General features: G+C 44.7%; 46 protein-coding genes (1 of these 46 running past the window's edge). 27 read left to right on the top strand and 19 right to left on the bottom strand.

Translation table 11 applies throughout. The features are described 5' to 3' along the window. The 3 genes in view from H9626_RS07840 to glf are tightly spaced (at most 25 nt apart) and all read right to left on the bottom strand, a layout consistent with a single transcriptional unit that may run on beyond the window. A protein-coding gene (locus tag H9626_RS07840) for a lipopolysaccharide kinase InaA family protein (protein ID WP_178255767.1) crosses the window boundary here: on the bottom strand, positions 1-735 show its 5' portion. Its footprint begins 6 nt before the window's first position; only the first 735 of its 741 coding nucleotides appear in the window; it begins with the start codon at positions 733-735; its stop codon lies off the left edge, out of view. 12 nt (positions 736-747) lie between these two features. Next, positions 748-1464, bottom strand: coding sequence for a glycosyltransferase family 2 protein (locus tag H9626_RS07835; protein WP_191710132.1), 717 nt, complete (start codon positions 1462-1464; stop codon positions 748-750). A 25-nt stretch (positions 1465-1489) separates the two neighbouring features. Continuing rightward, positions 1490-2599, bottom strand: a complete 1110-nt coding sequence (glf, locus tag H9626_RS07830; RefSeq protein ID WP_178255765.1) for a UDP-galactopyranose mutase — start codon at positions 2597-2599, stop codon at positions 1490-1492. A gap of 111 nt (positions 2600-2710) precedes the next feature. On the opposite strand from glf, the gene pdxB reads away from it, so the two are divergent. The 3 genes from pdxB to H9626_RS15035 all read left to right on the top strand — a co-directional run bounded on the left by pdxB (position 2711) and on the right by H9626_RS15035 (position 6258). After that, on the top strand, positions 2711-3721 hold the full coding sequence (gene pdxB / locus H9626_RS07825) for a 4-phosphoerythronate dehydrogenase PdxB (RefSeq protein WP_191710131.1): 1011 nt from the start codon (positions 2711-2713) through the stop codon (positions 3719-3721). 422 nt (positions 3722-4143) lie between these two features. Further along, entirely contained in the window at positions 4144-6090 is a 1947-nt protein-coding gene (locus tag H9626_RS07820) for a glycoside hydrolase family 97 protein (RefSeq protein ID WP_191710130.1), read from the top strand. A 42-nt stretch (positions 6091-6132) separates the two neighbouring features. After that, the gene (locus tag H9626_RS15035) at positions 6133-6258 is read left to right on the top strand and encodes a hypothetical protein (protein WP_262891994.1); all 126 of its coding nucleotides are present in this window, start codon (positions 6133-6135) and stop codon (positions 6256-6258) included. A gap of 56 nt (positions 6259-6314) precedes the next feature. On the opposite strand, the gene H9626_RS07815 is transcribed toward H9626_RS15035, so the two are convergent. From H9626_RS07815 to xerD, 4 genes are all read right to left on the bottom strand, one after another. Then, complete coding sequence (locus tag H9626_RS07815; RefSeq protein WP_191710129.1) at positions 6315-7853, bottom strand: YifB family Mg chelatase-like AAA ATPase; 1539 nt, start codon at positions 7851-7853, stop codon at positions 6315-6317. Positions 7854-7872: 19 nt separating this feature from the next. Further along, on the bottom strand, positions 7873-8880 hold the full coding sequence (locus H9626_RS07810; RefSeq protein ID WP_191710128.1) for a thioredoxin-like domain-containing protein: 1008 nt from the start codon (positions 8878-8880) through the stop codon (positions 7873-7875). 274 nt (positions 8881-9154) lie between these two features. Further along, positions 9155-10831, bottom strand: coding sequence for a tetratricopeptide repeat protein (locus H9626_RS07805; protein WP_191710127.1), 1677 nt, complete (start codon positions 10829-10831; stop codon positions 9155-9157). A gap of 518 nt (positions 10832-11349) precedes the next feature. Beyond that, positions 11350-12285 (bottom strand): site-specific tyrosine recombinase XerD, encoded by a 936-nt coding sequence (gene xerD, locus H9626_RS07800; protein WP_191710126.1) that lies wholly within the window; start codon positions 12283-12285, stop codon positions 11350-11352. 67 nt (positions 12286-12352) lie between these two features. Between xerD and aroQ the strand changes: the two genes are divergently transcribed. From aroQ to H9626_RS07765, 7 genes are read left to right on the top strand one after another with little or no spacing between them, the layout of a single operon-like run. Continuing rightward, positions 12353-12772 (top strand): type II 3-dehydroquinate dehydratase, encoded by a 420-nt coding sequence (aroQ, locus tag H9626_RS07795; protein WP_178256572.1) that lies wholly within the window; start codon positions 12353-12355, stop codon positions 12770-12772. Positions 12773-12797: 25 nt separating this feature from the next. After that, entirely contained in the window at positions 12798-14258 is a 1461-nt protein-coding gene (pyk, locus tag H9626_RS07790) for a pyruvate kinase (protein WP_178256563.1), read from the top strand. A 9-nt stretch (positions 14259-14267) separates the two neighbouring features. Beyond that, the gene (locus tag H9626_RS07785; protein WP_178256564.1) at positions 14268-14906 is read left to right on the top strand and encodes an O-methyltransferase; all 639 of its coding nucleotides are present in this window, start codon (positions 14268-14270) and stop codon (positions 14904-14906) included. Between the two features lie 11 nt (positions 14907-14917). Then, a complete protein-coding gene (rbfA, locus tag H9626_RS07780) occupies positions 14918-15253 on the top strand; it encodes a 30S ribosome-binding factor RbfA (protein WP_178256565.1) in 336 nt (111 codons plus the stop codon). After that, on the top strand, positions 15250-16473 hold the full coding sequence (locus H9626_RS07775) for an FtsX-like permease family protein (protein ID WP_191710125.1): 1224 nt from the start codon (positions 15250-15252) through the stop codon (positions 16471-16473). The genes rbfA and H9626_RS07775 overlap by 4 nt, the downstream gene beginning before the upstream one ends. Before the next feature lie 12 nt (positions 16474-16485). Beyond that, a complete protein-coding gene (locus H9626_RS07770; RefSeq protein WP_191710124.1) occupies positions 16486-17022 on the top strand; it encodes a methylated-DNA--[protein]-cysteine S-methyltransferase in 537 nt (178 codons plus the stop codon). Continuing rightward, positions 17019-17546: a nitroreductase gene (locus H9626_RS07765; RefSeq protein ID WP_178256568.1), complete on the top strand. Its 528-nt coding sequence runs from the start codon at positions 17019-17021 to the stop codon at positions 17544-17546. The genes H9626_RS07770 and H9626_RS07765 overlap by 4 nt, the downstream gene beginning before the upstream one ends. Before the next feature lie 176 nt (positions 17547-17722). On the opposite strand, the gene H9626_RS07760 is transcribed toward H9626_RS07765, so the two are convergent. The 5 genes from H9626_RS07760 to H9626_RS07740 all read right to left on the bottom strand — a co-directional run bounded on the left by H9626_RS07760 (position 17723) and on the right by H9626_RS07740 (position 27858). Further along, positions 17723-18781 carry a SusE domain-containing protein gene (locus tag H9626_RS07760; protein ID WP_178256569.1) on the bottom strand — a complete coding sequence of 353 codons (1059 nt, stop codon included), beginning with the start codon at positions 18779-18781 and terminating at the stop codon, positions 17723-17725. A gap of 24 nt (positions 18782-18805) precedes the next feature. After that, positions 18806-20389, bottom strand: coding sequence for a RagB/SusD family nutrient uptake outer membrane protein (locus tag H9626_RS07755; protein ID WP_178256570.1), 1584 nt, complete (start codon positions 20387-20389; stop codon positions 18806-18808). Positions 20390-20419: 30 nt separating this feature from the next. Next, a complete protein-coding gene (locus H9626_RS07750) occupies positions 20420-23458 on the bottom strand; it encodes a SusC/RagA family TonB-linked outer membrane protein (RefSeq protein WP_191710123.1) in 3039 nt (1012 codons plus the stop codon). Positions 23459-23652: 194 nt separating this feature from the next. Then, positions 23653-25833 carry a glycoside hydrolase family 97 protein gene (locus H9626_RS07745; protein WP_191710122.1) on the bottom strand — a complete coding sequence of 727 codons (2181 nt, stop codon included), beginning with the start codon at positions 25831-25833 and terminating at the stop codon, positions 23653-23655. Positions 25834-26004: 171 nt separating this feature from the next. Then, complete coding sequence (locus tag H9626_RS07740) at positions 26005-27858, bottom strand: glycoside hydrolase family 13 protein (protein ID WP_178255586.1); 1854 nt, start codon at positions 27856-27858, stop codon at positions 26005-26007. A gap of 128 nt (positions 27859-27986) precedes the next feature. Here H9626_RS07740 and susR point away from each other — a divergent pair, with 128 nt between their 5' ends. The 3 genes from susR (at position 27987) to H9626_RS07725 (ending at position 31544) form a co-directional block, all read left to right on the top strand. Then, entirely contained in the window at positions 27987-29609 is a 1623-nt protein-coding gene (gene susR / locus H9626_RS07735; RefSeq protein WP_225230925.1) for a SusR family glycan utilization regulator, read from the top strand. A gap of 482 nt (positions 29610-30091) precedes the next feature. Then, positions 30092-31102: a M20 family metallopeptidase gene (locus H9626_RS07730; protein ID WP_191710121.1), complete on the top strand. Its 1011-nt coding sequence runs from the start codon at positions 30092-30094 to the stop codon at positions 31100-31102. Positions 31103-31118: 16 nt separating this feature from the next. Continuing rightward, positions 31119-31544, top strand: a complete 426-nt coding sequence (locus H9626_RS07725) for a SufE family protein (protein ID WP_178255584.1) — start codon at positions 31119-31121, stop codon at positions 31542-31544. A 77-nt stretch (positions 31545-31621) separates the two neighbouring features. On the opposite strand, the gene H9626_RS07720 is transcribed toward H9626_RS07725, so the two are convergent. The 3 genes from H9626_RS07720 to H9626_RS07710 all read right to left on the bottom strand — a co-directional run bounded on the left by H9626_RS07720 (position 31622) and on the right by H9626_RS07710 (position 36759). Then, the gene (locus H9626_RS07720) at positions 31622-32191 is read right to left on the bottom strand and encodes a hypothetical protein (RefSeq protein ID WP_191710120.1); all 570 of its coding nucleotides are present in this window, start codon (positions 32189-32191) and stop codon (positions 31622-31624) included. 10 nt (positions 32192-32201) lie between these two features. Beyond that, positions 32202-34472, bottom strand: coding sequence for a GH92 family glycosyl hydrolase (locus H9626_RS07715; protein ID WP_191710119.1), 2271 nt, complete (start codon positions 34470-34472; stop codon positions 32202-32204). A 241-nt stretch (positions 34473-34713) separates the two neighbouring features. Further along, positions 34714-36759, bottom strand: coding sequence for a helix-hairpin-helix domain-containing protein (locus H9626_RS07710; RefSeq protein ID WP_191710118.1), 2046 nt, complete (start codon positions 36757-36759; stop codon positions 34714-34716). An 89-nt stretch (positions 36760-36848) separates the two neighbouring features. Between H9626_RS07710 and H9626_RS07705 the strand changes: the two genes are divergently transcribed. Then, entirely contained in the window at positions 36849-37457 is a 609-nt protein-coding gene (locus H9626_RS07705; protein WP_178255580.1) for a DUF4294 domain-containing protein, read from the top strand. A 42-nt stretch (positions 37458-37499) separates the two neighbouring features. Here the strand turns inward: H9626_RS07705 and H9626_RS07700 are convergent, their stop codons facing one another. Continuing rightward, on the bottom strand, positions 37500-38048 hold the full coding sequence (locus H9626_RS07700; protein WP_178255579.1) for an RNA methyltransferase: 549 nt from the start codon (positions 38046-38048) through the stop codon (positions 37500-37502). Positions 38049-38501: 453 nt separating this feature from the next. Here H9626_RS07700 and nadA point away from each other — a divergent pair, with 453 nt between their 5' ends. The 4 genes from nadA (at position 38502) to H9626_RS07680 (ending at position 43066) form a co-directional block, all read left to right on the top strand. Then, a complete protein-coding gene (gene nadA / locus H9626_RS07695; protein ID WP_178255578.1) occupies positions 38502-39494 on the top strand; it encodes a quinolinate synthase NadA in 993 nt (330 codons plus the stop codon). 403 nt (positions 39495-39897) lie between these two features. Next, positions 39898-41184, top strand: coding sequence for an alpha-l-rhamnosidase (locus tag H9626_RS07690; RefSeq protein ID WP_191710117.1), 1287 nt, complete (start codon positions 39898-39900; stop codon positions 41182-41184). A gap of 4 nt (positions 41185-41188) precedes the next feature. Then, positions 41189-41893, top strand: coding sequence for a M48 family metallopeptidase (locus H9626_RS07685; protein WP_191710116.1), 705 nt, complete (start codon positions 41189-41191; stop codon positions 41891-41893). 96 nt (positions 41894-41989) lie between these two features. Then, positions 41990-43066, top strand: a complete 1077-nt coding sequence (locus H9626_RS07680; RefSeq protein ID WP_438616943.1) for a linear amide C-N hydrolase — start codon at positions 41990-41992, stop codon at positions 43064-43066. 85 nt (positions 43067-43151) lie between these two features. Here the strand turns inward: H9626_RS07680 and buk are convergent, their stop codons facing one another. Together buk and H9626_RS07670 are read right to left on the bottom strand one after the other, a co-directional pair. Continuing rightward, a complete protein-coding gene (buk, locus tag H9626_RS07675; protein ID WP_191710114.1) occupies positions 43152-44210 on the bottom strand; it encodes a butyrate kinase in 1059 nt (352 codons plus the stop codon). A gap of 9 nt (positions 44211-44219) precedes the next feature. Then, a complete protein-coding gene (locus tag H9626_RS07670) occupies positions 44220-45140 on the bottom strand; it encodes a phosphate acyltransferase (protein ID WP_191710113.1) in 921 nt (306 codons plus the stop codon). An 84-nt stretch (positions 45141-45224) separates the two neighbouring features. On the opposite strand from H9626_RS07670, the gene H9626_RS07665 reads away from it, so the two are divergent. The 9 genes from H9626_RS07665 (at position 45225) to H9626_RS07625 (ending at position 57253) form a co-directional block, all read left to right on the top strand. After that, positions 45225-46982: a membrane dipeptidase gene (locus H9626_RS07665; RefSeq protein WP_178255572.1), complete on the top strand. Its 1758-nt coding sequence runs from the start codon at positions 45225-45227 to the stop codon at positions 46980-46982. A 446-nt stretch (positions 46983-47428) separates the two neighbouring features. Beyond that, the gene (locus H9626_RS07660; protein ID WP_178255571.1) at positions 47429-48079 is read left to right on the top strand and encodes a PASTA domain-containing protein; all 651 of its coding nucleotides are present in this window, start codon (positions 47429-47431) and stop codon (positions 48077-48079) included. Between the two features lie 20 nt (positions 48080-48099). Continuing rightward, positions 48100-49170, top strand: coding sequence for an RluA family pseudouridine synthase (locus H9626_RS07655; protein ID WP_178255570.1), 1071 nt, complete (start codon positions 48100-48102; stop codon positions 49168-49170). Next, on the top strand, positions 49167-50141 hold the full coding sequence (locus H9626_RS07650; protein ID WP_191710112.1) for a D-alanine--D-alanine ligase: 975 nt from the start codon (positions 49167-49169) through the stop codon (positions 50139-50141). The genes H9626_RS07655 and H9626_RS07650 overlap by 4 nt, the downstream gene beginning before the upstream one ends. Before the next feature lie 39 nt (positions 50142-50180). Beyond that, positions 50181-51335, top strand: coding sequence for an acyltransferase (locus H9626_RS07645; protein WP_178255568.1), 1155 nt, complete (start codon positions 50181-50183; stop codon positions 51333-51335). After that, on the top strand, positions 51332-51979 hold the full coding sequence (locus tag H9626_RS07640; RefSeq protein ID WP_178255567.1) for a NigD1/NigD2 family lipoprotein: 648 nt from the start codon (positions 51332-51334) through the stop codon (positions 51977-51979). The genes H9626_RS07645 and H9626_RS07640 overlap by 4 nt, the downstream gene beginning before the upstream one ends. Positions 51980-51982: 3 nt before the next feature. After that, on the top strand, positions 51983-52381 hold the full coding sequence (locus tag H9626_RS07635; RefSeq protein ID WP_191710111.1) for a rhodanese-like domain-containing protein: 399 nt from the start codon (positions 51983-51985) through the stop codon (positions 52379-52381). Positions 52382-53411: 1030 nt separating this feature from the next. Beyond that, positions 53412-56246, top strand: coding sequence for a leucine--tRNA ligase (gene leuS, locus H9626_RS07630; protein ID WP_191710110.1), 2835 nt, complete (start codon positions 53412-53414; stop codon positions 56244-56246). Between the two features lie 110 nt (positions 56247-56356). Continuing rightward, positions 56357-57253 (top strand): YitT family protein, encoded by an 897-nt coding sequence (locus H9626_RS07625; RefSeq protein WP_178257638.1) that lies wholly within the window; start codon positions 56357-56359, stop codon positions 57251-57253. Positions 57254-57436: 183 nt separating this feature from the next. Here H9626_RS07625 and H9626_RS14880 read toward each other — a convergent pair. Next, on the bottom strand, positions 57437-57671 hold a 235-nt coding region (locus tag H9626_RS14880; RefSeq protein WP_225230924.1), incomplete at its 5' end, for a hypothetical protein.

Raw genomic sequence — 57671 nt, 5'->3', positions numbered from 1 at the left:
AAGTCCGTCAATTTTTCCGGGCTGCGTGCTGCGGAATGCAACCAACAGCTTATAACACTCTTCGGCATCGAAGCCGCGCAAACGGGCATATTCGTCGGCAAAAACCCGGTGCATGTGGGGCGTGGCGGGCAGGCGTTCCAAATTCTTGCATCCGGCACGCAGGTCGAGTTTACCTACCGAAAGGCGGTTGAGGTCTACGATTTCGATCTTGATTCCTTCGCTTGTTTTACCGAACAGAATGTTTCCGCGTCCGTAGTCCTTATGGGCATAGCCATGCTCATGAAGGATGGCTGTGGTGCGGGCAACGGCGCGTATTACATCGTCTTCGTAATCAAACTTCTGCTTAAACAGGGCTTCGTAGGTATACGGACACTCGGAGGCGTAAGTGACGTAATAGCTGCGGTCGAACAGCAAGCCTTTGCGGATATTCAGATAACCTACCGGACGGGGAGTTCCTACGCCTGCCTCCAAGAACAGTTGGGCGTGTTCATACGAACGTTTTGCTTTGGAGGGGCGAAACACTCCGTATACAAAACGATTGATGAGATTGGGTCGGTGGAATGACTTTACCACAAACGAGCGTCCGCCGTAGGTTATTTTGCGCAATTCGTTACGTCCCTTGTGAATCACGGTTCCCTCTCCCCGCTCGAAACGTTCGGGGACGGACAACACGAATGATTCCAAGTCTTTACATGCGGCATGTACGACAAGTGTACGGTGATTGAACAGACTCATAACTTCCTACTATCAGATTTTATCCAGCCCTTTCGTGAACTTCAGCCAATAATACTTCAGCGGATTCTTGTATTTCAATTGTTTCCACGGACGACTTCCGTGCGGACGATGCCATACGGGGAGGTTGGCGAAAAGATAGTTTCGGAATCCTTTCTTCAACGCTTCGTGAGAGATGGTTACATCGTACCAGTTCTTTGCCGGGTCTAACTGATGGAAATCGTATGTTTGCAGAAATTTCGGCGTAAGCAGCGAACAGCAGAAGCTGCAATGCTTCTTTTCCGGATATATTTTCCCTTCGTTGCCTTTCGCATGAAGGTAAGGATAATTAATCGCTCCCGTTTCGTCTACGGTCACGGCTGCGGCTATCGCACAGTCGCCTCGCTCTGCCGCACCGTTAAAGAGTGACTGAAGCGTATCTTTCTTCACGACTACGTCCGATTCGACAATCAACATTCCTGCATCGGCTGCAAGGGCTTCTTGTTGCGCCATCTGCAACACCAACAAATAGTTAGGAGAAGGGTGGCTTGTTACATCCGACAAATTTATCAAACGGAAACCATAACGGCGAGAAGCCTCTTCCAGCCGCCGGGTATTTTCTTCGGTACTGAAGTCGTTATAGACGGTATAAGTAAAAGGTACGGTTACCTCCGACTGCATGATGGCTTCAATGGTTTCGAGAGTGAAATCAATCGAATCTTTTACGGGAGTTAGTACATGAAGGCATTTCATATTTTTATCAGACTAAATAAGATGATTATAAAACTTGGGCACAGAGCTGCAATGCGGCAGCCACGGTATCGTCCATGTCGGCATAAGTATATTGTCCCAACCGTCCTCCGAACAACACATTCTCTTTCTTCGCTGCCAGTCTCTGATATTCGGCAAACATGGCAGAGTTACGTTCGTCGTTTACCGGATAATAAGGCTCTTTACCAGCCTCGAATGAATCAGGATATTCGTAGGTAATGACGGTTGTAGGCTGCGTACCGTACTCAAAATGTTTGTGCTCAATTATTCGCGTATAAGGAACACTACCTTCCGTATAATTCACCACGGCATTTCCCTGAAAGTCTTCTATCTCCAGACGTTTATGGTCAAAACGCAAACTGCGGTATTCCAAGCGTCCGCACTGATAGTCGAAGAATTCGTCAATACATCCGGTAAATAAAATTTTGTCTGCCAAAGCATCCAACTCGTCGCGATGTTCGAAGTAGTTTGTGTCAAGCCTAACTTCTGTACCTTCCAGCAGCCGGTCAATCAACACATTATATCCTCCTTTCGGGATTCCTTGATAACCGTCGTTAAAGTAGTTATTATCGAAAATAAAACGGAACGGAACACGCTTGATGATAAAAGCCGGCAATTCCGTTGCAGAACGTCCCCACTGCTTTTCGGTATACCCCTTTATCAGTGTATGGTAAATATCTTCTCCGCAGAGTTTCAAAGCCTGCTCTTCCAGATTGGCGGGCTCGGAGATAGCATCGTATTTCCGGCGTTGTTCGGCTATCTTGGCTTTCGCTTCAGCCGGCGTCTTTACTCCCCAAAGCTGATAAAACGTATTCATGTTGAAAGGAAGGTTATATAACTTTCCCTCGAAACAGGCTAACGGCGAATTGGTATAACGATTAAATTCTACAAACCGATTTACGTAGTCCCATACTTCCTTATTGTCTGTATGGAAAATATGCGCGCCATACTTATGCACATGAATGCCGTCTACGTCTTCGCAGTAGATGTTTCCTCCCCGATGATTACGTTTATCAATCACCAAACAATGCTTTCCGGCACGCTTGGCTTCATGAGCGAATACTGCTCCGAAAAGCCCCGCTCCCACAATCAAATAATCATATTGCTTCTTGCTCATACCGTTTTAATATCTTGAAAAGCAAAAATAGGTAAAGATTTCTATTCCCGCAATTATATTCGGCATAAAGTAGTTACCTTTGTGCCCCTTGTAAAGGAGATTGAAAAAGAAATGAAAGTTATAGTTGATAACAAAATACCTTATATCCGAGAGGTTATGCCGCACTTGGCAGACGAGGTGGTTTACTTACCGGGTGAAGCGTTTACGCCAGAAGCGGTGAAAGATGCCGAGGCACTGATTATCCGCACCCGCACACACTGTAACCGGCAACTGCTGGAAGGAAGCCGGGTCCGCTTCATCGGGACGGCAACGATCGGGTTTGACCACATAGATACGGATTATTGCCGTAGCGCAGGCATTGCGTGGAGTAATTGTCCGGGATGTAATGCGGGAGCAGTGGAACAGTATGTACACGCTTCGCTCTTGCTGCTGGAGCAAGAAAAACAAATTCACTTATCGGATACGTGTTTAGGCATAATCGGCGTAGGACACGTAGGCAGCCGGATAGCGGCTATGGCACAACGATTGGGTATGCGTGTTTTACTAAACGACCCGCCCCGTGCCGACCGAGGTGAGAAAGGATTTGTTTCTTTGCAGACATTGGAACAAGAATGCGACATTCTTACTTTTCATACACCGCTGGATAAAGAGGGTAAATATGCTACCTACCATCTTGCCGACCATTCTTTCTTTACCGGATTGTGCCGAAAACCTTACATTATCAATACCTCTCGTGGCGAAGTTATCGATACCCGCACGTTATTAGAGGCGCTGGATAGCGGGCAAGTAAACGGTGCGATTATCGATGTGTGGGAAAACGAACCTGACATTAACCGGGAACTGCTTGATAAAGTGTTTATCGGAACGCCGCACATAGCCGGTTACTCTGCCGATGGAAAAGCCAATGCCACCCGCATGGTGCTGGAAGCCTTTTGCCGCTTTTTCAACAAGCCTGCCGATTTCCACATTCAGCCTGCCGGCACTCCGATGCTTGCTCTTTCGGATGATGAGAATACCCGCATCCTTCAGCTATATGACCCCCGCCGCGATTGCGCTGCACTACGCGCACATCCCGAACAGTTCGAACAGTTGCGGGGAAATTATCCGCTGCGCAGGGAATAGAGATACTACTTTTAAGGGCATCGGTTCAAGTAAGCCGATGCCCTTAAACTTTCACATATCAACCATCGCATTTGCGGCATCCGGCGAATGTAAATTTTATTCCGAAACCCGTTAAGGAATAAACATCAAAACTCCCTGATTTTCCTCACAATGTGAAATATTGTGTACGAAAACGGTGCGAAATGCAAAAGAATTATAAGTAAAGAATAATAATATCTATTTTATTTGGATGTAATAAGTGTGTTTACTACATTTGTCACGTGATTTTTTTCATAGTATTAGATTTAAGGTTAACAAGGTTGGGAGAAAGCGTTCTCCCATTTTTTTTGTCCGTTCGTAAACGGTTTTATCCATCAAGTAAAAAGGTGTCTTCGGGATAAGTTTATATTTTATTGGAAATAAAACAACAGATGAAAGATATCATGAAAAAACAAGTATTATTTTGCACATTGGCATGGCTCGCTTCGCAGGCGTTCGCCCAACTGGCTACGGTTACAGGACCAGACTCTCGGCTAAAAGTTAATTTCAATCTTCAAAAAGGAACTCCCGTATATGCGGTTACCTACGACGAAAAGACGATATTGGAAGACTCTCCGCTGGGTTTCGTATCGAATATCGGCGACTTCAGTAAAAACATGTCTTTTGTTGGACAAAAAACACAAAAAATAAGCAAGACTTATACGCAAGACCGGATAAAACGCTCGGTAGTTAATTATACGGCAAACGAACTGGTACTGACTTTCCAGAATGCCGACAAAACACCGCTTGACATTGTTTTCCGGGTGAGTAACAACGATGTGGCTTTCCGTTATGAAATTCCCAAATCGGGCGAACCGGGCAGCATCGTCATCCGCGAAGAAAAAACCGGATTCGATTTCCCCTCCTCTACCACTACTTTCCTTTGTCCGCAAAGCGACGCCATGATAGGCTGGAAACGTACCAAACCGAGTTATGAAGAAGAATATACCGCCGATGCGCCGATGAATGTCCGTTCGCAATACGGCCACGGATATACATTCCCCTGCTTGTTCCGTATCGGAGATGACGGATGGGCGCTGGTCAGCGAAACGGGCGTGGACGGAAAATACTGTGCCTCTCACCTGAGCGACGCTACCCCCGACGGACGGTATACCATCGCATTCCCCCTGCCGGAAGAGAATAACGGAAACGGAACTTCGGCTCCGGGCTTGGCTTTGCCGGGAAAAACACCGTGGCGCACACTGACCGTAGGCAACAGCTTAAAACCGATTGTGGAAACCACCGTACCGTGGGACGTGGTAGAACCTCGGTTTGAAACGGAACACACTTACCGTTTCGGACGCGGGACATGGAGCTGGATTTTATGGCAAGACGGCAGTATCAATTACGATGACCAAATCCGTTACATCGACCTTGCCCATGCAATGGGATATGAATATGTATTGATAGACAACTGGTGGAATACGAATATCGGCCGCGAACGCATGGAAGAGCTTATCAAATATGCGCGCAGCAAAAACGTTTCGTTATTCCTTTGGTATAGTTCAAGCGGCTACTGGAATGACATCGAACAAGGTCCTACCAACCTGATGGACGACCCGATAGCACGCAAGCGCGAAATGAAATGGTTGCAGAAAGTTGGAGTAAAAGGTATTAAAGTGGACTTTTTCGGAGGCGACAAGCAGGAAACCATGCGGCTGTACGAGGCTATCCTAAGCGATGCCGACGACCACGGACTGATGGTTATCTTCCACGGCTGTACGCTACCGCGCGGATGGGAACGCATGTACCCCAACTACGTGGGAAGCGAGGCGGTATTGGCGTCGGAGAACCTGATTTTCAACCAACATTTCGACGATAACGAAGCGTTTAATGCCTGCCTGCATCCGTTTATCCGTAACACGGTCGGCTCAATGGAGTTTGGCGGTACGTTCTTGAACAAACGGTATAACCGGACGAACGACGGAGGTACTATCCGCCGCACTACCGATGTGTTCCAACTGGCTACGGCGGTTCTTTTCCAAAATCCGATTCAGAACTTTGCACTTGCACCGAATAACCTGACGGACGCACCGAAGGTAGCACTCGACTTTATGAAACAAGTTCCTACCACGTGGGATGAAACCGTGTTTATCGACGGCTATCCCGGCAAATACGTTGTCCTCGCTCGCCGTCATGGAAACCGCTGGTACATTGCCGGAATCAATGCCCGGAAAGAACCACTGAAACTGACGCTTAATCTGCCCATGCTCAACAGCGGAGAAACTGTATCATTCTATTCTGACGGCAAACAGAATGTTCCGCAGCTATTGGAACAGACCATCAAATCGCCCGAATCGGTACAAGTTACCATTCAGCCGGAAGGTGGAGCGATATGGGTTACGAAATAATGGCTGACATTTATCAGAATATATAACAACAAAACGGCTTGCATGAACCAACATAATCATGCAAGCCGTTTTGTTTATCGGACTTATTTCAATGCTAAAGACCTTGAAAAATTCTACCCGTTAGACTGCTCAACGCTATGGGAAGAACAGGTAAACACTACCGCATAAGATAGGTAACGCTAACGGTAGCGTTTTCGGGAGCATCAACAGGCAAAAACAGCCACTTATCCGGCCCAACTATCCCGGTCTAAATTCCGGTAGCTGATGGCTTCCGCCAAATGATGGGGCTGAATCTGTTCGGAAGCCTCCAAATCGGCTATCGTACGCGAAACCTTTAAGATGCGGTCGTAAGCACGGGCAGAAAGATTCAGCCGCGTCATGGCGTTACGCAACAATTCCAAGCCTTTTGCATCGGGAGTAGCATACATATTAAGCAGGCGCGAGGTCATCTGAGCATTGCTATATATGCCTGCTTCGTTTTCAAACCGTTTCGCCTGAATCTGGCGCGCACGCATCACCCGCTCGCGGATGGCGGCACTGGATTCGCCGGGCGTACGCTCAGCCATCTTCTCGAACGGAACAGGAACAATTTCTACCTGAATGTCAATGCGATCGAGCAGCGGACCTGAAATACGGTTCAGATAGCGCTGCACTTGGCTGGGGCTGCATACGCACCTGCGCGTGGGGTGATTGTAATACCCGCAGGGACAAGGGTTCATCGATGCCACTAATTGGAAACTTGCGGGATAATCGAGCGTATACTTGGCACGTGAGATGGTGATGTGACGGTCTTCGAGCGGCTGACGAAGCACTTCGAGCACCGCACGGTTGAACTCCGGAAACTCATCAAGAAACAATACGCCGTTATGTGCCAAACTGATTTCGCCCGGCTGGGGAGTTGTCCCTCCTCCTACCATCGCTACTTGGGATATGGTGTGGTGCGGACTGCGAAACGGACGGATGGCTATCAGTGACACATCCCGCCCCAACTTACCGGCAACGGAATGAATCTTGGTCGTCTCTAAACTTTCGCCTAAAGATAAAGGAGGAAGAATACCGGGAAGCCGTTTTGCCATCATCGACTTTCCGCTGCCCGGCGCACCAATCAGCAGAATATTATGACTTCCTGCCGCCGCTACTTCTAACGCACGCTTTACGTTTTCCTGTCCTTTCACTTCAGCAAAATCAAAAGGAAAATTTATCTGGTTCCGATAAAACTCTTCGCGGGTATTAACCACAGTGGGTTCCAAGCTGCGTACTCCGTTAAAAAAATCGATTACTTCTGTTATGTTTTCTACCCCATACACCTGAAGCCTGTCTACAACAGCCGCTTCACGAGCATTTTGTTTTGGAAGAATAAACCCTTCGAACCCTTGCTGACGGGCTGCAATGGCAATAGGCAAAGCCCCTCGTATGGGTTGCAGGTTACCGTCTAATCCAAGTTCCCCGATAATCAGATATTTGCTTAACTTATCGGCAGCCACCGTACCGGCAGCCGCCAGTATGCCGATAGCCAAAGGCAAATCGTAAGAAGACCCTTCTTTACGAATATCGGCAGGAGCCATATTGATTACTAACTGGCACGACGGAAATTTGTATCCGTTTACTTGCAAAGCGGAGATAATACGTTCGTGACTTTCTTTTACCGCAGAGTCGGGTAATCCCACCAAGAAGAATTTAATGCCGCGCGAACTGTTTACTTCGATTGTTACAATGGTTGCATCTATCCCCTGTACGGCAGCACCAAATAGTTTTATCAGCATGTTATTCAGGATATTAGTTTTAATCTTTGTTTTGGGTCAGTTGCATCACTTTGTCGTAAAGTGCTTCTCCGTAAAGATTGGTACCTAAAATCTTACGGCTACGGTCTACCAGAATATTGGCAGGCAGACGCTTTATATTTTGTTGTTTGATGATTTGGTTCTCCCATCCTTTATTGTCGCATATTTCTATCCACTGTTCGCTATCGTCTTTACAGGCTGACAACCATGATTTTTCGTTGAAATCGAGCGACAAATTCAATACCCTGAATTCATCTTTGGGCAATCGTTTCACCTGTTCTGCCAGCGAATCGCGTCTTATTTTGCTAAGTTCGTTCCAGCTTGCCCAAAAATTAATCAGCGTATATCCTTCTTTCGAACTCCATGAAACATATTTACCGCTGCGGTCTTTACAAGAGAAATAGCTGACATTGGTTAATTGGGGTTCATTTTTCTGAGGAATGGTTTGCAAAACCGTGCTTAACACACGACAATCTTTTATATTTCCGCTCAACGGGTCAATCAGTCCCTTGATGCGTTCTACATCAGGGTCGGGAACTTGCACAAAGTAGCGGTCAATCAGATAAGCCGAGGCAAACGACTGGGGATGAGAACGGATAAAGTCTTCCGCCGCTTTACTCACTGCAGCCGAATCATGCTGTATGGATGCAATACGCTCACGAAACTCCTGATAATCGCGATTCGCTCCGTCGCCGCTGACTTCCGGTTGTTCAAAACTGCCTGTCAGTGTAACCCTATCGCCCTTATCGGCAAAGATAGGAATGGCTCTCCCCGCTTCGTCAACCAAACGGAACAAGTGTATTGTATCAGGAATGAGTTTATATAAGAATTTACCATCTTTCGGGTAAATGGTATCGAGTTTTACCTCCGGGTCATCGTACACGACAAGAATACGTTCCGACTTAAAGTTCTCAAGTTCACCCCGAAGTTCAAAATCCGTCTTTTTTTCACACGAGGAAAAGCAAGACAAAAGTATAATCAGCGTAAGTAACGGATAAAGTTTCTTCATGAATCTCTTATTTTCTGCGAATGTACACAATTTTATCAGAACCTTTATCAGAGCCTGTCTAAATTTTCCGATGAAGTCTTTTTATCCGCCCCTTTTTGAGTTTGTTTCCGGTCTGTTTCCCTGTTTTCATCCTCGAAAACAATTCTCAAACCGCAGGCAGAGCAGAATTAAAACAAACTCTATACTTTTCTGATTTTTGTCTCATATAAAAAAGAAAGCCGGGATACCTTTACAGCATCCCGGCTTCAATATCAAAGTTTATACAAGAATCAAATTACTTGATTTCGTTTGCGTATTTAGCAAACTCGCGGTCGTTCTGAGCGCTTGCAGCCAATGCAGCGTCTTTCTGAGCCACTTTATCCATGCTTGATTTAACCAAGTCGGCGTTGTTAGTTCTTGCACCAACGATAGCCATCAGGTAGTCAGTGTAAGCATCCGGATTCTTAACTGCGCTCAGTGTGCTCTTAGCCTTGTTATAGTCTTTAGCAAGGATTTGAGCCAAAGCAGCTGAGTTAGTCTTCGTATCACCGAAAGCCTGAACAGCGCGGTCGTACTGACCTTGTTTGATGTACAGGTTACCCAATGCTTCGTTTGCAGTGTCGGCACCAGTAGATTTGCTCAAGTAAGTTTCAGCTTCAGCTACGTTACCTTTAACCAATGCGCACAAACCGAGGTTTGTATTTACTTCAGGAGCGTTAGCGTTTTTGCTTGCAGCTTGTTTGAAGTAGTTTTCAGCAGCATTCAAGTCACCGGCAGCATAAGCCATCTGACCCAAATCGTTGTAAGCACGGTAATCGTTCGGATATTTCTGGATAGTTCTCTTATAGATAGCTTCCTTACGTGCGTTGTCCTGAGTCAGGGTAGCAGCGTACAGCAATTCGTCTACGCTCAAAGAATCTTCGTTAGCATCGAATGCAGCGTTGATTTCTTCATCGCTACGGCCGATAGCATCGTAGTTAGCTGTCAAGCGTGCACGACGCAACTGCGGCAGGATTTCGTCAGCCAAAGTCTTGTAAACAGAAGAAATGTTCTTGATTTCTGTTTCACGTTGTTCGGGATCAGAATACATAGAAAGAACACGCAAAATCAAATCTTTGTCTTGGATGTTTGATTTAGAAACCAATTCTTGGAAACCGTCCCAGTCTTGAGCTGTGTAAACAGCATCAACTTCTGTTTCGATTTTACCTTTCTTCAGTTGCTGGTTCATGTATTTTTCAGTGTTGTTCTGACGGTTTTTAGCCAACTTATCGTTCAGGTCCAAACCACCATCAGGTGAAGCGTAAGCAGAAATTTCGATGTTATTCAGCTTGTAGTTCTTCGTATCGCCGGCAACAGTTACCACTTGTTTGTGGAAATCTTTCAAGCTTTCAGACTTCAATTCGCTTGCGCGGAGGTTAGCCTGCTGGATCAAGAACATAATCTGAGCTTCTTTAGCCTGCTTGATGATACGCTGGTATTTATCGGCAGCATAAGCAGCGTTAGCTGATTTTACAGTAGGAAGTTCAGAAGTAGCGATTACACCGTCTGCGATTTTTACAGAAGGAATAGTGTATTCTTTCTTTCCTTTCTTAATTTTGAAATCCAAGTAAAGTTCTGATTTAGCCATTTCAGGAATGTAATCGAAAACGGCTTTCATCGTATAAGTACCACCTGCTTTGTAAGAGATAGTCTGGTCGTTTCCTTGTACTTTTTCGCCTTGGAACATAGCGGGCTGAGCTTTAGCTTCGCCTCCGTCCCATCTCAAAACCGGCGTAACTTCAACGGTTGCGTTTTTCTTGAAATATTTTTCAGGGAATTTTCCTGTAATTGTTACAGGTACTTTACCGCCAATCGCTTCCAGAACTTCGGGGTCTGTTGTGAAGTAGTCGGCAGACAATTCGCCCATCTTGCTACAAGAAGAAAGAGCAAGGACCAACAGTGCCACTAAGGGCAAATACAACTTCTTAATCATGATTGTTAATGTTTAGGTTTATATTATAAAATTTTTTCTCAAGTTTTGGTATGCGTCTAAGTTTTGTTATTTGGGGCAAAGATAAGAAAAACTATTATAGTTGTTAAACTTTATCTCTTTTTTTTTTAAACACTCATTAAAAAAAGATTAAAACGTTTTTTTCCAGAGCTTTTCCAGCCTGACAAGCATGATAAAACGACGATTTTAACTTACGTTTCAGGGCATCGGATCCGGAATCGGAAATCACTATATATAATAAATGTATAAGTAAACCAATCTCATGCTAATCAATTACTTCTCATGCCCTGCCTGACGGAACAAAAAACACGGCACGACAAAGTGTGAAACCTGAGTTTTTGTTGAGTTTCGGCATTGCCTGAACCCTGAAAAAACGCAAGCGGTAGAACCGGTCGGTTCTATGGGTAGCGTCAGTCAACGCTACCGCATGGAACGAGCAACACTAACGGTAGTGTTTTTCGGTATGTTCCGACAGAGAATTTCTTCCGTTGAAGCCGGTTTTACGGCTTGTTCTCATACAGTTCCCTGCTTCTTTTGTTCCTCGGATGATGTTCTATGATTTCTTCACGCAGGCGGTTGCGGTCGATGTGGGTATAAATCTCCGTAGTTCCGATGCTCTCATGTCCCAACATACACTGAATGGCACGCAAATTCGCACCGCCTTCCAACAAATGAGTGGCAAACGAATGGCGAAAGGTATGGGGGCTTATGCTTTTCTTCAGCCCGATCTGATTCGCCAGTTCCTTTATAATATGAAACACCATAATACGCGAAATGTTCTTGCCGAAGTTACTTATAAATACATAATCTTCGAATCCGGGCTTTATCACCTTTTCTCCCCGGACAAGAAAATAGTCGTTCAACTCGCTGACGGCTCGCGGAGAGATGGGCACAAGGCGTTGCTTGTTTCCCTTTCCTTCTACTTTTATGAAGCCTTCGTTCAAATATAAATCGGAAATCTTCAGATTACAGAGTTCAGACACACGCAATCCGCAGCTATACAACGTTTCCAGTATGGCACAGTTGCGCTGCCCCTCACGGCTTCCCCGGTCTATCGCCCCTATCAGGCTGTCTATCTCTTCCACGGTAAGCACATCGGGCAAGTGTTTCCCTATCTGCGGAGAGTCCAACAGTTCGGTGGGGTCTTGCCGGATGTAATCTTCCAGCACCAAGAACCGGTAAAACGAGCGTATGCCCGAAAGGATGCGGGCTTGGGAACGCGGATGAATGCCGATGTCATGCAAGCCTGCCGAAAACGTCTCCAGATTATCGGTCGTTACCTCGGTAAAGTCGATCCCCTCCAACGTAAGAAAAGCAAACAGTTTGTCTAAATCCGTCAGGTAAGCCTCTACCGTATTGTCGGATAACGCTTTCTCTAATTTGAGATATTGCTTATACTTTATTATAATCTTCTGATTTTTATCCTGACTTTTCATTCTTTTTTCGTACCTTTGTCCCAAATTTTTCGACAAAAGTATTAAAAGTTCAGAAAAATATACGATGATGAGGATACAAATTATCAACGGCCCTAATATCAATTTATTGGGGAAACGTGAACCTTCTATTTACGGCTCAGAATCATTCGAAGATTATTTGGTACGCCTCCGGGCACGCTACCCGGAAGTAGAAATAAGCTACTACCAATCGAATATAGAGGGGGAAATGATAAACAAAATACATGAAGTTGGGTTTAATTATGATGGAATCATTCTGAACGCGGGAGCTTACACACATACTTCCATTGCGCTGCAAGACGCAATACGTGCCGTAACGGCTCCGGTCATCGAAGTGCATATATCAAACGTACATCAACGGGAAGAGTTCCGTCATAAGTCGATGATATCATGCGCATGTAAGGGGGTGATTTGTGGTTTCGGACTTGATTCTTATCGCTTGGGAGTAGAAGCTCTTATAGTAAGGTAAAAAGTAATAATTAGTTTTTTATAATATGATGCTTAAACAAACAAAAATCGTTGCGTCCATCTCGGATTTACGATGTGACGTAGATTTTATCAGAGACCTTTTCAATGCGGGTATGAACGTAGTACGTATGAATACAGCTCACGCCAACCGCGAAGGCTTTGAAAGACTGATAACTAACGTGCGCGAAGTATCCAATCGCATTGCCATCCTGATGGATACCAAAGGACCTGAAGTCCGCACAACAGCCAGTGCCGAAGGTGCTATCGACTTTAAAACGGGAGACAAGGTCTGCATTGTGGGTAATCCTGAACAGGAAACAACGCGGGAGTGCATCGCCGTTACATATAAAAATTTTGTACAAGACTTGTCGGTCGATACCGATGTTCTGATAGACGATGGCGAATTACAGCTGAAAGTAACCGATAAAAACGAAAACACCCTGTTTTGCGAGGTTTGCAACGATGCCACTTTGGGAAACCGCAAAAGCGTAAACGTACCGGGAGTCCGGATTAACCTTCCTTCACTGACTGAGAAAGACCGCAATAACATTCTTTACGCTATCGAAAAAGATATCGACTTTATCGCTCACTCTTTTGTCCGTAACCGCCAAGACGTATTGGATATCCGTGAAATACTGGACGCTCATAACAGCGACATCAAAATCATTGCCAAAATAGAGAACCAAGAAGGCGTTGACAACATCGACGAGATTCTGGAAGTGGCAGACGGAATCATGGTAGCCCGTGGAGACTTGGGCATCGAAGTTCCTCAAGAACGTATTCCGGGCATTCAGCGCCATCTGATAAAAAAATGTATCTTGGCAAAAAAACCGGTAATCGTAGCCACTCAAATGTTGCATACGATGATAAACAACCCGCGTCCTACCCGCGCCGAGGTGACCGACATTGCCAATGCCATTTATTATCGTACGGATGCTTTGATGCTGAGCGGGGAAACGGCTTACGGCAAATATCCGGTAGAAGCGGTGAAAACTATGACCAAAATTGCAGCGCAGGCAGAGAAAGACAAAATGGAAGAAAACGATATTCCTATTCCGTTGACTCCCGAAAACACCGACGTTACCAGTTTCTTGGCTAAACAGGCTGTGCTTTCTACCACGTTGATGCCTATTCGCGCGATCATTACCGACAGTTTCAGCGGACTGACAGCACGCAATCTGGCTGCTTTCCGTGGCAAATATCCGGTTATGGCTATTTGCTACAAAGAAAAAACCATGCGCCATCTGGCTCTGTCGTACGGAGTAGAAGCCATTTACATGCCGGAAAAAGCCAACGGACAGGAGTATTACTTCACGGCACTCCGCAAACTGATTAACGATGGCGTACTGAATGAAAACGACATGGTGGCATATCTGAGCGGCGGAAAGAAGGGTACACATACTTCATTCCTTGAAATCAATCAGGTAGGCGATGTATTACAGGCAGGAGACGACTATGTATTGCCTAACCGCCACCGCTACTTATAAATACAGACAATGAAAGAAACGGACGCATTGGATGAATATATCCTTCGCCATATCGACGAAGAAAACGATTACCTGAAAGCATTATACCGGGCGACGCATGTAAAACTCTTGCGTCCCCGTATGGCTTCGGGGCATCTTCAGGGAAGGATGCTGAAGATGTTCGTACAGATGATACGTCCGAAACAAGTGCTTGAGATAGGCACATACAGCGGATATTCTGCACTGTGTCTGGCAGAAGGACTCGAAGATGGAGCCGTGCTCCATACATTCGAAATCAATGACGAACAGGAAGATTTTACACGTCCGTGGCTGGAGAACTCGCCGTATGCCGACAAAATAAAGTTCTACATCGGTGATGCCCTGACCATGGTTCCGCAGATGGATGTAGTATTCGACTTGGCTTTCATGGATGGAAACAAGCGTTTCTATGTAGAGTATTATGAGATGATTCTCAGTAAAATGCACTCCGGAGGATATATCATTGCCGATAATACGTTATGGGACGGACATGTACTCGAAGAAACTCGTCCTGCCGATACACAGACGCTCGGCATTAAAAAGTTTAACGACACGGTGGCTGCCGATACACGTGTGGAGAAAGTAATCCTACCGTTGCGCGACGGATTGACTATTATACGTAAGAAATAAATAAAAGAATTATGGAAACAACCAGACAAAATAAAATTGCCCGCCTGATTCAGAAAGAACTCAGCGAAATATTTTTGTTACAAACCAAGATGATGCCGGGCGTATTGGTGTCAGTAAGCGTAGTACGTATCAGTCCTGATTTAAGCTATGCCCGCGCTTATCTAAGCGTTTTCCCTTCAGAGCGTAGCGAAGAAATCGTTAAAAACATCAATGACAACATGAAGTCTATCCGGTACGAACTGGGAAAACGTGTACGCTTTCAGTTGCGCATCATCCCTGAATTGAAGTTTTTCGTAGACGATTCGCTGGATTATGCGGCACACATCGACGAACTTCTGAAAAAATGAACTTTTCTTTTTACATAGCCCGCAGGTATCTTTTCTCGAAGAAATCTCACAATGCCGTCAATATTATCTCTTGCATTTCGGTGTGCGGGGTAGCATTAGCGACAATGGCTATGGTATGCACGCTTTCGGTCTTTAATGGCTTTCAGGATTTGGTCTCCACGTTTTTTACGGCGTTCGACCCCGAACTGAAGGTCATGCCTGCTGTGGGGAAGGTGTTCGACGGGCAAGACCCGCGGGTGCTTTCCATCCGTCAGATGCCGGAAATAGAAGTCTGCTCCGAGTCGTTGGAAGACAACGCGATGGTGCAGTATCAAGGCAGGCAGGTGATGGCAGTAATCAGGGGAGTGGAAGATAATTTTGACAGCCTGACACCCATAGACAGCATCCTCTTCGGAAGGGGGGAACTGATACTGCATGACGAGGTGGCTAATTATGCCATTCCGGGTATTCAACTTCTTTCGGCACTGGGTACAGGCATACGCTTTCTCGACCCGTTGGAGGTGTATGCACCCAAGCGAGGGGCGAAGGTCAACATTGCCAATCCTTCGACTGCATTTACCACAGGAAACTTATTCTCGTCCGGATTGACTTTTGTCGTAGGGCAAGAGAAATACGACAATGCTTATATACTTACCTCGCTTGATTTTGCCCGACAGTTATTCCGATACACTACCGAAATAAGCGCACTGAACCTGAAACTGAAGGCAGGGGAGGACGTTGAAACAGTAAAACGGATGTTGGAAAAGCGGTTGGGAAAAGAGTTCGTCGTGCAAGACCGTTACGAACAGCAAGAAGACACTTTCCGCATCATGAAAATAGAAAAGTTGGTTTCGTACCTGTTTCTGATTTTCATCCTGCTCATTGCCTGCTTCAATATCGTAGGACCGCTTTCGATGCTGATTATCGACAAGCAAAACGATGTGATGTCTTTACGGAACATGGGGGCAAACGACCGCCAGATTACCCGTATTTTCCTTCTCGAAGGTTATATGATTTCTTGCTTCGGAGCTGTTTCGGGCGTGGTGCTGGGCATTCTGCTCTGTTTCCTCCAGCAGCAGTTCGGACTGATATCATTAGGCTCGTCGGGCAGTTTTGTGGTCGAGGCGTATCCGGTAAGCGTACATGCCGGCGATGTGATACTGATACTTCTCACCGTGCTTGCCATCGGTTTTGCCTCAATATGGTATCCTACACGTTTCCTTAGCAAACGTTTATTATAATCTATCTCCACTATGAAAACCATTTTTTTACAAACTTATCACTCGCCTTGCGGAGAAATCCTGCTCGGCTCGTGCGACGGACGGCTTTGCTTATGCGACTGGATGACAGACGCCGGGCGGAGAGAGGCGGTAGACAAACGCTTGCGTCACCTGTTGGATGCGGCGTTCGAGCCGGGTTCATCCGATGTCACAAGGCAGGCTTCCGAAGAGCTGGATGCGTATTTCGCTCATCGGCGGACGGCTTTCAACGTACCGCTTTTGTTTGCAGGGACAGACTTCCAGAAGCGTGTATGGAGTGAATTGCTCACGATTCCCTACGGAGAAACCGTCTCGTATGCAGAGCTTGCCCAGCGGGTGGGAAACCCGAAGGCAGTCCGTGCCGTAGCGTCTGCCAACCGTATGAATGCGCTTTCCATCTTCGTGCCTTGCCACCGCGTCATAGGCAGCAACCACCAACTTACGGGATACGCCGGAGGACTTCAGGCTAAGGCGTATTTGCTGAACTTGGAACAAGAAAACATGAATCTGTTTAATCCTTATAAAGTATGAATGCAATAATCGAAAACATGAAAACGCGCCGCAGCATACGCGGTTATAAACCCGACCGGATGCCGGCACGTGAGTTGATAGAACAGGTGATAGAGGCTGGTACATACGCACCTACGGGCAGGGGTATGCAATCGCCTGTTATTGTTGCCGTTACAAACAAGGCTGTACGCGACCGTTTGTCGAAACTGAACGCCGAGGTGTTAGGAACAACTTCCGACCCTTTCTACGGCGCACCCGTGGTACTTGTGGTATTGGCAGACCGCAACCGGCCTACGTATCTTTACGATGGTTCATTGGTGATGGGAAACCTGATGAATGCGGCACACGCCGTAGGCTTGGGAAGTTGCTGGATTCACCGTGCCAAAGAAGTATTCAATTCGCCCGAAGGCAAAGAGCTATTGAAAAAGTGGGGGATTGAAGGCGATTACGAAGGCATCGGACATTGCGTTCTTGGCTATCCTGCCGATGAAAACGCACCGGCGGCCAAGCCCCGCAAACCGGATTACACGGTATGGGTAGAGTAGGGTAACTCGTTTATACACAATCTGATAGAATAACAAAAAACGTGGATGAATTCAGAAAAGAATACATCCACGTTTTTTTGTTTATTTTCTACCCATAGGAACGGTCAACGCTACCCATAGAAACAACTAACGCTCCGAATAGAAATACTCATCTCTATGGGTAGAAATTTTACCTGTTATTCCACCGGAATCAGTTCGGCACGGTAGGTAGGTCCGTTCAGATACAGACGGACGGTATAACGGCCCGGAGATGCAGTTATATTACCACCATCGTATACCAATTCATCCAAACTGCCACCCAACGAATAATCCCAAGCACCATCCTGACGGAATTTGAATTGTCCGGCAGAGAATTCTACGTCAGCTTCCAAAGCTCCGGTAGACGAATTATAAGTCAACTGTACTTCTGTTTTCCATTCTGAATCGAAAACAGAACCCACGATTCCCCATGTACAAGTACGGAGCGAATAAGTCATCGTATTCAGATTCGCATCTATCTGATAGAATCCGGGAGTTGCAGTGATGTTTCCTCCACCTAACGCCAACGTGCCGCTTCCGCCACCGTAATTTGGGTCAGCCCATGAGTCGGTAGTCATAAACTTAAATTGCGTGTTCAACTGTGCATAGCCGTGGAATATCATGCCTGCTTCATCGGTAGCGATAAGGCGGGGCGCATCGTCGTTGGCAGCCCATCCATTATGGTCGCCCACTACATACATTGTTTTCGGCTCAAGCGAAACCTCCATGTAGTAAGGCAAGTAGCGGATTTCTACCGGTTCGGAATAGGCTTCGTAACCCGATACCGTTGAGATAGACGACATGATGCGCACGAAAACAGTCTGTTCGGTAGTGGGGAAGGTCTCCGCATCGAACCATTCATTTAAGATAATGAGCGAGCGGTCCATCTCAGCCGCACTTATTTTCAGCTGGTTGGTAGAATAAGTAGCTTCCAGCGTAACATACGAAGCTGCGTTTTCTCCTTCGGCATCTACCCAGTTATTATCTTTGTTGATTTGCACCGAATAAGTAACGGCTGCGCTGTAACCGTAATCAGGAACATCGCACGTCCAGTCGATCGTCTCAATGTTCTGCAAGTCGTATACAGTTTCCGTAGAGGCATTCAGTGTGAAAGTCTCCGGATGAAGAATGGTAGGATTATCGTCTCTATCGTCTTGGCAGGAACTGAAAGCCAGCATTCCGGCAAGACAGTAAGCAAATATATTCAGTTTTTTCATAATGTTTATCAGTAAGGTAAGTTATTAATATCCGGGGTTTTGGTCCAAATTACCGTTCACGTTCATGTCTGATGACGGGATGGGGAAGAGGTTGTAATTCGAGCTGACAGCCGTACCGTTTGCCGTACCGCCTTTCCAGTCCCATACATAGCCGCTTCCGGTAAAGTATCCGTAACGTACCAAGTCGGTTCTTCTTTGTCCTTCAAAGTAAAATTCGCGGGCTTTCTCGTCCAAAATCTGGTCGAGCGTAACAGACTGAAGTTCGGTAGCGTGAGCACGGCGGCGCAAAGTATTCACAGCCTCTAATGCGTCTTTCTGCGAACCTCCGTTGCGCAACGTAGCCTCTGCCAGTGTCAGGTAAGCTTCAGCCGTACGGAACAGCGGAGCATCGGTATCTACCCACGTAGCATCGTGTGAGGGTTGCCCGTCGGAACGTACATTCGTCCATTTGGCGATAGAGAAACCTTCTTTAAAGGTAGTCGGCTTGGTGATTTCCAGCGTGCGTTCGTCACTGGACGTACCTGAGAAGAACAAGGCGCGGTCATCGTTTGCGGCAGCAACCATTTGAGTTTCATCCACTCCCAGCGGAGCGTCGCTATCGTTCGGGAAGAACTTATTAACCAAAGCCTTGCGCGCTCTTACGCCTCCCCAGCCTTCTGAAGTGCCCCACGGGGTCATGCCCGATGTATGGGTAGCAGCGATGGCAAACTGTGCGCCACCGTATGAGCGTGCGTTTGCTCCGTCCAAGCGGATGGGCAGGATGATTTCTTTCAGGGTTTCTTCGTTCTCGTCGTTATCTGCCATAAACAGTTCCTTGTACGTATCTGCCAGTCCGTAGTCTGAGCTGATAACCTTTTGCGCATACGTAATGGCATCTGCCCAACGAGCCGTTCCGGTGTACACTTCGGCATTCAGATACATACGCGAAAGCAACAGCCATGTGCAGGCTTTGTCTACCTGACCGAACTGTCCGGTACGCGGGTCAACCAAGTCGCTCTCTATTTCTTTCAGTTCATTTTCAAGATAATCAAACAAATCGGCACGCTTGATTTGCTGAGGAGCTTCGTTTAAAGATACGGTTTCGGTAAACGGCGGATTACCGTATGCATCCATCAGGTAATAATAGTTCAAGGCGCGGAGAAAGCGTACTTCAGCCCGCTGACGCACGGTTTTTTCGTCGGTCAGTTCGGCAGTTCTTTCCATGAAGTGATTACACAGCGTAACATCGTACATCAAACGGCTGTAAAAACCGGTCAGCGGAAGGTTGGAAGAACCCCAGTTCATCTGATAAAAGTCGGGGATACCTGCGTCTGTCCAGCTACAGATTACTTCGTCGGTAGGATACTCGTAAGCGGTAAGAATCATGCGGTAGAAAGGTGACGCACTACCTTCATCAACACCGGCTACATCGCCCGAACCGGCAGCTCCCTGCTGTCCGGTAAGGCTCAACGTGGCATATATCTTATTGTAAACCTCATCTTGCGAAAATTCTTCGGTTACTTGCGGATTTATCGGACTGATGTCCAAATCATTTAAACAAGATCCCAAGCTGCACGCAACTGCTATTGCAGTCAACGGAATCAATGATTTTAATCTATTGAATGTCATAATAATAGTTTGCTTTTAAGTTTAACATGATTAGAATTGAAGGCTCAAACCGATAAGGAAGGTTACCGGACGCGGGTAGATGTTATTGTCGATACCCGGAGTGTCGGCAGACCCTTGTACTTCGGGGTCAAGACCATCGTAACCGGTGATTACGAACGGATTTTGTACAGTGGCATAGATACGTCCGCCCACTCCGTTATAACCGTTTGTTTTAAACAGGTTCTGGAATGAATATCCCAACGTAATGTTATCGCAGCGCAAGAATGATGCGTTCTGTACAAAATAGTCGGACATGTAGTAGTTACCTACTCCGCTGAATCCCAAATCGAGCGCAGCCGTCGGACGGTTTGAATAGAATCCGGAAGTAGACCAAATACCGGTAGTGCTTACGTCAGAACGGTTTGCCAATACGTCGTTATAAACATAGTTACCGATGCTTGCACGGAGTGCGAAACTGAAGTCCCAGTTCTTGTAAGTCATCTTCGAGGTCAATCCCATCAATACATCGGCACTGGGTTTCTTGTAGATATAGCGGTCGCTGTCGTTAATCATTCCATCGTGATTACGGTCAACAAACGTGTTTTCAACCGGTTTTCCGTTTTCATCATACACCTGTTGATAAACGTAGAAAGAAGAAGCGGCATAACCCACCTTATGAGCCTGAATGGTAGAACCCGTAGCAGTAGAGATACCTCCTGTTGCCACGTAATAATCAGAATCATCGGAAGCGGTCAGTTTGGTAATCTTGTTGTTGTTCCACGTAATGTTATATCCCAAATCCCAAACAAAGTCATCGGTTACAATGGGTTTGGCGTTGATTGAAAATTCCACACCCTGATTACGGAGCGAACCTACGTTGCTGGTAAGCATGTTACTGAAGTTCATTCCCGTAGGGATATAAACCGTATTAATCAAGTCGTTTGTTTCGCGGTAGTAGTAATCCAACGTACCGGTGATACGTCCGTTCAAGAAACCGAAGTCGATTCCGGCGTTCCAAGTAGTGGTTTCCTCCCATTTCAAATCGGGGTTATACGCACCCGGACGTAAAGTAGTAAGATACTGGTCGCCCATAGGCAGGTAAGCAAACTCACGGTTGGCAGTATAAAGCGCCATGTAAGGGAAGTCCATCGTATTGCTCAAGTTCTGCTGTCCGGTAATACCCCATCCCAAACGGAGCTTCAAATCAGATAAGAAATCAACATCCTGCAAGAAACTTTCTTCTTTCATCTTCCATCCGAATGCGAACGACGGGAAAGTACCCCAACGGTTGTTGCTGTCGAAACGTGATGTACCATCCTGACGCAGCGTAGCGGTAAGCAAATAGCGGTTCAAGAAAGTATAATTGATACGGCCGAAGTAAGAAAGCAACGTGCTATGATAACCATAAGCCGTATTATCTCTTTTTCTTTCATCGTAAGCATCGCCGGTAACGGGGTCGGTACCCTGACCAATCTCATATCCGGTACGGTGGAAGTGTTGCTCTTCCATACCCACCATTACATCCAAAGCATGTTTGCCTTCGTTGAAATCTTTGATATATTGCAAATAAGCACTTCCTGAAAGGTTATACTTATACTCGTAAGAAGTTCCATTCCATCCGTAGTAGTTGTTTGAGTAAGAATACGGAGAAATGATGGTAGTCTGACGTCCTTCCGAATAATCGGCACCTAAATTGGCGTGGATACGCAAATCGGGCAAGAAATGGAACTTATAGTCAACTTCGATATTCCCTATAAAACTCTTTGATTTGGCTTGATCGTCTTTCAAGTCGAGCAAAGCCACCGGGTTCTGCGGAGCCAGTGAATTCTTAGTAAGCAACCAATCAGGATTATTAAATTCGGCTTTTGTACTCCATTGGTAGTAACCGCCGAATACATTCGTACTGTTATCGTATACCGGACGTGTGGGGTCCATCGTAATGGCTGAACCTACTACTCCTCCGTCGGCATATTGGTTCCAAGCCACCATGCTCTTGGCATTGATGTTAAACTTCAAATAATTATCGAAGAACGCCGGAGCCAAGTTCACTGATGCCGTGAAACGTTCGAAATTAGAAGTCTTGATAATACCGTTTTGGTTGGTATAGCTCAACGATACACGGTAAGGCATGTTCTTCAATCCGCCCGAAATAGTAATGTTATGGTCGTGGCTTATGGCAGTGCGGTAAATTTCATCCTGCCAGTCGGTATTTGCTGTTCCCAACTCATGAGGCAACTTTTCTTCGCCATACAAATTGGTTACATACTCACGGTATTCGTCGCCTGTCATTACATCCAATTTAGAACGCAGTTTACCGAAAGAAACGTTTCCGTCGTAGCTAACCTTCGGTGCTGAACCGGCACTTCCTTTCTTGGTGGTGATGATGATGACACCGTTTGATGCACGCGAACCGTAGATGGCAGTAGCCGAAGCATCTTTCAATACGGTAAAGGTCTCGATATCATTCGGGTTGACCAATGAAAGCGGATTCGACATACCTTTCACACCGTCGTTATCCATCGCCAAACCATCGATGACAATCAGCGGGTCGTTGCTGGCGTTCAGTGAAGAACCTCCACGGACACGTATCGTAGCTCCTGCACCCGGAGTACCACCCGTAGACACTACATTCACACCGGCTATCTTTCCGGTAATCATGTCTTGCGGAGATGTTGTGATACCTTTACTAATCTTATCGGGTTTGATAGCCGTAACCGAACCGGTGGCATCGTCTTTCTTGACCGTACCGTAACCGATAACCACCACATCGTCCAGCAGCTGGCTGTCGTCTTTCAAAATCACATTCATATTAGCAGCAGCAGGAAGTTCCTGAGGCTGATAGCCGATAAACGAAATAACAATGATATCTCCCTTATTGGCAGTTAGTGTAAAGTTTCCGTCGAAATCGGTAATCGTACCGTTCGTTGTTCCTTTTACTACTACGTTTGCTCCGATAACAGCTTCTCCCATGTTATCTTTTACCACTCCTGTCACTGTAAGGCTTTGTGCAAAGGCTTGCACGGATAATAACATGCCTAACATCATTGCTATCAGGAGCTTATTCCGTTGTTTGATAGTTTCTATTTTCATATTATTAAATTAAGTTTTATTATTAATCTGTTCTAATTCGTATATGATAAGACCTATTGAAAAAGCAAGTGTGTGTTATTCTGAAAGGAAGGAAGCAGCCTCCGCGTCCCTCCGTACCTGTGAGGGACGCCGGCTACTCATCTTTTTAACTGAAAACAATAATCTGTGTGTATCCGTATTGCTGATACCTTAATTTATTTTACTTCTTTAATAGAGATGGCATAACCTCCGCCTACGGCAGCTTTCAGGTTCAGCTTGGTTTTGTTAGTTACTTTCTTCTTTGTAATGGTGTATGCTTGCGGATTCTTATCCCAGCTTGCATCTTTAGCATCCGCATAAATGATTGCTTCATACTTCTTGTCAGGATCAAGGAAGTCAAGAGTCAGTTTCGACACATGTCCGTTATAACCTGCCGTACAACCAATAAACCAATCGCCTGTATTCTTAGCACGGCGGGCAATGGTAACATATTCTCCCGGTTCGGCTTCCAAGTATTTGGTTTCATCCCAGTCGATGGCTACATCTTTGATAAACTGGAAGGCATCCATGAAGCGTTCGTAGTTTTCAGGCACGTCGGCAGCCATTTGAAGCGGACTGTACATGGTTACGTAAAGTGCCAACTGGCGAGCCAATGTAGAACGCACATGTGATTTATTATTCGGGTTCATCTTACTGCAATCCATTTCAAAGATACCCGGCGTATAGTCCATCGGACCACCGATAAGACGGGTAAAGGGCAGGATGGTAGTATGGTTCACATTGTTTCCGCCGAATGATTCGTATTCGGTTCCGCGGGCAGATTCATTACCAATCAGGTTCGGATAAGTACGGCACAATCCGGTAGGACGTACTGCTTCGTGCGCATTGACCATAATCTTATAGTCGGCAGCTTTGGTTACGGCATAGAGATAGTGATTTACCATCCACTGGCCATAGTGATGTTCTCCGCGAGGGATGATGTCGCCTACGTAACCACTCTTTACAGAGCTGTATCCGTTGTCTACCATAAATTGATAAGCCTTGTCTAAATGGCGTTCATAGTTACGGACAGATGCCGATGTTTCGTGGTGCATTATCATTTCTATACCTTTGCTGGCAGCGTAACGATGGATTTCCTGTACGTCGAAGTCGGGATAAGGAGTTACGAAATCGAACACATAATCTTTGCTCTTTCCAAACCAGTCTTCCCATCCCTGATTCCATCCTTCCACCAATACGGCATCAAATCCGTGTTTGGCTGCGAAGTCGATATAGCGTTTCACGTTGGCTGTATTGGCAGAGTGTGTACCGTTCGGTTTGGTTTGCGAATAATCGGTTTCGCCCAGTTTCACACTGTATACATCGTTCGTATAAGCCCATGTACCTTTATTGGTTATCATGTCCCACCAAATTCCGATGTATTTTACCGGATGAATCCATGAAGTATCTTCAATCTTGCAAGGTTCGTTCAAGTTCAGTGTGATGCGTGAAGCAAGAATATTGCGGGCATCGTCACTTACGATGATGGTACGCCACGGCGAGTTACAGGGAGTCTGCATATATCCTTTGTCACCTCGTGCATCGGGAGTCAGCCATGATTCAAATACCAGATTCTTATCATCAAGGTTCAAGCTCATGCAGGCATAGTCTTTCAGGGCCGCTTCGTGAAGGTTGATGTATAACCCGTCATCGGTTTTCATCATCAACGCTGTCTGCACGCCGGTAGGCGAGAAAACATATTGAGAAGAATTTTCAGTTACGGCAGAGTCCATCTTTCCACGAATTTCCGAAAGGCGTGAAGTGGTATAGTCGTATTCCTGAGTGTCGTAATCTCCCGGAATCCAGAAAGCAGTATGGTCGCCCGTCATGGCAAACTGAGAGTGTTCTTCCTTGATAACGAAGTAGTTCAGATTTGCTTGCTGAGGAAATTCATAACGGAATCCCAACCCGTCATTAAACAAACGGAAACGGATTACGATGTAGCGGTCATTTGCCGGTTGTTCAAGCGTTACTGCCAATTCATTATAATGATTGCGGATTTCGCTTTCTTCTCCCCATACCGGACGCCATGTTTCATCGAAAGTCGACGTTTGCGTATCTTTTATCTTAAAACCTGTCATCAGATTCGTACGCCGGTCCACTCCCTCTTTTTGTTTCATTTCAGTCCATTCAAAACCAATTTTCTTTTCAGGGTCCTCGCGTTTCAGTTCCAATCCTAATGTACTGGGCTTGATTACGGGTTTATTTTTAAAAGTAAGCTCGTAAGTAGGGGCACCTTGAGCATTCAGACTGAAGTCCATTACCAGATTCCCATCCGGTGAAGTCAGCTTTTGTGCATCTGCGGCAAAAGCACAATAGCATAAAGCTACTAAGGTAAAGGTTTGTTTCAGGTTCATAATAGATTGTTTTAGGTATTACGATTAATGAATTATTAGCTTGTGATGCAAAATTAGATTTCTTGATAGCCTCTTTTTCGGACAAGGCTGAAAATATAAACCATTATAGATATTAAACAATTACTAATCAATTAATTAAAGCAGACACATGCCCATAGAAATATAAATGGTTTAGAAACAAATCAACAATGTTTCACGTTCTTTCAATGTCAGTTTTCCTGTAAGATTAACAGTTTTCCCACCCAAAACATCCACGGCTTGCGTCTTGGGCAGTATTTCTTTATACGGAGTGAGGTCAAGCTCTTTCTGTTGGTCGGTTCCATTCATGATAACTACCGCCGACTTACCGTTATATTCACGCTGGTAAACATAGATTCCGTTATTGATAGAATAATGTTTCAGCGTCCCTTTTCCAATCACTTCGTTCCCTTTGCGCCAGTTTAAAAGTTGACGGGTAAAGTCGAAAGCCTCGTTCTGTAAATCCGTACGCCCCTCGCGCACAAAGCTGTTTGTCGCATCACCTGTCCATCCGCCGGGAAAATCTTTACGCAACTCTCCGTCGCCATTCGCCTTGTCGCCTGTCATCAGTATCTCGGTGCCATAATAAATCTGGGGAATGCCGCGAGTGGTAAGCAGGAAGGTCATGGCTTGTTTATAACGGTTCAGGTTACGTGCCTTGTCATCGTTCGTAGTAAAACGAGAAGTATCGTGATTGTCGAAGAATATCAGCAAATTCATCGGATTGGCGTACACCAAGTCTTGTGTCTGATAATCGTACAACTTATATAAGCCGCCTCCCCAGTCACCGGTTTCTTCATCGAACGCCTGATTCATCAATGCCTGTAAAGGGAAATCCATCACCGTAGGCAGGTTAGAGTTTTTCGGGGCAGCCAGTTTGCTGTCTTTCTGCCAATAAGAAACCAATACGTTGCTGTTAAGCCACGTTTCACCTACAATATTAAAATAAGGATATTCATCGAGCACCTCTTTACACCATTGGCTCATGAAATCAAAGTCGGCATACGGGTGGGTATCCTGACGGATTCCGTTGATACCCGCATATTCTATCCACCAAATGCTGTTCTGAATCAAGTAACGAGCCACATGACGATTGCGTTGGTTCCAGTCGGGCATCACCGAAGCAAACCATCCGTCCGTAGCGATTTTCTTTTCATAGTTGCTGGCATGGATATCCATTACCGAAGCCGTTTTAAAAGAAGTAGGTACGTATTCGCCCTTGAAATTAAACCAATCTTTCGAGGGCATGTCTTTAAACAGATAGTTTTCGCTGCCGCAATGATTGAAAATCATATCCATAACAACTTTCAATCCTGCCTCATGAGCGCGTTCGGTCAACTGTTTAAATTCTTCATTCGTACCCAAACGCCTGTCTATCTGATAATAATCAGTGATGGCATATCCGTGGTAAGAACCTTCTTTCATATCATTTTCCTGTGTAGGATTCAGCCAAATGGCAGTAACTCCCAAGTCGGCGATGTAATCCAAATGGTCGGCAATGCCCTTCAGGTCTCCCCCGTGACGGGCATAAGCGTTCGTACGGTCCACTTTGTTTTCCAGCATACCTTCTATTACGTCATTGTCCGGATTTCCGTTGGCAAAGCGGTCGGGCATAATCAGGTAAAGTACATCTTCCGAGGTAAATCCCTTGATGTCCTCGCCCTTACGTACACGGCTTTTCAGTTCGTAAGGAATGGTTTCGGTCTTTTTCCCTTGTTTCAGCAGAATATCAAACTTCTGTGCTTTCGCCTCCGAGAGGTCAAGATAGAGCAGCAGGTAGTTCGGATTATCTTGCTTCACTACTTCTTTCAGCGTAACGTCTTGTCCCGATACGCTAACATCAGCCGAAGCAATGCGGTCTCCATACAATAAAATCTGTAATTCGGGATTTTTCATACCTGCCCACCAGTAAGTAGGAGCAATCTTCTTCATATTGACAGCATGAACTGTCTGGCACAACCCCAAATAGGCAAGTGCCGCCATTACGATAAGCCATTTATGTTTCATGATATAAGCGGTTAATGTTTTTCAAAGCAAAAGTAGATTGTTGAAAAAACTTTTTTTATCTTTGGAAATAAAATATAAATGCGTATAAACAATATTATTCAGATAATAAGGTATTTAGCTTGAGTTTAATGATGGGAAAATATAAATCAAACACTATCAGGAAGGCTTTGTGGAGAATATGGATTATTGCTCTGTTCACCCCAATATGGGCTTATGCCGAGTCACATTCGTACGACGGAATACTGAATGAACTGGACGAGGTTATAGCACGGAAGCATGAATACCGGGCAAAGCATGAACAAACCATAGCACAGCTCAAACAACAGTTGGTTGCCGAAACAGACAATGCTGAAAAGTACAAGCTGTGCGGCGAACTCTTTAACCTGTATCTGCACTATCAGGCTGATTCAGCCCTTCACTACGTAGAAGAAAAACAAAAATATGCTTCGGCTGTCTCTGACGAGGGAGTAGAAACCACACTGATCATCAACAGGGCAGACGCTATGGGGGTCATGGGAGCATATAACGAAGCACTGACGGAACTCCAAAAAATCAACCGCCAATCTATCACGCCTGAACTTCTGCTGTCTTACTATTATGCGTTACGCACATACTACGGATGGATGGCAGATTACACCATTGTAAACGAAGAAAAACAAAAATACATAGAAAAAACAGCATGTTACCGCGACTCGGTTTTGCTGCTTGTGCCTGAAGGGGCAAGCAAAAGCATCTCACTGGCAGAAAAGATGATTCTCGACTCGCAAGCAGAGCAAGCCATCCCCATCTTAAACAAAGCTTTATCGGAACCGCTCGACATGCGAGAAAAGGCGTACGTAAACTACACGCTGGCATTGGTGTATGAAACCAAAAACGATGTAGACATGCAGATTTATTACCTTGCACAAACAGCCATTCTCGACCTGACAGCTTCGGTACGCGAGTATGCCTCTCTGCAAAAATTGGCTCGCGTACTCTACCAACAAGGCAACATCGAACGAGCTTACGAATATCTGAGCTGCTCGATGGAAGATGCCGTGGCATGTAATGCCCGCTTACGTTTTTTAGAAGTAACGGAATATTATCCCATCATCGACCAAGCCTATTCGGAAAAAGAAGTCCAAGAAAAACGGATGGGATGGATTTTGTTCCTAACCGTCAGCATACTGGCAGTGGCACTGGTTATTTTAGCCTTATACCTATACCACGGAATGAAAAACCTGTCGCTGGTACGTCAACATTTATCGCTGACCAACGGACAACTGAAAGCAGTAAACGAGAAATTAGAGCAAACCGGAAAAATAAAGGAAGTCTACATTGCCCGCTACTTAGACCGCTGTGTAAGTTACCTGAACAAGCTGGAACAATACCGCCGTTCGCTTGAGAAACTGGCTATGGCATCGCGTATCGAAGAACTGTTTAAAGCCATCCGTTCGGAACAGTTCCTGCGCGACGAACGTAAAAATTTCTACACCGAATTTGATAAGTCGTTCTTGGAACTGTTTCCCAATTTCATCGAAGACTTCAACAACTTATTAACCGATGACGCCCAAATATACCCCAAGCCCAACGAACTGCTAAATACAGAGCTTCGTATTTTCGCCCTTATCCGTTTGGGAGTGACAGACGCCAACAGCATCGCCCATTTCCTCGGCTATTCACTCGCCACGGTATATAATTACCGCAGCAAGATTCGTAACAAAGCCAAAGGAGATAAAGAAAATTTTGAGCAAGAGGTGATGAAGCTGTAATATACTATTAAAATGCAGGCAGTGTAGTTTTACCTGTTTTCATGACCGGAAAACACAAGAAAACGCTACCGTTAGTGTTACTCATCCCATGCGGTAGCGTCGACCAATTCTATTCGGAAGACCGAGCGGTTCTACCGTTTGTGTTTTCTACGTTTTAAGCAAAGACTTAAATCATTAAAAATAAATACATTACAAATTCATCGTATCCAGAAAAATTTTTCATTCTTAGAGCCAATGGAATAAAAAGCTCATACCTGTTTGTTTCTTCACAATAGTTAAAAACATATCCCGTTCCTCCCAAAATCCATGCGGTAAAATTCAGTCTACCAATAAATAAAATACTGAAAAAGAGACAGAAACAAGAGGTTAAAACACCAATATTTCTTACAGCGGCATCAAAGATTTAACCGACTGCAAACATTCATATAAAAATTTGACTACCTTTGCAGGCAAAGCTAACTTATTTATATAGACAGAACGCCATGAATTTTTTAAGAAACACGTTGGTTACTACCGTATTGCTCGCCGGTACAGCACTGATTTCTTGCGGAAACAGTTCGAAGAAAGACAGTGGCTCAAGTGAAGAAACGACCGAAAACGAAACGATTATTACAGCTCCTGCTTTTTCTTCCGACAGTGCTTATCAGTATATAGCCGATCAGGTAGCTTTCGGACCGCGCGTGCCAAATACTCCGGCGCATAAAGCGTGTGGGGATTATCTGGCAAAACAGCTTGAAAGATTCGGGGCAAAGGTGTATAACCAGTCTGCCGACTTGATAGCTTACGATGGTACGATTTTAAAAGCACGGAATATCGTGGGAGTATATAATCCTGAAAACAAGAAGCGTGTATTGCTTTGCGCACATTGGGACAGCCGCCCGTATGCCGACCAAGACAAGGAAGAGAATCACCACCGTGCGATAGATGGGGCTAATGATGGGGCAAGCGGTGTGGGCGTATTGCTGGAAATTGCCCGTCAGATTCAGATGCAAGCTCCCGCAATAGGGATAGACATTGCTTTCTTCGATGCGGAAGATTACGGTATTCCGGAGTTTTACGAGGGCAGCTATAAACAGGATACGTGGTGTTTGGGTTCGCAATATTGGGGACGCATTCCGCACGTTACCAACTACAAGGCGCGTTTCGGGATTCTGCTTGACATGGTAGGCGGAAAAAATGCAACTTTCTATTACGAAGGTTATTCGAGCCGTACCGCAAACCGTGCCATGAAGAAAATCTGGAAGATGGCGGAACGTTTAGGATTCAGCAATTACTTCATAAAGAAAGATGGAGGAGAGGTTACCGACGACCACGTGTATGTAAACCAGTTACGACAATTTCCATGCGTAGACATTATCCATTACGACAGTGAAGGAAATACCGGCTTCAATCCTACATGGCATACGTTAAACGATAATCTTGAGCACATTGATAAATCAACGCTCCAAGCTGTAGGACAAACAGTGATGGGAGTCATTTATAACGAAAAATAATTTATTCTATCTGACAATGAAAACGATAAACGAATTACAAGATGAAGTTATCGAGGAGTTCAGCGACTTCGATGACTGGATGGATAAATATCAGTTGCTGATTGACTTGGGTAACGAACAAGAACCGCTCGACCCGAAATATAAAACAGAACAAAACCTGATAGACGGTTGCCAAAGCCGCGTATGGCTTCAGGCGGATTACATAGACGGAAACGTGGTATTTCAAGCCGAGAGCGACGCGCTGATAGTAAAAGGCATCATTGCCTTGCTTATCAAGGTGGTGTCGGGGCATACGCCGGACGAGATACTGAATTCCGACCTTTATTTCATTGAAAAAATAGGTTTAAAAGAACATTTGTCGCCCACGCGCAGCAACGGATTGCTGGCTATGGTAAAGCAAATCCGAATGTATGCTTTGGCGTTCAAGGCAAAACAAGGATAAAACGATAATCGCTGTTGTTTCCGGCTCTCTGAAAAACAACAGCGATTTTTGTTTGCTTTATACGATAAAAAGGCGTATTACTTGAGTTCTGTATATACAGCCGAAGGATGCTCTACCTGCCAGTTAATATTCAACGGATTATTCTGCATCCGCCATACGATGGGCAAACCTTCGTTATCCAATATCCACATCTCTCCGCCTTCGTTTTGGTCTACACAATGAAGCAACGGGAAACCTAACGCTTTGCTCTCTTTGTCTTTTAAAACGTAGGTTGTTTTATTGAATTGAAACATTCCTTGCTGTTTCAATTCCTTATAAGCCTTGCGAGACAAGACATACGCGGTTTCTTCGGGTACCAACAAACGGTTTACCCCGTCTTCGGGCTGAAGGAAACAGAGGCTGCTGCCTTGTTCTCTGCCTGCGGGCGTGGTGATGTAACTGCCCGACTGCCAGCGCAGGTTACGCAAAATCTTCCAGTTCAGATACAGCGTATCTTGCTTTTCATGAAATGCCATCTGATATTTCCGGGTCTGTCCGTGTAGCTTAAAAACAAACAGCAATGTGTCTGGCATCACATTCTGCGCTGCCCAACAACCCACACTTGCTCCCATTGCCAACCATAATAACAGAATATATTTTCTCATCATTCTTTTTTGTTTAATTGTTCAACCCTAATTCGTTTCCCCATGCTCCGGGACGGTCTCCCATAACCAACACCAATTCACCGCCAGCCATTAAGTCTTTATGGCGCAAAGCCGAATACGGATAATCTTTACCGTTGAGAGTAACAGACTGAATATAACAGTTCGTATCCGATAAGTTCCGGGCTATGATTTTAAATTGTTTTCTGTTGCTCAAATAGAAAGTGGTCTCCTCCAATAACGGAGCATGGATAAGGTAATAATCTTGTCCGGCGTTGGGGTACAAGCCTATCATGTGGAAAGCCAACCATGAAGACATGGCACCTGAATCGTCATTACCGGGCAACCCCATCGGAGTGTCATTATAATTATCGGCGATGATTTGACGGATACGTTCACCGCTTCGCCACGGTTTCCCTATCCAATGGTAGAGACAAGGAGTAAGGAATGAAGGCTCATTGTTGACATTGAAGAAGCCATCGTCGAAAAAGATATCCAGACGTTTTTCAAACGCTTCGCTGCCTCCGCATTGCGCTATCAGCCCCGGAACATCGTGCGGAATACTGAGCGAATACTCCCATGAACTGGCTTCGTAGAAAAACATATCCCACCACGGCGTGTACCACGGACCTTCAAACGTAACAGGTGTATAAGTAAACGTAGGTTTCTGCAACTTTGAATTTCCGAACGGTAATTGGTCGAGCCAGTTTCCGTCGGCATCGCGGGGCATGATAAATCCTTTTACTCCGGCATGTTCGTAATCGCTGCGCCATAAGTTTTTCCAGTTGCCGGATTGTTTCAGATACTCCTGATACAAGTCTTCTTTACCCAATCCGCGGGCTACCTGAGCGATGGCGTAATCGCAATATGAGTATTCTATTGTACGGTTTCCGGCACGTGGAATCCCGTAAGGTATGTATCCCAATTCTCTGTAAGGCACTAAACCGCCTCTTCCTTCGGCTTCCTCATTGCCTCCGGGCGGAACAGTGGCATCTTTCAACATGGCTTGCAGTGCCTGTTCATAATCTATCCCTCTCAGCCCTTTAACGAAAGCATCGGCAATTACGATTTCTGCGTTCGAACCGCCCTGCGTCCGCCCGTTGCAGTTTCCACTACGGGCATCGGGCATATATCCGTCTCGTTTATAAATATTTACCAACGAGCGTATGATATCTACTTCCCGCTGCGGATCGATAAGCGTAATCAAAGGAGAGGAAGTACGATACGTATCCCAAATAGCATAGAAATCATCGTAATAAGGTTCAGGGTCGTTCCACAGCGGATTTTCACCCGTTCGGTCGACAGGCATCAACATGGTGTGATACAAGGCTGTGTAAAACATCCTTTTCTGTGCTTCGGGAGTACGGGGAGATATTTGGATGGTACGGAACAGTTGTTCCCACTGACGTACCAAATCACGGCGTACGGTTTCAAACGACCAATGCGGTATGTTGGCATGTGCGTTTACCTGAGCACGGCGTGAACTGATAAAAGAAATACCTACTTTTACTTGTACCACCGTATCCGAGTCGGCAAAACGCAGCAACGCACCTGTTTTTTCGTACGAATCATACTGATATACATCATTCGTAATGCGGTCTCCTTTCCATGTGGCCGACTTGACGAACGGTTTATCTGTTTCAGCATAAAAATACACAGTATAAGCACGTCCGTTATTCCACCCGCCTCGTATGCGTGTATAACCTGCCACTTCCCGGTCGGAAAGGATTTCAATCTCCGACCCTACGAATTGCTGTGCTTCGCGGGCATCGGGTACAGGACTTTCGCCCAAAAAGAATCCGGCATCGATGGCGAGCGATTTCAAAGAATCTGCAGGATAAGTAAAACGATAAAAAGAGGCTCGCATGGCAGTAGTTATCTCGGTACGAATACCGCTCTGCTTAAAGCGTGTATCGTAATATCCCAACCGGATGTTCTCGTATTCCCGATAATCAATGTGTTCTGTTCTGTCCATCCCTGACCCGAAAGGAATTATCAACACATTGCCATACTTGGGTCCGCCTCCTGTTCCGCTGACATGTACCTGCGCGAATCCGTTGACCTGTTCAGGCATGGGCAACCATCCGCTATTGGGATGAACCGTGCAGTCGGGCGAGGGCTTCACCATCCCGAACGGACAGGAAGGACCGACAAACACACGCCCTAACCCTTCAGAGCCGATACGTGGATCGACATACTCCGATAACAATTCACCTTGAAATGTTTGTGCCGACATCGAAGTCAGCAACATCCCAAACAACGCAACCAAAACATAAAATTTCCTCATGACATCTTATTCTGTGTATAAAAACAAAAGCTGTGTCAAGAGGAACATAGCGTACCGCCTAACACAGCTCTAAAATATACTTTTTCCCGGAAATAAACAACCCATACGGATGATTAATCACAACCATCGGTGGGTTACCATCCGAATAGTACATTTCTGTTTCAAAAAACTACCGCATAAACCATATAAAACTACCGCATGAGTTCAGGTAAACATGCGGTAGTTTTAAAGGATTCATCCGCTACCATTTTAACCGCGCTTGAAATTGTAAATCATACTTCTTATTTCCCATGATTTCTTCCGCACCCGAACCGATTCTATCGCGATCGGAATAGTTTGTCATGCCCCACTTTGCCTGAATTATCAACCGCTTGTTAACAGCATAACGCAGATTGACTGCCATCCGCAAACCTTCCCCGTAAAATGAAGTCATCGAAAAAGCATACAGCAAACCGGGTTCGTACATATATACACGCGAACTGTAATCGGACGTTTTAAACCAAACGCCACTGAGTACAGCTTGAACAGGAAATCGTTTCCATCCCGTTTTAACCGTACCTCCCAAAGCCAGTCCGTGGGAAACCGACTGCTTCCAGCGAGAAGAATGAACATATTCAACCACTGTTTTCAACAAGGTTTGTTCATTCGGCGAATACGTCAGTTGACAGTGTAAACGCTGGCGTATATCAGGTATCACATACTTGGAATCAGAAGGCGATGTATAGTTTTTCGCTTTATTCTTATAACCGTATTTTATTAACATTGACAGTGAATTTACCGGTGAATAACTCAGTTGAAATACTCCTTCCATTCCTACGGTTTTATCTTTATCTACTTGATATTTCCGATAAGGGAAATAAAAAAAATCGGCATAACATAATAGTTTAACCCGACTAAATAAATTGGTTTCCAATCCGATATAAATACCCGCTTCATTTTGAATTCTTGAATTCTCGGAAAAAGCATTTGCATAAATCGACTGATAACGCTTATCGTAATAACGGTTGATAAGTGTAAAAACAGTATTAACCGATGGTGAATAACTTAAAGCCGACAGTGTAGCTAAACTTCCTTGCTTATCAACAGCCGTTTCGCCGGAAAAAATAAATTTGTGGAAAAAGAATTTGTAGAATATCCCCATATTATAAAAATCCCTACCGCGAGGATAGTAACGATTATACGGACGAAAGTCGGGATTTAATGGCATGTTAAAAATATTATAAACAGCAGTTAATCCGTATTCAACATATTTGCCATTATAAGTTAAATTACTGCCTACCAAATGATTACTAATAGTATTCTTTTTATCTATATCTGATTTCAACCGATGATATCCATCCGTTTTCAACGAGTTTATAAACAGATTATCCACACGAGCATCTTGGTTTCGGAAAGAATACCAAGCCGATAAATTCCATTTCGCAGATAAGCGGTAAGTTGCTCCAATGCCTTGCAGGTAGTTAGCTTCATTCACGGAAGTATATTTACCGATACCGCTTCCGTATCTGTGGATATTGTTTCTATTTCCTGACTTTCCAAAACTGAATCCGGTGTTCATAACCAATCCATAACCAAAGCTTACTTTATAATTTCCTGCCACCAATGTTTTCAACTGCTTTATATCCTGCAAAAACACGTATGCCGAATAAAAGTCATATCCTTTCCGATTATACAACTTAAAGAATGGTTCGCCTGCATCTTTTTCAGCCGTAAATCCTATAAACACTTGATTACGATACTGAAACCTATACCGAAGGTTATGATAAAACGCATCGCCATAATATTTCTTGTTTGGGCTTTCTGCAAGTTCTTCCGGAGGATAAGGCGCATATCCTGCTTTCTTGTTTAATGGGATATCAATACGTGTTAATAACTCTTGTTTGTTATATTTCAACAGATTCTTCAAGGTCAACTTCTGTTTATTTTCGGTAGTTTCTCCTACATAAATAAACTGCCGCAATAAATTCTGTGTCTGATAATCCATTCCTTCTATTCCCCATAACTCGTTTTCACTTTTTATCGGATTATACTTATATACGTAATACAAGATGTTTTCAATAAGTCTGTCGGATAAAAACGGAAGCTGTTCAAGCTGTTCTTTAGTAACCGTATTGATGTTAAAAGGATGTTCAGCCAGTTCACTCAGTTCTTCATAATGTTCTTGCCAGTAAGCCAAATCCTTTTCATTATCTACATACGTTTCCCAAGCCGTTACTTCAGATTGAGCCAACAAGGTTGTCAACACACAATTACTTAATATCCAAAAGATAATTATACTTTTCAACATACTGTTTATATTATTGTCAACATCCGTTTATACGTTAAATATTCATAGCAAATCACCATCCAACCATTATTATTTCTATTTTTGCGAAGATGAAAAAAGGTATCTGCATAATCCTCTTGTTTCTCGTTGCTTTCTTAGTAAAGGCAAACGCGCAACAGCAATCTCCAACGCATGAAGGAAAGACTTATTACAGAGTTCCTGCCTACGTATATAATGGAGATACTATACCTCATATAACGTTAAGAACGGTTTATATATACCCTGAGCTGAAATTTAAAAACAAAAGGGAAAGAAGATATTACAATAAACTGGTGCGCGATGTGAAAAAGACACTTCCTTTGGCAAAAGAGGTAAGGCGTGCCGTTATCGAAACATACGAGTATTTAGAAACATTACCTGATGATAAAGCACGCGAACAACACATCAAGGCGGTAGAGAAGGGCTTAAAGAAGCAATATATGCCTAAAATGAAGAAATTGACATTCGCACAGGGCAAGTTGTTGATAAAGTTGGTTAACCGAGAATGCAACCAGTCTTCTTTTCAGTTAGTGAAAGCCTTCATGGGACCTTTTAAAGCGGGATTTTATCAAACATTTGCGGCTCTCTTCGGAGCGAGCCTGAAAAAAGAATATCATCCGGAAGATGAAGACCGGATGATAGAACGGGTAGCCACATTGGTAGAAAACGGACAGTTATAACTTCCTTATCATAAACCAATTAACAAGTTATCAACACACTTATCAGCTACGGAATCCGATTAGTTTATTTGCAAACTCCCACAATACAATGCCTGCCGTAACCGATACGTTCAGCGAATGTTTGGTTCCGTATTGAGGGATTTCGATACATCCGTCGCATTGGTTTACCACCTCCTGCTGCACTCCTTTTACTTCGTTGCCCAATACTACGGCATATTTTTTCCCGGGTTCTAAATTCAGTTTATCCAGCATCGTGCTGCCTTCGCATTGCTCAATGGCTAACACCGTATATCCGTCTTCATGCAACTGGCGCACAGCTTCTTGAGTATGTTTGAAATAATGCCAGTCTACGGTATATTCAGCTCCCAGTGCGGTTTTGTGCATTTCCGGATGCGGGGGAGTGGCTGTTATTCCACACAGGTAGATGCTTTGTATCAGGAAAGCGTCTGAAGTACGGAACACGGCTCCTATATTATGCAGGCTGCGCACTTCGTCTAATACCACTATCAAAGGAAGTTTTTCGGCTTCCTTAAACTCTTCCGCCGTCAAGCGGTTCATTTCCGTTACCTTGAGTTTTCTTAATTCCGACATACAATCATTAAAATCCGTTTCTGCCGACAAAGATAGCGAAGTATATTAATAACCCTGTGGAAAACGGTTGAAAAGGTGTAAAAAACAAGCGCAAAGAAAATGAAAACTATTTCTTGCATTATCCGATAAAAGCATTATACCTGCTTCATAATCAACTTACCAAAAAAGTTAGCAAAAAAGTTTCATCACGGGTTTAAACAGATTTTTGAAGCAAAAAAGAAAGAGTGTAAACAGAAAGTTTTTAACTTTGTGCGGTTATCAACTAATTGTTAATAATGATAGTAAAAACAATATTATCAGATAGTAAGAGTGTTTATTAAAGATTAATATCTCAAGGCTTATTATTCATAACAGAAAAAGCAAAGAATACGGATGTTTTTTACTAACATCATTAACAGGCAATCATTAGTATCATAGATTTCTTTTAAAAAGAAGAAAAAATATAATCTAATAATGAAAAAAGAAGAATGGTTGAAAAAGGGATATGTCGATGAACCGGTAGAAGAGGGTATCGATTTGAAAGCGGAAATATCCCGACTGAAGAAAGAAAAGAATGCGGTGGTATTGGGGCACTACTACCAAGCCGACGAAATTCAGGAGATAGCCGATTTCATCGGCGACAGTCTGGCTTTGGCGCAGTGGGCTGCCAAGACGGATGCAAGTATTATTGTGATGTGCGGGGTTCACTTTATGGGTGAAACGGCAAAGATTTTGTGTCCCGACAAGAAAGTGTTGATTCCCGACTTGAATGCCGGTTGTTCGTTGGCGGATAGTTGTCCCGACGATAAGTTTGCACGTTTTATCGAAGAGCATCCCGGCCATACGGTTATTTCATACGTAAATACCAGTGCGGCGGTAAAAGCATTGACCGACGTGGTGGTAACGTCTACCAATGCAAAACAAATCGTAGAGAGTTTTCCGGAAGATCAGAAGATTATTTTCGGTCCGGATAAGAATCTGGGAAATTATATCAATTCGATTACGGGACGGAGCATGTTGCTGTGGGATGGTGCCTGCCATGTGCATGAAAAATTTTCGGTCGAGAAGATTCTGCAACTGAAAGAGCAGTACCCCGATGCCGATGTATTGGTTCATCCCGAATGCAAAGGAGCGGTGGCCAAACTTGCCGACAAGGTAGCATCGACGGCAGGTCTGCTGAAACACGCTATGGCAAGCAGCAAGAAAGATTTTATTGTGGCTACGGAAAGCGGTATTTTGTTTGAAATGCGCAAAAAGTGTCCGCAGAAGAATTTTATACCGGTTCCGCCCGAAGACAGTACCTGTGCTTGCAACGAATGTAATTTCATGCGTCTGAACACGTTGAAAAAACTTTATAATACGCTGAAATACGAATGGCCGGAAGTAGTGGTCGATAAAGACATTGCCCAAAAAGCTGTCCGTCCGATTCGGAGGATGCTGGAAATATCTGAAAAATTAGGTTTGTAATCTTTAAAACATGTTATAAAACACGGTTTTGAAGCGGATTTATTTGCACTGTAATCAAAAGTCCGTATCTTTGTACTGTGTTTTTCATAGTATTAGATTTAAGGTTAACAAAAGGTTGGAGTACAGCGGTACTCCTTTTTTTATGTCCGTACTTTAAGTAGGTAAATTCATCCGATGTATCAATTTTACAAAGAGCTTATTTTAAGACTATTACGTTTCGGTCGGAAGTCTGAAAAATTCTAACGGTAGAACCGGGCGGTCTTTCGAATAGAAATGGTCAACTCTACCGCATGGAATAAGCAACGCTACCCGTAGCGTTTCGGGCTTTATTTTCAGCGTGACAGCAAGGTTATTCTGTGAATTTTACCTACTTTTGTAAAAGAACCGTATAGATTAGAATCGTATGAAACATGTTTTCCTTTTATATATCGTAGGGCTGATTTTTCCTTTTTCTCTCTCAGCTCAGCGTTTGATTGAAGTAGGCGATGGATATAGCAAAACTTCGGTTAATACGGCTGTGTTTCGGAACAATGCACTTGTTACCGACGGCGATACGCAATACATATCTTATTACGATGGCGAAGGATATGTAGTGTTGGGAAAACGGCAGTTGGGAACTTCGGAATGGACGCTGCAACGCACTCCGTATCAGGGAAACGTAGCCGATGCGCATAACGTAATCAGCATGATGGTAGACGGTGAGGGGTATCTGCACGTGGCTTTCGACCATCACGGCAATGCACTGAATTATTGTCGAAGCATCTCGCCGGGCAGTTTGACGTTGGGAAGTAAAGAACCGATGATAGGGCGTGATGAAGCCGATGTTACGTATCCGGAATTTTATCGTTTTGCAGACGGTAATCTGCTGTTTGTCTATCGTTCGGGAGCTTCCGGACGCGGTAATCTGGTGATGAACCGGTATGATGTGAAGACACGCGAGTGGAGCCGCGTGCAAGACGTGTTGATAGACGGCGAGAATCAGCGGAACGCTTACTGGCAACTGTATGTTGATGAAAAGGGGACAATTCATCTTTCGTGGGTGTGGCGTGAAACGTGGTTGGTTGAAACCAATCATGATTTGTGTTATGCGCGTTCTTCCGATGAAGGAAAAACATGGTATACCTCTTCGGGCAGGAAATATACACTTCCCATCCGTCTTGACAATGCCGAATATGCCTGCCGCATACCTCAGAACAGCGAGTTAATCAATCAAACCAGCATGAGTACGGATGCAGAAGGAAATCCGTATATCGTTACGTACTGGAGGGATAAGGGAAGCAGGGTTCCGCAATATCGTTTGGTGTGGAACGACGGAAAAGCATGGCATCACAGTCGGATTACAGATCGGAAACTTCCGTTTTCTCTGGCAGGAGGCGGTACGAAAATGATTCCCATTTCTCGTCCGCGCATTGTGGTAAACGAGGGAAAAGCATATTTCATATTCCGTGATGCGGAGCGAGGCGGTAAGGTCTCGATAGCCAGTACGGATGATTTGAGCCGAGGTGAGTGGGAGGTACGGGATTTGACCGACTTTTCAGTGGATGCGTGGGAACCGAATTTAGACACGGAGTTGTGGAAAAAACAGAAGAAACTGCATCTTTTTGTACAGGAAAATCATCAGGGCGACGGTGAGAAAACCGTGGATGGAGAGACTACGCCGGTATATGTATTAGAATTTCTTTCATTTTGATGTCATGGCTACGAAGCGAATCATAGCAGACGACGATTTCGGGCAAATCGTATTGCGTTCCCGGCGCGGAGCCCGTAACATTACAATGCGTGTCAAGCCGGACGGATTGTATCTGACTGTTCCTCCGCGAAGCCGTACGGAAGCTGTACTCGAAGCGTTGCGTCCGTTCAGAGCGCGCTTGTTGGAACAATATCTTCAGGTGAAACCCAAACGGATTGATTTTGATTACCGTATCCAAGCCGAATGTTTCCGGCTTTCTTTGGCTCCCGGCTCATGGAAATGTTTTACTATCCGTCATACAGAAGAAGGGATGGTGATATACTGTCCGCCGGGTACGGATTTCGCTCTTCCTGAAATACAACTACTGCTGCACAATGCGATTATCCGTGCCTTGAAACGTGCGGCAGAAAGCTATCTGCCTCCCTTGCTTGCTACATGGGCTGAACGTTTCAGACTTACTTATAATAAAGTACGGATAACAGGAGCACGCTCACGCTGGGGAAGCTGTTCGGGTACACGTACCATCAGCCTTTCGTGTTATTTGATGTTGGTTCCCGCCCATTTGATGGATTATGTCATTCTTCACGAACTTGCCCATACCAAAGAGATGAATCACGGTCCTCGGTTTTGGGAGCTGCTTGATAGTTTCACTGAAGGACAATCGCTTCGTCTGCGTGCGGAGTTACGCAAATTCCGTACAGCCTTTTAAGAAACTTAAACAGGCTCTAAACGTACAAATGTACGACAGTTTCTAAACATTGTAACTTCTGTGTTTGTTAAATCTTTAAACGGAAAATATATGAATATAAAAAACAGATTATTGCTTACGGCATGTTTGTCGTTGAGTTTATTGTTTGCAGGAAACGTAGAAGCATGTACAGGCATAACGCTGGTAGCAAAAGATAGTTCTCGGGTAGTGGCGCGCACCATCGAGTGGGGTGGAAGCGATTTAAACAGTCGCTATGTCATTGTTCCGAGAGGTTTTGAACAGCAATCGTACACACCTCAGGGCGTAAACGGAATGAAATTTAAAGCTCGTTACGGGTATGTAGGATTAGCCGTAGAACAAAAAGAATTTGTTGCCGAAGGACTGAACGAAGCGGGACTGTCTGCCGGACTGTTTTATTTTCCCGGTTACGGAGCTTACGAATCGTTTAATCCGTCACTGAAAGCCACGAGTGTGGCAGACTTGCAGGTAGTGTCGTTTGTGCTTGCTACTTGTAAAACAGTGGATGAGGTAAAGCAGGCGTTGAAGGAAGTGCAGGTAATAGCCGTCGACCCGCGGGCATCTACCGTACACTGGCGGTTTGCAGACCCTTCGGGACGGCAAATCGTATTAGAGATAGTAGACGGCAAACTCTGTTTTTACGAAAACGAACTGGGCGTACTTACCAATTCTCCGGGCTTTGATTGGCAGTTGACCAATCTGAACAATTACGTAAACTTGTATCCCGGTAGTGCAGACGGACAACAGCTGGGAACGATGAAATTGAAATCCTTCGGAGCAGGCAGCGGGTTTTTAGGTATTCCCGGCGATGTGACTCCCCCTTCGCGCTTTGTACGTGCTGCTTTCTACCAGTCGACGGCTCCGACACAAGATACCGGTGCAGACGCTGTACTTCAAGGCTTCCAGATATTAAACAACTTTGATATTCCGGTAGGTATAGAGTTTGCCGATGGTAAAATCCCGGCAAATATCCCAAGTGCTACCCAATGGACTTCGGCTACCGACATAACAAACCGTGTAATTTATTACCGCACAATGTATAATAGTGCTATTCGAGGTATCGATTTAAAGAAAATAGACTTCTCACAAGTACACTATAAAGTAGTGCCGTTGGATGCGGAAAAACGTCAGCCGGTTACTTTCCTGAATGAATGATTGAATAGAATCTGTTACAAAATCTGCCCGCATCTATTACAGTACGGGCAGATTTTGTGTATAAAAGATTGGTTTGCAGGAAAAATCAGTATTCCTGTAAAGGAAGTTCGTTATTTAATGCGCCAAGTGCATTCATAGCCAATGCTCCCATTTCATCTTCTCCCGGCATTACAACGATAGGCGCTATGCTTTCCAACCATTCGCGCAAGGTGCTTACACAATATTCATTGTGGGCAATGCCTCCGGTCAGAATAATGGCATCGGTCTGTGCATGAAGCGCAACGTGCATGGCTCCAACCTGTTTGGCAACAGTGTAAAGCATGGATTCGATAATAAGTTTATGCTTTTTGTCTCCGGCATGTGCCCATCGGATGATGGTAGGAACATCGGTCGTACCCAAGTGTGCCACCAGTCCTCCGCGTCCGTTCAGCATCTTACAAAGTTTCTTATGCGTATATTTCCCGCTGAAACACAGGTCAACTAATTGGCGTGCAGGAATAGTTCCCGCACGTTCGGGACTAAACGGACCCTCTCCGTTCAGTGCATTGTTAACATCTACTACCTTTCCGTAATGATGCGCACTGACAGAAATTCCGCCTCCTAAATGAGCAACAATGAGGTTCATGTCCTCGTATTTCCGTCCGATTCGGGCAGCATACCGACGGGAAACCGCCCGGCTGTTTAAAGCATGAAATACGGAAATGCGCGGTATTTCAGGGATTCCCGTCAGGCGGGCAATATCACGCAATTCATCGGTCACTACCGGATCGGCAATGAACGACGGACATCCTACGGCAGAAGCTATGTCGTCGGCAATCCATGCCGCAAGGTTTGAAGCATGTTCCATTGTCGAATGCCAAAGGTCATGCTTGATACGTTCGTTAATACGATATACACCCCCCGGCGTAGGCTTCAACATTCCCCCGCGAGCAATGACAGCATCAAATTTTAAAGCGATATTTGCTTTCTCTAATGCTTCAAGCGTATGCGTACGGCGGTATTCATATTGTTCATTGATGTGGTGGAAGTGTGCCAAATCTTCCGTAGAGTGATAAATACTTTCGCGCCACACCTGCTTGTCGTCTTCATAAACAGCAAGTTTGGTCGAAGTTGATCCCGGATTAATTACAAGTATCTTTTTCATAAATAGATTTTAATCATTTTGAGTGCTTGCCAAGCAAGCCAATGCCAAACTGTAATATTTTGAGTTGCCCGAATCGCTGCGTGAAGGAACAACTACGGGAGCGATGGTTCCGGTCAGCATTCCTGCCATATTCGCATCGCCGAAAAGCGAGAGCGTCTTATAAAAAGTGTTTCCCGATTCGATGTTCGGGAAAATCAATACATCCGCATTTCCCACTACGGGCGATGACAACCCTTTGATTTCTCCGCTGTGTTTGTCACACGCTGTTTTGGCATCCATTGGCCCGTCAATAAATACATTGCCGAATTTGCCTTCTTCGGCTTCCTTTTTCAACTCCACATAACTCAGCGTGTGAGGAAATTTTTCATTGATTTTTTCCGTGCAATGAATCAATGCGATACGGGGTTCTTCGCAGCCTAACTTTTTACACAGTGCAATGTCATTGGCTATCATGGAGCGATATTGCTCCAGCGTGGGGCGTGGAATTACCGCCGCATCCGAAAAGAAAAGCAATTTATGGTATAACGGAATTTGAGCTACGGTTACATGGCTCAGCACGCTTCCCGCAGGCAATAGTCCGTCTTCTTTTTTCAATACGGCACGGAGTAGGTTATCGGTATTGATAAGACCTTTCATCAGAATATCTGCTTCGCCCATACGTACCAGTTGTACGGCGTATGCAGCTGCTTCGTCGGGGGTAGCGGTCTCGTAAATCCGTACAAAGTCGGGTGATGCCGAACGGATATGATAAGCGGCTTCCCGGTGTGCAACATCAGTTACTAACAGATATTCGGCTATTTCTTCGCGCAGACTTCTTATTATTACGTATTCTGTATGTGGGTCGTTGGGACAAACTACCGCTACCCGCCTACGAATTTCGCGCGAGCGCAGAGCGTTTACCAACTGAGATAGCGTTCCAATTAATTCCATAATCATTAGATTTCCTAAACAAATATGGGAAATTAATCCGGATTAATCTCTATCTTTGTATAGTTTCCAATCAATATTTAACTTATGAAAACATCTTGCACGTTTGATATAAACAAATCGTATGCTGCGCTTCATAACCGCTTCCCAAATCATACCGACCATCCGGTTATCGGAATTACCGGAAATTTCAATGACGGAACTTTAATGTTGCTTTCGGGATATTATACATCCGTTTTGAAAGCAGGAGGTATTCCGTTTGTGATTCCGCCCTTCGAGGATACTGACATTTTGATAAATCTGTTGGATAATCTGGACGGACTTCTATTGACAGGGGGAGCGGATATTAATCCGCTTTATTTAGGAGAAGAACCGATAAAAGAATTACATAATATTAACCCTTACCGAGACTGTCAGGAATTACTGCTCACCCGTCTTGCTGCCAACCGTCAGATTCCTATATTAGGTATTTGCCGGGGGATTCAGGTTATGAATGCAGCCTTTGGCGGAAAACTGTATCAAGACATAGATGCACAAATGGAGGGAATGCACCTCAAGCACAGTCAGGATATGGACCGGGCGTTTGCTTCGCATACGGTAAATATCGAACCGGACAGTCTGCTTTCCCGAATCATGAATACCGGAACGTTGCCGGTCAATTCGTTTCACCATCAGGCGGTGGCAGAGCCGGCTCCCGGATTCCGTGTTTCGGCAAGAGCTGCCGACGGCGTGATAGAAGCCATTGAAAGTACAGAATACAAATCAATGTTGGGGGTTCAGTGGCATCCCGAATGTTTCATCCTGAACGGTGACAAGTGTATGATGCCGCTCTTCGGCTGGTTTATCCGCGAAGCCAAATCTTTCCGTGCAGCCAAGCGCCTGCATGAGCGGATACTTACACTGGATTCGCATTGTGACACACCCATGTTTTTCGGTCAGAACATTAATTTTGCCACGCGCGACGAGAAGATAAAAGTAGACCTTCACAAAATGACCGAAGGACGGCAAGACGCTACTATCATGGTGGCTTATATTCCTCAGAAAGAACGGACGGATGAAGCATTGCTGGCAGCTACGGCAAAAGCCGACCGTTTGCTGAACGACATTGAAGAAATGGTAGCCAATAATTGTACGGCGGTAGACATAGCACGCACTCCTGCCGATTTGTACCGGCTGAAAAAGGCAGGGAAGAAAGCCATTATGTTGGGGATTGAAAACGGATACGCCATCGGGAAAGATATTCGTAACGTAGAGCGTTTCCGAAACAGGGGAGTAGTATATATGACTTTGTGCCATAACGGAAACAACGATATTTGCGGCTCTGCGCGTTATAATGATGAAGGTTTGGGGGTAAGTGAATTTGGCGAACAGGTAATACGTGAGATGAACCGCGTGGGGATGATGGTCGACCTTTCTCATGCCGGGGAACGCAGTTTTTATGAAACGCTTGAAATAAGCCGTACTCCCGTCGTGTGTTCTCATTCATCTTGCCGTGCGTTATGCGAGCATCCCCGGAATCTTACCGATGAACAGTTGAGGGCCATCGCTCGCCGAGGAGGTGTAGTTCAAGTCTGTTTATATGGAGGATTTTTACGGTCGGACGTTCCGGCTACTATTTGCGATGCCGTCGAACACCTGCACCATATAGTTAATATTATGGGAATAGAGCATGTAGGAATAGGGACGGATTTCGATGGTGATGGAGGCATCATAGGATGTAATGATTCATCGGAATTGATAAATTTTACGCGCCGTTTGCTTTTAGAGCGCTATAGTGAAGCAGACATTCAGCGTATTTGGGGAGGTAATTTCTTGCGTGTGATGGAAGAAGTCCAACGCATATAAATAAAAAAAGGAGTACCGCTGTACTCCAACCTTTTGTTAACCTTAAATCTAATACTATGAAAAACACAGTACAAAGATACTGACTTTCGGTTATGCTGCAAATATTTCCATGTCAAAACCTTGTTTTATAACATGCTTTAAAGGTTAAGTTGTTAAAATTAAGAAAAAGGCTCTAAGTTTTTTAGCCGTTATATACGGGAAATTTCCCCTGTTTTGAGGGCTGAAAAATTCTATTCGGAAAGCAGGTGAACGCTTCGGGTAGAACCGGAAGGTTTATCCGCATAAGTTACCCAAAACTAACGGTTGCGTTTTGAGCCTGTGTTTCATTGGTTTTCCAAGTGCGTAAATAAAATTAAAATCGCCTCTGAATGAATCTTCTGGAGGTAAGTCAGAGGAATATATACAAAAAGTTGTATCTTTGCCCAAACTTCCAAACAGTATGTAAAATGATAACACTGAAAGAGTTTTTTTCTTTTAAAAAGAACCGCTTCTTCTGGCTCAATCTGGCCGGAATGATTCTGGTTATTGTCGGAGCGGCATGGGGTACGCTATTGTGGCTTGACAGCTACACACATCACGGCGAGTCGTATGTGGTGCCCGATGTGAAAAACAAAACCATCAGCGAAGCAGAAAAAACACTGAAAAACCAGCTTTTCAAAAGTACCATCATAGATTCTGTTTATGTAAAAGGTATGCCCGACGGGGTGGTGTTGGAACAGAAACCCATAAGCGGGTCGCGCGTGAAAGAGGGAAGAACGGTTTATCTTACCGTTACTACAACCGATGTTCCGCTCATAAAACTGCCCGACCTGATTGATAACAGTTCTTTCCGTCAGGCAGAAGCTAAACTGAAAGCAATGGGATTCCGTTTGACAGAGCCGGAGCTTGTACCCGGCGAGCAAGACTGGATTTACGGCATCAAATATCGGGGCAGCTCTTTGAAGGCGGGAGATAAAGTGCCTCACGAAGCGTTATTGACGTTATGCGTGGGGAGTATCGTGCTGCGCGATTCGCTCACTGTAGACTCTGCCCAGCTTCAGTTAGACTTGGCTCCTGATTCCGGAGAAAAACCTCAGGTAGATGATTCTTGGTTCTAACCGATTATAAACGTACATTCATGGCAGAAGATTATATCGACGAATTGGATGAGTCGTTTGACGATATTGAACCGGTAAGTGAGTCGCCCGAACTGTACGAACATTTCCGGGTGGTGGTGGATAAAGGACAAACCCCGGTGCGCATCGACAAATATTTGTTCGAGCGCATCGTCAATGCTTCACGCAACCGTATCCAGACGGCGGCAGACAACGGGTTTGTAATGGCGAACGGAAAGCCTGTGAAGAGTAGCTATAAGGTAAAGCCGCAAGATGTGTTGACCGTAATGATGGACCGTCCGCGTTACGACAATGACATTATCCCCGAAGACATTCCTTTAGACATTGTTTACGAAGATGCCGACCTGATGGTTATAAACAAACCTGCGGGACTGGTGGTACATCCGGGATGCGGTAACTATCACGGTACGCTGGTCAATGCCATCGCATGGCATCTGCGCGATGTTCCTACCTATGACCCCAACGACCCCCAAGTGGGATTGGTGCATCGTATCGACAAAGATACTTCCGGCCTGCTGGTAGTGGCTAAAACTCCCGATGCGAAAACAAGCCTCGGATTACAGTTTTATAACAAGACTACCAAGCGCGAGTATAATGCGCTGGTATGGGGAAACATGGAGCAAGATACAGGCACCATCGTGGGAAACATCGGACGTAATCCGAAAGACCGTATGCAAATGGCGGTGATGGCAGACCCTGAACAGGGCAAACATGCCGTGACGCATTACGAAGTATTAGAGCGTTTGGGTTACGTGACACTGGTAAAATGTGTGCTTGAAACGGGGCGTACCCATCAGATAAGGGTTCACATGAAATACATTGGGCATACGCTGTTCAACGACGAACGTTACGGCGGCAATGAAATATTGAAGGGAACCCATTTCAGTAAGTATAAACAATTTGTAAATAACTGTTTCGACATCTGTCCCCGTCAGGCGCTTCATGCCAAGACGTTGGGCTTTGTACATCCGCGCACGGGTGAAGAAATGTTTTTCACTTCCGAACTGCCCGATGACATGACACGCTTGTTGGAGCGATGGAGAACGTATATCAGTAATAGAGAAGAATTATGAAACGTACCATTGCTATTGTAGCAGGAGGAGACTCATCGGAACACGGTGTTTCGATGAAAAGTGCAGAAGGAATTTATTCTTTCATCGACAAAGAAAAGTATAATCTTTATATCGTAGAGCTGACAAAAAAGAGTTGGGAAGCTCTGTTGCCTGACGGGACACGTGCCGCCATCGACAAAAACGATTTCAGTTTTACGGAAAACGGTAAGAAGGTAAAACCCGATTTCGCTTACATCACCATCCACGGAACACCGGGCGAGAACGGCATCCTGCAAGGCTATTTCGAGTTGTTGGATATTCCTTATTCTACATGTGATGTACTGGTATCGGCACTTACGTTCAGTAAATTTACATTAAACCAATACCTGAAAGGATTCGGAATACGTGTTGCCGAATCAATGTTGGTCAACAAACGTCATGGCATCAGCGACGAAGACGTTATCGAAAAAATAGGTTTGCCTTGCTTTATAAAACCCAATGCCAGCGGTTCGAGCTTTGGAGTAACCAAAGTAAAAACAAAGGAACAAATCCAGCCGGCATTGCAAAAGGCATTCGAAGAGTCGGACGACGTAATGGTTGAGGCATTCATGGACGGTATCGAACTGGCAAACGGATGTTACCGTGCAGGGGGAAAAACCGTGGTGTTACCGATAACCGAAGTGGTAAGCAAGAATGAATTTTTCGATTTTAATGCCAAATATAACGGCGAAGTAACCGAAATCACTCCCGCACGTCTCAGCAACGAACTGACCGGGCGTGTGCAGAAACTTACTTCTGCTCTCTATGATATATTGGGATGCAAAGGGCTGGTACGTGTGGATTATATCATTACCGAAGGTGAAAAAATTAATCTGCTTGAAATAAATACCACGCCGGGCATGACTGCTACCAGCTTCATTCCCCAGCAAGTACGTGCTGCCGGATTAAGCATGAAAGATGTTATGACGGATATTATTGAAGATTGTTTTTAAAATTTCGTATATTTGCAATATCACCAAACTAATCAAGCTATGAATATACCTGCCGAGTTTGACGACATTCGCCCTTATAATCCTGACGAACTTCAGGGAATATGCGAAGAACTGATTGCCGATCCTGACTTCCGAAAAGCGATAGAAAGCGTCATGCCGGGTGTACCGGTAGAGGCGTTGGCGGCGCAACTGAAACAATGTAAAACCAGTCTGGATATACAGAAAACTTTTTTCTACGAACTGCTTCATCAGATTATCCGTCAGCATAGCGATGGTTTCGAACTGGATGCTTCGCAACTGACAGATAAAACATGCAACTATACGTTTATTTCGAATCATCGTGACATTGTACTCGATCCGGGATTTCTTTCGGTGGGATTGCTTGATAACGGATTCCCCAATACCGTAGAAATAGCCATTGGCGATAACTTGTTGATTTATCCGTGGATAAAGAAATTAGTACGTATCAATAAATCGTTTATCGTGCAGCGTGCGCTCAGTATGAGGCAAATGTTGGAAGCATCTGCCCGTTTGTCGCGTTACATTCATTTTGCCGTTACGGAGAAAGGAGAAAATGTTTGGATTGCCCAACGGGAAGGACGGGCGAAAGACTCAAACGACCGTACGCAAGACAGTGTGTTGAAAATGCTTGTGCTGGGCGGAACGGGCGATGTCATCGACCGTTTGAAGGAGTTGAATATTGTTCCGCTTGCTCTTTCTTACGAATACGACCCCTGCGATTATCTGAAAGCTACGGAAATGCAGTTGAAACGGGATGTGGAAGGTTATAAGAAAAGTCAAGCAGACGATTTGCTCAATATGCAGACAGGTATCTTTGGCTATAAAGGACACGTCCATTTTCATGCGGCAAAATGTATAAGCAACGAGTTGGAAGCATTCCGCGGACTGCCGAAGACCGAGGTATTCGCTAAAGTGTCTCATTTGATAGATTTGCATATTCATCGCAACTATCGTCTTTATCCGGGCAATTACGTGGCGTGCGACTTGCTGGATGGGACGGATACATTTGCGTCGCATTATACGGCAGATGACAAATTGCGCTTCGAAACTTACCTGCAAAAGAAGTTGGATATGATTGACATTCCGAATAAAGACGAGGCATTCTTGCGCGAGCGGATGCTGGTGATGTATGCCAATCCTGTTATTAATCATCAGAAGGCTGTCGAAGAATGAAACTGAAATACCTTCTTCCGCTGTTGTGCCTCACTCTGCTTGTAGGGGTGTCGTGTAAAGAAGACGATTACGTGTATCCCAGTGTCGTGACCGAATTTATCGACGGGCAGACCGACAGCGAAGGAGTTCTATCGCGTTTGATTACCGATGAAGGTGAAGTATATACCATTCAGCCACGGGAAGGTTTAGACGGACTGACACCCGATTCGCTTTATCGGACCGTTTCCGTCTATCAGCCTTTAACCGAGTCGGGCGAAGTATATCTTTATTCTGCCCAGTTGATAATGGCGCTCGACCCGCTTCCTGCCGAGAGTTTTACCGAAGGAGTTGTAACCGATCCGCTTGATGTTCGGAGCGTATGGCGGTCGGGCGATTACATCAACTTGATTCTGAAACCCATGGTGAAAGATAAAAACCACGCTTTTCACTTTGCCGATTACGGAATAACGGAAGAAGGCGGAGCAAATACGCTTCATCTTACCCTTTACCATAATCGCAATGACGATTACGAGGCTTTCACACGCGAGGTTTATCTCTCCATTCCTCTGCGGGGATATAAAGACAAACTCCGGTCGGGCGATACGATAGCTTTACAGATAAATACCTACGAAAAAGGATTTTCTACCTATACATTTACCTACTGAGATATGATAAAAACCATTTATTTTACGCTTTTCGTATGTGCTTTTGCATTTTTTCTTTATGCGTGTAGCGACAAGGCAAAAGATAATTTCAAGAATCTTTCTGCCGATGAATTCGAACGCCTGATCGAAGACGAGAATATTCAGTGTGTTGATGTCCGTACGGTTGCCGAATATTCGGAAGGACACATCGGAGGAAGTTTGAATATCAATGTGATGGATGACAAGTTTTCGATGAATGCCGATGAGCTGTTAGATAAGGCACGTCCCGTAGCTGTTTATTGCAAAAGCGGACGCCGGAGCCGGAATGCCGCACGCCTTCTTACCGAAAAAGGTTTTGAAGTATACAATTTGGATAAAGGTTTCGACAACTGGAAAGAGTTAGGAAAAAACATTGAGCGATAGATTAAAAAAAATTAATCTATCTTCTGAGACTTAGTGTAAGTCGAATTTATAACAACTTTATTTTAAGGTTCTTACGTTTTATAGAAACGTTTGAAAAATTCTTCCCATAGAATCGGTCGGTTCTATGGGAAGCGTTGGTCAACGCTACCGCATAAGATGAGTGACACTAACGGTAGCGTTTTAATGCGGGTTCAGACTGCAATTAGTATTAAAATAGTTTAAAAAATGCAGCTGCGAATAAATAAGAACCTGTTTAAATTTTGCTCTGCCTGCGGTTTGAGAATTGTTTCGAGGATGATAGCGGTCTATCTGACGAGTAAAAACGGGGAAACAGATCGGAAACAAACTCAAAAAGGGGCGGATAAAAATACTTAATCGGAAAATTTAAACAGGCTCTAAGTAAAGAAGAGCCGATAGCAAGAATTTCTTAAATAAAATCCGGATAAAATTAGAACAGACTAAAAAAGTCTGATAAAAAATAGCATTTTAAAAGTAGAATATATATTTTTGTGCGGTTTTTCGAGCGAAGATTAATTTTATTGACAAGTAACGTATAGCTGATTCCGTGCCGGAGAAAAGTCGAAATAATTTCTATGCACACGAAACAGTTTTACGTCCTTCCCTATATATCTGCGGAGGGCGTTTCCTGTTTGTGCATAAAGGGCTTCGACTCCCTCTCCAGCAAATAGGCAAATGCTCTGCCGCTTTTTATTTTTCGGGTTGGCGGAAAATAGCCAGAAGGAATGCTCCGGTTTTAAACTCCGCAAGAATTTTCGTTAGTTTATTTCCTCATCAAAACTCTCTCATCCACACTAATGAGCTTGCGGAGTTTTTCCGTTTTTTTGTTTAGAGTTTGTTTACCCCTTTCAAGAGCAAAAAGAATTTTTTAGAATTATCAGGGAAAACAGATAAAATCGAAAGCAGACGCTAACTTTTAATTCAAAATTACTTCCTTTTATTCCCGAAGTCTTGTTATCTTTGCAGAAATTTGAGAGAAATACGTAAAAATCAATTAAATAAAACCCTCATTATGGAATATAATTTCAGAGAGATAGAAAAGAAATGGCAACAAAAATGGGTGGAAAATCGTACTTATAAAGTTACTGAGGACGAATCAAAACAAAAATTTTATGTTTTGAACATGTTCCCGTATCCATCGGGAGCCGGACTTCACGTAGGACACCCGTTGGGATATATTGCCAGCGATATTTATGCACGTTACAAACGCCTGCAAGGATTCAACGTTCTGAATCCGATGGGGTATGATGCTTACGGACTTCCTGCTGAGCAATATGCCATCCAAACCGGACAACACCCGGCTATTACGACCGCTGCCAATATCAATCGTTACCGCGAGCAATTAGATAAAATAGGGTTCTGTTTCGACTGGGACCGCGAAATCCGTACCTGCGAACCGGGGTATTATCATTGGACGCAATGGGCATTCCAGAAAATGTTCAACAGTTATTATGATAACGACAAGCAGCAGGCTCGTTCTGTCGCTGAGTTGGTGGCTGCCTTTGAACAGCAGGGAACAGAGGGATTGAACGTTGCTTGCAGTGAAGAACTGAGTTTTACGGCTGATGAATGGAAAGCTAAGACTGAAAAAGAACAGCAGGAGACTTTGATGAACTACCGTATTGCTTACTTGGGTGAAACGATGGTAAACTGGTGTCCGCAGTTGGGAACGGTATTGGCTAACGATGAAGTGGTAGACGGTGTATCGGTGCGTGGCGGTTATCCTGTGGTGCAGAAAAAAATGCGTCAGTGGTGTTTGCGCGTGTCGGCGTATGCACAGCGTTTGCTTGACGGGCTTGATACGATCAACTGGACGGAATCTTTGAAAGAAACCCAGCGTAACTGGATTGGTCGCTCTGAGGGTACGGAAGTACGCTTCAAGGTAAAAGACAGCGATTTGGAATTTACCATCTTTACTACCCGTGCCGATACGATGTTCGGTGTAACGTTTATGGTATTGGCTCCTGAAAGTGAGCTGGTTCCGCTGTTGACTACCGAATCTCAGAAAGCAGAGGTAGAGGCTTACCTTGACCGGACAAAAAAACGTACCGAACGCGAACGAATCTCCGACCGTCGTGTAACCGGCGTATTCAGCGGTTCGTATGCCGTTAATCCGTTTACGGGCGAAGCTGTTCCCGTTTGGATTAGCGATTATGTATTGGCGGGATACGGAACGGGAGCGATTATGGCTGTTCCGGCACACGACAGCCGCGACTATGCTTTTGCTAAACATTTCAATCTGCCGATTATTCCGTTGATAGAAGGTTGTGACGTAAGCGAAGAAAGTTTCGATGCGAAAGAAGGCATCGTTTGCAACTCACCGAAAGCCGGAGTTACGCCTTACTGTGATTTGAATCTGAACGGACTGACTGTAAAAGAGGCGATTGCTGCTACCAAAACATACGTAAAGGCGCATAACTTGGGACGTGTGAAAGTAAATTATCGCCTGCGCGATGCCATCTTCAGTCGGCAGCGTTATTGGGGCGAACCGTTCCCGGTTTATTACAAAGGCGGTATGCCTTACATGATCGACGAAAGCAAATTGCCGCTCGAACTGCCTGAAGTAGACAAGTTCTTACCCACCGAAACGGGTGAACCGCCGTTGGGACACGCTACCAAGTGGGCTTGGGATGTAGAAAAAGGCGAAGTGGTTGAAAACGCTAAGATAGATAATGTGACTGTATTCCCGCTCGAACTGAATACCATGCCGGGATTCGCCGGTTCAAGTGCATATTACCTGCGCTATATGGATCCGCATAATAACGAGGCTTTGGTTTCGGAAAAGGCAGACCGTTACTGGCAGAGTGTTGACCTTTACGTGGGAGGAACCGAACACGCTACCGGTCACTTGATTTATTCTCGCTTCTGGAATAAGTTCTTACATGATTTGGGCGTAAGCATCACCGAAGAACCCTTCCAGAAACTTATTAATCAGGGAATGATTCAGGGACGCAGTAATTTTGTCTATCGTATAAAAGACACCAACACGTTTGTTTCATTCGGCTTGAAAGGCGAGTACGATGTTACTCCCATCCATGTAGATGTAAATATCGTATCAAACGATGTGTTGGATGTGGAAGCCTTTAAAAACTGGCGTCCGGAATATAACAATGCCGAATTTATTCTTGAAGACGGCAAGTATATCTGCGGATGGGCGGTTGAAAAGATGAGTAAGTCGATGTATAACGTAGTAAACCCCGATATGATTGTTGAGAAATATGGAGCCGATACACTGCGTATGTACGAAATGTTCCTCGGCCCGGTAGAACAGTCAAAACCGTGGGATACGAACGGTATAGATGGAGTTCACCGTTTCTTGAAGAAACTTTGGAATCTGTTCTACGATCGTCAGGATAACTTCTTGCCGGCAGAAGGCGAAGCTACTAAAGAAGAGCTGAAAGCCATTCATAAGCTGATTAAGAAGGTTACAGGCGACATCGAAGCCTTCTCTTACAACACATCGGTCAGTGCGTTTATGATTTGCGTAAACGAGCTGACGTCGCTGAAGTGTCGTAACAAAGCCGTATTGAGTAACCTGATTGTCGTACTGGCTCCGTTTGCTCCCCATTTGGCGGAAGAGCTTTGGGAAGCATTGGGCAATGCTACTTCGGTATGCGACGCACACTGGCCTGCTTACGATGAAGCTTATCTGAAAGAAGATACGGTGAAATATACTATTTCTTTCAACGGAAAGGCGCGTTTTGTGATGGAATTTCCAGCCGATGCAGATAACGATACCATCCAGTCGGCAGTAATGAGCGAAGAACAATCACAGAAATGGATTGCCGGAAAAACTCCGAAGAAAGTGATTATTGTTCCTAAGAAGATTGTTAATATTGTACTTTAACAAATAAGTATTCTTGCATACGGGGGTTACACGAATGATACGGTCAAAAGCAATATCGTAAGTTTGTGTAATCCCCGTTTGCGTTTCGTATAACTTAATGTCAATAAAACGTGGAAGCATTACTAAGAAAAAAATTGGGGCGGGAGTCAAGAGATTACCTTGCCATTACCTTTGGTTTGATTTGTTACTCCATCGGGTGGGCGGCATTTCTGTTGCCTTATCAGATAACAACGGGTGGCGTTACCGGTATTGCGGCAATCATTTATTACGCCACGGGTGTCGAAATTCAGATTTCTTATTTTATTATCAATGCCGTGTTCTTGGGCTTTGCCTTGAAGATATTAGGACCGAAATTCAGCGTTAAAACCATCTATGCCATCTTTATGCTGACTTTCTTGCTTTGGTTCTTCCAAATGATTTTGAAAGACGACGACGGGAAACTTCCTCGTTTGCTTGGTGAAGGACAAGATTTCATGGCGTGTGTGATAGGAGCAGGACTGTTGGGTTTCGGACTTGGGATTGTGTTTTGTAACAACGGAAGCACGGGAGGAACCGACATCATTGCTTGGATTATTAATAAGTACAAAGACATTACGCTGGGGCGGATGATGATGTACTGCGATATTGTGATAATTTCGTCTTGTTACCTAATCTTTCACGATTGGCGCCGGGTATTGTTCGGTTTCTGTGTATTGTTTGTTATGAGCATTGTGATTGACTACGTGGTAAACAGTGCCCGTCAGTCGGTTCAGTTCCTTATTTTTTCGAAGCAGTACGAAAAAATAGCCGAAGCCATTGCAACAAAAGTAGACCGTGGCGTAACCTTGCTCGATGGGCAAGGATGGTACAGCAAGCAAGAAGTAAAAGTAATCGTGGTGTTGGCAAAGAAAAGAGAGTCGCTTGATATATTCCGTTTGGTGAAAGATATCGACCCCAATGCGTTTATTTCGCAAAGCAATGTGGTAGGTGTATATGGCGAAGGTTTCGACCAGTTGAAGATAAAATAAAGTCTTCTCAGAAATTTTTTCACACATTATTACTGCCCTCTTTGGTGAGAAAGCAATCTTTTTTTCACCAAAGAGGTATTTTTATGCCCTATTTTCTCACTCCCAAAAACGCAAGCCGAAGCGTTGCCTGTTTCTACCGCATGGAATAGGTGACGCTCCGAATAGAAATTCCCGTCCTTTCGGTTAGAAATTTCTCCGTGTTTGTGCCGCATAAATAAATGTAACCGCGTACGCCCGTATATATAGATGTGCGGTTTTTCCTTCTTCTCGGCTTCCCTTCCAAAAAGTTTCCGTTGTAAAACCCTGTTTTACAGCATATTTCCCACAAATATCAAAAAAATATGAAAAAAAGTGTGTGGAGTGTGTTGCGGAATCGGATAAAGTGCGTACTTTTGCACCCGCTTTCGGGAGCGAAAGC

Origin of the sequence: Phocaeicola faecium (assembly GCF_014837055.1) — a bacterium.
In the GTDB taxonomy this organism is placed as follows: domain Bacteria; phylum Bacteroidota; class Bacteroidia; order Bacteroidales; family Bacteroidaceae; genus Phocaeicola; species Phocaeicola gallinarum.
This window is presented reverse-complemented; position numbering and strand designations above follow the sequence as displayed.

Bases quoted from the DNA above. Each gene is read 5' to 3' on its own strand.
- H9626_RS07835 (WP_191710132.1), bottom strand. From the start codon at position 1,464: ATGAAATGCCTTCATGTACTAACTCCCGTAAAAGATTCGATTGATTTC.
- glf (WP_178255765.1), bottom strand. From the start codon at position 2,599: ATGAGCAAGAAGCAATATGATTATTTGATTGTGGGAGCGGGGCTTTTC.
- pdxB (WP_191710131.1), top strand. From the start codon at position 2,711: ATGAAAGTTATAGTTGATAACAAAATACCTTATATCCGAGAGGTTATG.
- H9626_RS07820 (WP_191710130.1), top strand. From the start codon at position 4,144: ATGAAAAAACAAGTATTATTTTGCACATTGGCATGGCTCGCTTCGCAG.
- H9626_RS15035 (WP_262891994.1), top strand. From the start codon at position 6,133: ATGAACCAACATAATCATGCAAGCCGTTTTGTTTATCGGACTTATTTC.
- H9626_RS07815 (WP_191710129.1), bottom strand. From the start codon at position 7,853: ATGCTGATAAAACTATTTGGTGCTGCCGTACAGGGGATAGATGCAACC.
- H9626_RS07810 (WP_191710128.1), bottom strand. From the start codon at position 8,880: ATGAAGAAACTTTATCCGTTACTTACGCTGATTATACTTTTGTCTTGC.
- H9626_RS07805 (WP_191710127.1), bottom strand. From the start codon at position 10,831: ATGATTAAGAAGTTGTATTTGCCCTTAGTGGCACTGTTGGTCCTTGCT.
- xerD (WP_191710126.1), bottom strand. From the start codon at position 12,285: ATGAAAAGTCAGGATAAAAATCAGAAGATTATAATAAAGTATAAGCAA.
- aroQ (WP_178256572.1), top strand. From the start codon at position 12,353: ATGAGGATACAAATTATCAACGGCCCTAATATCAATTTATTGGGGAAA.
- pyk (WP_178256563.1), top strand. From the start codon at position 12,798: ATGATGCTTAAACAAACAAAAATCGTTGCGTCCATCTCGGATTTACGA.
- H9626_RS07785 (WP_178256564.1), top strand. From the start codon at position 14,268: ATGAAAGAAACGGACGCATTGGATGAATATATCCTTCGCCATATCGAC.
- rbfA (WP_178256565.1), top strand. From the start codon at position 14,918: ATGGAAACAACCAGACAAAATAAAATTGCCCGCCTGATTCAGAAAGAA.
- H9626_RS07775 (WP_191710125.1), top strand. From the start codon at position 15,250: ATGAACTTTTCTTTTTACATAGCCCGCAGGTATCTTTTCTCGAAGAAA.
- H9626_RS07770 (WP_191710124.1), top strand. From the start codon at position 16,486: ATGAAAACCATTTTTTTACAAACTTATCACTCGCCTTGCGGAGAAATC.
- H9626_RS07765 (WP_178256568.1), top strand. From the start codon at position 17,019: ATGAATGCAATAATCGAAAACATGAAAACGCGCCGCAGCATACGCGGT.
- H9626_RS07760 (WP_178256569.1), bottom strand. From the start codon at position 18,781: ATGAAAAAACTGAATATATTTGCTTACTGTCTTGCCGGAATGCTGGCT.
- H9626_RS07755 (WP_178256570.1), bottom strand. From the start codon at position 20,389: ATGACATTCAATAGATTAAAATCATTGATTCCGTTGACTGCAATAGCA.
- H9626_RS07750 (WP_191710123.1), bottom strand. From the start codon at position 23,458: ATGAAAATAGAAACTATCAAACAACGGAATAAGCTCCTGATAGCAATG.
- H9626_RS07745 (WP_191710122.1), bottom strand. From the start codon at position 25,833: ATGAACCTGAAACAAACCTTTACCTTAGTAGCTTTATGCTATTGTGCT.
- H9626_RS07740 (WP_178255586.1), bottom strand. From the start codon at position 27,858: ATGAAACATAAATGGCTTATCGTAATGGCGGCACTTGCCTATTTGGGG.
- susR (WP_225230925.1), top strand. From the start codon at position 27,987: ATGATGGGAAAATATAAATCAAACACTATCAGGAAGGCTTTGTGGAGA.
- H9626_RS07730 (WP_191710121.1), top strand. From the start codon at position 30,092: ATGAATTTTTTAAGAAACACGTTGGTTACTACCGTATTGCTCGCCGGT.
- H9626_RS07725 (WP_178255584.1), top strand. From the start codon at position 31,119: ATGAAAACGATAAACGAATTACAAGATGAAGTTATCGAGGAGTTCAGC.
- H9626_RS07720 (WP_191710120.1), bottom strand. From the start codon at position 32,191: ATGATGAGAAAATATATTCTGTTATTATGGTTGGCAATGGGAGCAAGT.
- H9626_RS07715 (WP_191710119.1), bottom strand. From the start codon at position 34,472: ATGAGGAAATTTTATGTTTTGGTTGCGTTGTTTGGGATGTTGCTGACT.
- H9626_RS07710 (WP_191710118.1), bottom strand. From the start codon at position 36,759: ATGTTGAAAAGTATAATTATCTTTTGGATATTAAGTAATTGTGTGTTG.
- H9626_RS07705 (WP_178255580.1), top strand. From the start codon at position 36,849: ATGAAAAAAGGTATCTGCATAATCCTCTTGTTTCTCGTTGCTTTCTTA.
- H9626_RS07700 (WP_178255579.1), bottom strand. From the start codon at position 38,048: ATGTCGGAATTAAGAAAACTCAAGGTAACGGAAATGAACCGCTTGACG.
- nadA (WP_178255578.1), top strand. From the start codon at position 38,502: ATGAAAAAAGAAGAATGGTTGAAAAAGGGATATGTCGATGAACCGGTA.
- H9626_RS07690 (WP_191710117.1), top strand. From the start codon at position 39,898: ATGAAACATGTTTTCCTTTTATATATCGTAGGGCTGATTTTTCCTTTT.
- H9626_RS07685 (WP_191710116.1), top strand. From the start codon at position 41,189: ATGGCTACGAAGCGAATCATAGCAGACGACGATTTCGGGCAAATCGTA.
- buk (WP_191710114.1), bottom strand. From the start codon at position 44,210: ATGAAAAAGATACTTGTAATTAATCCGGGATCAACTTCGACCAAACTT.
- H9626_RS07670 (WP_191710113.1), bottom strand. From the start codon at position 45,140: ATGGAATTAATTGGAACGCTATCTCAGTTGGTAAACGCTCTGCGCTCG.
- H9626_RS07665 (WP_178255572.1), top strand. From the start codon at position 45,225: ATGAAAACATCTTGCACGTTTGATATAAACAAATCGTATGCTGCGCTT.
- H9626_RS07660 (WP_178255571.1), top strand. From the start codon at position 47,429: ATGATAACACTGAAAGAGTTTTTTTCTTTTAAAAAGAACCGCTTCTTC.
- H9626_RS07655 (WP_178255570.1), top strand. From the start codon at position 48,100: ATGGCAGAAGATTATATCGACGAATTGGATGAGTCGTTTGACGATATT.
- H9626_RS07650 (WP_191710112.1), top strand. From the start codon at position 49,167: ATGAAACGTACCATTGCTATTGTAGCAGGAGGAGACTCATCGGAACAC.
- H9626_RS07645 (WP_178255568.1), top strand. From the start codon at position 50,181: ATGAATATACCTGCCGAGTTTGACGACATTCGCCCTTATAATCCTGAC.
- H9626_RS07640 (WP_178255567.1), top strand. From the start codon at position 51,332: ATGAAACTGAAATACCTTCTTCCGCTGTTGTGCCTCACTCTGCTTGTA.
- H9626_RS07635 (WP_191710111.1), top strand. From the start codon at position 51,983: ATGATAAAAACCATTTATTTTACGCTTTTCGTATGTGCTTTTGCATTT.
- leuS (WP_191710110.1), top strand. From the start codon at position 53,412: ATGGAATATAATTTCAGAGAGATAGAAAAGAAATGGCAACAAAAATGG.